We start from the raw sequence: 57,671 nt of genomic DNA, 5'->3' as shown, positions 1-57,671 counted from the left end.
CAGTTTTTAGATACATAAGATTAAATAAACAATTATCTTTAATATACAAACTAAATCTAAAAAACGTTCCCAAATGAAAGTTTGGAAACACACAGAAAAGGTACGAATGTTGTTAAATCAACGTTCGTACCTTTTTACGAGGACTATTGTTTATACAGCTTTTTATGCAAAGCTATATAAACATAGCTACGATAGGACTTTTCTAGATGTTGCAGAGTGTGTTATCTGAATAAAAACCTGTATATTGAGACAATTTATAAACGCTGTATACCTGCATTTTTTTATCATCCCCATACTTCAATATAAGGGACTATAGTTGAAAAATGATCTTCCAAAATCGGGCACGTTTGTTGAAGATCGAATCAAAAAAATGATCAAACTATTTTAAAAATTTTATGAAACATTTCACAAAAAAGAACCCGTTTTGATCAATCTTTTTTTCAAAATAGGTTCTTTAATTAAACTTAAGATGTGGACTTGTAAGGTATTTTTAATCAAACTTTATTACAACGCTACAGTTTCTCCCCCTTTTAGGTATGATTATCTAAAGGGGTGTTTTTATGTCGAAAAAAGAGGATACAAGAATGAAATTGATGCTGGATTTGCAAAGAATTGAGAAGGATGCGTATCAGTTACAGGCAGGTGAGCAGCATCAAGATTTCTTACCCTTGTTACTTCAATATATTGGCGATCCTCAGCCAGAATTACGGGATAACCTGATTTATCCGATGTTTTATATGTGGATTAAGGAAGAGAATAGATTCAGTGGAGAGGAGTTGTGTAGCCTCTTAACTGTACTAACTGACGAGAACCATTTGTTCTATAATATTGGTAGTGAGGAGGATCAGTCAGTTTTTACAAGAACTTTCTCTGCCTTACCGATTGCTTTAATTGTACAACGCCACCGACAGAATCCATTTTTCACTCGAGCGGAAATTGAGCAATTAATGCATACAATGCTTCGCTATTATAAAGAGGAGAAGGATTTACGAGGTTACCTTTCAATAGGTGGCTGGGCTCACAGTGTGTCTCATGGTGCGGATGTTTTTGTTGAACTCGTGCAGTGTGAGGAGAGTAGCGTCGCAATGTTGCGTGAGGTTCTTGTCGCTATTTCTGACAAACTTGATAATGGTATACATATTTTTAGCGATGAGGATGATGAACGATTGGTCAACATTGTGGATAAGATGATTGACAAAGCGTTACTACCACATCAAGAAATCACTGATTGGATTAGTAGCTTAGCGCAATGCTGCAATTTGCCGAGAAGTCGCAGTCAGGTGATTGCTCGTGTGAACAGCAAGAATTTTTTACGCAGTCTTTATTTTAGAAGGGGAAAAGATAGCCGAGGGAATGAACTTAATACTGCTATACTTGATACTGAGGTGAAATTAAATAGGTTTTCTATTAGTTAAAGGATTAGGAGGGTTGCCTAGTATGCTTCTCCATTAAAGCGTATTTTAATGGAGGAAATATTATAGACGTGATTTTAAAACATGTTCTTTCTTTTCATTCGTTTATCAAGACTATCAGGTATTAATTTGAATAATCTATAATGGGCATTATCTCCATTGTAGATTATTTTTATTTTATTCGGAGATAGCTATAAGGAAGGAGCGCGTACCATATTTGAAGATGTAGTTTTATAAAACAAAATGTGATAATTTAAAGAGAAGTTTGATTAAAGTCCAAATTGGGGTTGATATTGTGTCTATAAAAGGTTTAAATCATTTTTTATTTTCGGTGTCTAATTTAGAGAATTCTATTAAGTTCTATCAAAATGTATTTGATGTAAAATTATTAGTTAAGGGTAGAAGCACTGCCTATTTTGACTTAAATGGTATTTGGCTTGCTTTAAATGAAGAAAAAGATATTCCCCGCAATGAGATAAGCCAATCCTACACACATATAGCCTTTTCAATAGAAGAAGCAGAATTTGATAAGATGTACGAGAAGTTGAAGAAATTGGATGTAAGTATCCTATCAGGTCGTTCTAGAGATACAAGAGATAAAAAGTCTATTTATTTTACTGATCCAGATGGTCATAAGTTTGAATTTCATACGGGAACATTACAAGACAGACTAAATTATTATAAACAGGAAAAAACGCATATGGAGTTTTATGATTAAACAGTGTTCAAATAATGAGTGCTTAAGCTAATCATAAACCACCGAGTATAATCAAACTTTTTTTATAAAAAATGTTCGTATATTCATAAAGGATTCTTTATTTTAATTAAGTTTTATGTCAACCCTTCAAAAAAAGATTAATAATTTATTAATGAACACCAGACAACATTGTAGAAAAATGTTAGAGGTAAAGGGGGATATACCAATATGCAAAAAGTGATTCCTGCATTCCGCATTACGGATTATACAAAAAGTAAGGCATTTTACGTGGAAGGAATGGGGTTTCAAGTTGACTGGGAGCATCGATTTGAACCTCATTTTCCTATTTTTGCTCAGATCACTAAAGATGAAATGACTATTTATTTAACGGAACATACTGGAGATTGCCAAACTGGTGGTTTAATTCATCTATTTGTGACTGATGTTGATAAATGGTACGAGGAATTAAGAAATAAAAAGGATATCCGCATTATGGCATCTCCACATGAAGATATTGAAGGGCTTCGTATGATGACAATTGTAGATCCCGATGAAAATCAAATCCGTATTTGTACTCGTTTATAAATAACTTTTGATATGAGAATATATTCAAAACAGGCCTTTTGAATATATAAATTTTGCAGAAAGGTGATTACAATACGAATTGCTGCGATATATGATATCCATGGAAATTATCAAGCATTAGAAGCGGTTCTAAATGAAATTGATAAAGAAAACGTAGATAAAGTGATTGTTGGTGGAGATTTAGCATGGGGTCCCCAACCTAAAAAAGTTATAGACACTCTTTATGCAAGGAAAGATGATTTTATTTTTATTATGGGGAATAGTGACAGAGAAATATTTGAACAATTTAAAAATCCTCAAAGCATAGGCAACATGGTCCAAGAATTAAATCAATGGTGTATAGATGAATTAACAACTGAGCAATTAGAGTGGTTAGGCTCCTTTAAATTTTCACATAAAGAAGGAGATGCCCTTTTTATACATGGTTCGCCTAGAAGTGATACGGAGGCTATACGATTAGATACTCCTGAAAGTGACGTTTATGAAATGATAAAAAATGAAAATACTTTGGTCATTGTTTGTGGCCATACACATATTCAATTTAAAAGGCATATATCGTCTAAGGAGGTCATTAATGCAGGTAGGGGGCTTCAGAGTAGGGCAAAAGGAGCCTGCTGGTTATTAATTCATGCGGACGAATACATTTTACGAGTGACAGAATATGACTTTGAAAATGCAGCAAGGGAAATTTTATTAGAGGGAGCACCATATAAAGAGGATTTTGCAGACCATGTAAAAAATCCCCCATATGATGGTCCATAAAAACTTGGCTTTTATTAAGCTAACACAGCCACTTTTCACATTTAGAAAAGTGGCTGTGTTTGTCTATTCATTATTTTGAGGCTTTCGTTTCATTAAAATTTCGTGTTCGTGCTCTATGCCCCAATCTTTCATAAGGCAGATAATGGGCTTTAATGTTTCGCCAAAATTCGTAAGTGAATATTCTACCTTAGGAGGAATTTGCTGATATATCTCACGGTGCACAATACCATCTCGCTCTAGTTCTCGAAGCTGTAGCGTTAACATACGCTGCGTAATATCAGCAATAATTCGTTTTAGTTCGTTAAAGCGCTTTGGACCAGAAATTAAGTGATATAAAATAACGCCTTTCCACTTTCCTCCTATGACATCTACTGTAACGGCGACTGGGCAAGCAAAGGTAGCAGCAGGATTGTTATTATTTTGTAAGTCTTTCATAGTACCACTCCATTCATTTCAGGTATCAAATTTTATACTATGCAACAAAAGGTATCCTACATAACAAAAATGTGCGTACTATTATATGTTTATTATATAATGTACCATTAATTTGACTTTAAAGTCATTTTCACCATGAAAACAAATGAAAGGATATGATTTAAGTGATGAATACTTTTCAAGCATTGGTATTAGATAAAGTGAATGATCAAACTCAGTTAGAAGTGAGACAATTAAGCATGGATGATTTACCTGATGGAGAAGTGACGATTCGTGTTTCATATTCTAGTGTGAATTATAAAGATGGTTTTGTAACTATGCGAAATTGGGGAGTAACATCCTACCCTTTAGTACCAGGAATTGATTTAGCGGGAACGATTATAGATTCGGTGGATGAACGCTTTAAAGTAGGGGATGAGGTCATTGTGACTAGCTATGCATTAGGAACAGGACATTTCGGTGGATATAGTGAAATAGCTCGTGTCCCTGCCAAGTGGGTTGTACCTCTTCCAAAAGGCTTATCTTTAAGAGAGGCTATGATTCTTGGAACGGCTGGTTTTACCGCAGCATTATCTGTTCAAAGGCTTGAAGACAATGGATTAGATCCAAGCCAAGGATTAGTTTTAGTATCAGGTGCTACAGGTGGCGTGGGTAGTATTGCTGTCAATATTTTAGCTAAAAGAGGCTATGAAGTTGTAGCTAGTACAGGTAAAACAAATGAAGAGGACTATTTAAAAAAGATAGGAGCAAAGCAAATTTTGCACCGTAACGACATCATCGATACAGATCAAATACAAATGCGTGAAGAAAAATGGGCTGGTGCTATCGATTCAGTTGGAGGAAAGACACTACAGTATATATTAAGCACCTTGAAATATGGGGGTTCTGTAGCTACTAGTGGGTTAACAGGTGGGATAGATGTTGCTACAAGTGTATATCCATTTATTGTGAGAGGAATCAATTGGCTTGGGGTTGACTCGGTTGAATGTCCAATGCCTACGCGATTAAAGGTTTGGAATCGTCTCGGAGATGATTTGAAGCCGACAATATTAAATGAAGAGTTGGTTAATGAAATTTCATTAACAGAGCTACCAGAAGTATTAGCTACTACTTTAGAAGGAAAAGGACGTGGAAGAACACTTGTTAAACTGTAAATGACTATTTCCCTCACTATTATAAAAATGACTAAAATCACCTCTGAAGCTATTTTTCGAGGTGATTTTTGGTTGGTTAGTCAGTCTTAATTTTTAACTAAGTCAGTTGGAGCCACCTTTATATACTTCGTGAATATAAAACGTACGATTGGTCCCATAATAATGATTTGCAACAGCAATGCTACAATAAAATTTCGACCAAACACAGAGAGAAAATCTTTGATAATCGAGGTAGAAGAAAAACCATTGTGAGCGTAGTTCATTATCAAGCCATAAATGGACATACAAAAAGCCATTCCAATAACCATACATGTGGATATAGTTAGAACTTTCAATAATACATTTGCTGTATTTGATGTTAATCTATAAGCAATTTTTTTAGCTAGAGGTCCAACTAGATACAAATCAAGAATAATTGCCACTATAAATCCTATAACAAAATCAGCTATCCCTCCAAGGAAAGAAATTTGCCCGAATGTATCGTTAAGATAAAAGTTATAAAGGGTCATAAAAAGCACCATTCCAAAGCACATGATTAAACCAAAATACAGGCTTTCTTTTCTAGTAGTTGGCATATGTCAACACTCCTTTCTGTTACTAGAGCTAGTATATAAATTTGATAAACTCTTCGTAAGTGACAATTTTGTGACAGTTATAGAGTAAGTAACATATACAAAAAAGCTTGGCTACACTAAAAATTTCTTGAATATAGAAGTTATCTAAGATATAGGCCTTCTATTTTCGTTATAAATATTTAAAAAAATTGAACCGATTAGAATTTGGCAATCGTCTAATAGCAAAATTTGAAAGGGAGGGTAGTAGATTGGAAAAAGAAGAAAAAGATTTTCTATTAGAAAAAATAATGATTGAACATGGTAATGAATTGGTACGATTGGCATTTTCCTATGTGAAAGATACGGAGATTGCGAAGGATATGGTTCAAAATACGTTTATCAAATGCTATAAAAACCTTGATTTCTTTCGATTTGATGCACAAATAAAAACATGGCTTTATCGTATAACGATTAACGAATGTAAAGATTATTTAAAAAGCTGGCATTATAAAATGGTGCAGGTAAAGAGCCTTATAAATGAAACCGCAAAGTCACTATTACCATCAACAGAAAAAACAGTTATTGATAAATACGATAATAAGGAAATAAAAGATACGATTTTTGCTCTACCAAAAGTGTATCGGGAAGTGGTTTATCTATATTACTATGAATCGTTAAATATCGAAGAAATGGCTAAAGTATTAGATATTCCAGTTAATACAGTAAAAACTAGATTAAGAAGAGCCAAACAAAGGCTAGGGTCAATGATAGAGGAGGCAGAACTTCATGGAAGATAGACGATTGAAAGACAAACTTTTTACTATGTCAGAACAAGACTTGCAGTTTACGAAAGAAGATCGTCATGCAGTATTTGAGCAGCTTCATCAACTGGAGACACATACTGCACCCAAAAAATCTCTTACAACTCTTTCCAAAAAATTCGCTCCATTCACTGTTTCGTTAATAGTGGTGGGTCTATGTATATTTTTGTTTATGCCATCCATTCTTCACAGCAATTTTAATAAAGAAGCTAACACAGGTATTGTAGGAGAGCCAGTAGTAGAGGAACCAGAAATTTTAACGACTTTGATTACGGTGAAATCGAAAGAGATGGATAATCGGATATATCTTAATCTTTTACTTACTTATAGTAAAAATAAAAAAATGCTGAAGGTGGTATCGCTCCCATATAATACATATGCACCAATAGCAAATAACAGTGATGGGACTACTTTGTACGATAAATTGTTATTTGCTTATCGTTTTGGTGGTGCTGAAAATGTAAAAGCAACGGTATCGAAATTGGTCAATTTACCAATCGATTATTATGCCGTTATTGATTTGGAAACGATTTCAACGTTAGTGGATACTGTGGATGGTATAGATTATGAATTATCAGAGGATATTCGAGTAAGGGCGATCACTAAAGTAGCGTTTGATCTTGAAAAAGGATTGCAAGGTTTGAATGGGGAAGGAGTCGTGGCACTAATGATGGCTGCTTCAGAGGGAAATGGAAGTGATGTATTCGATGAAGAAAATCTATTAAAGCTATTGAATGCTGTTATGAGTAAAGCAAAGAGTGACATTCCATCAACACAATTAAAAGAGTTGTTCACTCAACTAGAAACGAATACATCACTGGACAATTTATTGAAAAATTACCTAGAAATCCATTCTACGAAGTTGGTATCTTTAAGAGCTGGAATGATACCAGATATAGAGGTATTAAGTGATACGGAAGGTAAATACTATATTACGTTTGAGCAAGACTTTGTAAAGTCGATTGTGAGGGAATTAACTACATTTGACTAAAGGATATTTACACTAAGGAAAATAAAGGTGTGAATGATTTCATTTATATGTTAACAGTGATATAGCAAAATCATTATTCTTGCTTTCGCATTCCGAAATATGGAATAATATGAGGGAGTTGAATAAAAGGAGTGTTGTCGTATGAATCAACAAGTTATTGATGTATTAAACAAACAGGTTGCTGATTGGGGTATTTTATATGTCAAATTACACAATTATCACTGGTATGTGAAAGGGAGCGATTTCTTCACATTACACACAAAATTTGAAGAACTTTATACAGAAGCAGCAGTCCATTTTGATGATATTGCAGAACGCATTTTAGCGATTCAGGGCAAACCGGTAGCAACGATGAAAGAATATTTAGCGCTTTCGACAATTGAAGAAGGCACATATGAAGAAGATTCGAGACAAATGGTAGCAACAATTAAAGCCGATTTTGAAATAGTATTAGAAGATTTAACAAAAGGTATGACTATTGCACAAGAAGCAAATGATGAAATGACATCTGACCTTCTATTAGGTATTCATACAGAGCTTGAAAAACATGTTTGGATGTTAAATGCTTTCTTAGGATAATCTAAGAGTATGTGGCTCCCCATTAGATAAGCAGATTTTATGTTGAAACTGCCTACCTAAAGGGGAGCATTTTTAATATTTTTACGAGGAGATGTCATATGCAGGGGAAAGTGAGAGGAATAGGGATTAAGATTGGGACATTACCAGTTGGGCAGAAAAATTGTATTACCGATGTGGCAGGAGTACGGGTAGGACATGTCACGTTAGATGAACCATTAAATAATGAAGGAGCTTATGCATGTACAGGTGTGACGGCAATTTTACCACACGGAGGTAATTTGTTTCAGCATAAGGTGAAAGCAGGGAGCTATGTATTGAATGGTTTTGGTAAAACAACAGGGCTTGTTCAGATGAATGAGCTTGGCGTGCTTGAGTCACCGATTATGTTAACCAATACATTTGGAGTACCTGCTGTCACACAGGGCACTTTGCAGTATATGCTTGAAATGAATCCAGATATTGGTTTAACAACGGGTACAATCAATATTGTGGTGGGCGAATGTAATGATAGTTATTTAAATTCGATTCGAGCGTGTCCAGTGACAAGTGAACATGCTATAGAGGCTATTCGTAAGGCAACAAATAAGCAGGCGGAGGAAGGAGCGGTTGGTGCGGGCAAGGGCATGATGTGCTTTGGCTATAAAGGTGGCATCGGGGCGTCTTCACGCATTGTACAGGTTGAGCAAGTGGATACTAGCTATACAGTAGGATGTATGGTGCTGAGTAATTTTGGACGAAGTAATGAATTTTTAGCTGAACATTACAGCGTGACAAATCCTCAGAGTGCATCAACACAATCTCCAACAGATGGCTCTATTATCATTGTGTTAGCTACAGATGCACCACTCAGTAGCCGTCAGTTGACAAGGGTGATTAAACGCTGTGGTATTGGTCTAGGAAGGACAGGCAGTCATTTTTCACATGGTAGCGGTGATATCGTTATTGGTTTTACAACTGCTCATGATATCCCTCATTCAACAGAAGAGCTTGTTGAAACAAGAACACAGCTACGAGAGGAACATCCGATGATGAATCAGTTATTTGTAGCCGCTGCTGAAGCAACAGAGGAGGCTATTATCAATTCGCTTTCTCAGGCACAGACAACAGTTGGTCGAGATGGGCATATGGTAGAAGCCTATTCATTTGAGTTTTGAAGAAGATGCATGGAATCAAATGTGTGATTCTATGCATCTTTTATTATATTTAAATAATAAAATAGAGTTGTGTTTTTAAATGAATACCCACTGTAATATAATTAAAACAATACTTATTTGAGTAGTTGGTTTTGTGATGTAAGTGCAATCAATTGTAAATTTAGCAATTGTTTAAGTGGAATAAATAGAGCTTGTTGTTGATTGATAACTTAGTATATTTTGAGTTTGCAGAATAATTAGAATTGACACAAAAAAGTTATTATATTATTATTTGTAAAATAAAAATTTACTAGAAAGCGAGGGATAATTTATTATGTCCCAAATGTTAGCATTAGTTATTTTAATAGGTATTTTATTTATTGGGGATCTAGTTGCTGTTCGAACAAAAGCATGGATACCTTCTATCTTTATTTGTGCTGTATTGTTTTTACTAGGATATTGGACATTTTTCCCACAAGATATAGTTGCAATAGCAGGAGTTCCATCAACCGTAGCAGTAATGTTGATGTATTTATTAATTACGAATATGGGAACATTGTTGTCGATTCAGGAATTAAAAAATCAGTGGAAAACTATTTTAATTGCTATTTCAGGTATTTTGGGGATTATTGCAATCTTGTTTACTGTCGGAACATTATTATTTGGATATAAAACGATGATTGTGGCTATTCCGCCTTTAGTGGGTGGTGTTGTATCCTCATTAATTATGGCTGAGGGAGCAAAAGAGGCTGGACTTGTTTCATTATCCGTATTTGCGATTGTTATTTATGTAATGCAAGGGTTTGCGGGTTATCCTATTACATCCATTATGCTGAAAAAAGAAGGAAAGAGACTTCTAGCAAAATACCGCAATGGGGAATTAACAGTAAAAGAAACTACACAAAGTAATACAGTTGTTGCAGAAAAGACAGAATTAAAATTATTTAAAAATATGCCAGAGAAATACAATACAGATTTCTTTAAATTTTTCAGATTGGCCTTGGTTGCCTATTTAGCGTATCTTGTTTCAACATTGCTAGAGCCAATCGTATCTGTTAACGCATTTGTACTTTGCTTATTATTTGGGGTTATTGCTTCAAGTGCCGGATTTTTGGAAAAGCAAGTTTTACAAAAAGCAAATGGCTTTGGCTTTGCAATACTTGGTTTAATGCTCTTTATTTTTGATGGCTTAAAAAAAGCTACACCAAGCATGATGCTAGAAATTATTTATCCGCTTGTTGGAACAATTGTGTTAGGGGTTATTGGGATGTATATCTTCTCATTTATTGCGGGTAAGTTCTTAAAGGTAAGTACACCAATGGCTTTCTCCATCTCGTTAACGGCTTTATATGGATTCCCTGCCGATTATATTATTACCAATGAGGTCATTAAATCGTTGACAGCGGATGAAAAGGAAAGAGAAATGTTAACTAGTCATATGCTACCACCTATGCTTGTTGGAGGATTTATTACCGTAACAATTGTTTCTGTAATATTAGCAGGTATATTTGTGAAATTATTATAGGGAGGGAGTCTACAGGATGAATCGTGTTCAGAAAAGTATTGAAAGGCATATTGATACATTAAGTCAATTTACAGCTACACCTGGTAAGGGCACTACCCGTCTTACTTATAGTCAAGAGGATTTACAGGCAAGAAATTATATCAAAGAGAAGATGCAAGAATATGGCCTACAGATTCGAGAAGATGGGCTTGGTAATATTTTTGGTAAGCTTGAGGGCACATTAAAAGATGCACCGAGTGTGTTGATTGGCTCACATTTCGACTCTGTACCAAATGGTGGGTCTTATGATGGTCCAGCTGGTGTTGTTGTAGCATTAGAAGTGGCCCGTCTTTTTTCAGAAAATCAAGTAACACCAAAATATCCTTTGGAGGTTATTGCGCTTGTAGAGGAAGAAGGAGCGCGGTTTGGTGGTGGCTTAATGGGCTCGAGAGGAATGTTAGGTACACTTAGTGAGGAAGATTTTCAAAATATAAAGGATAAGGATGGTATCTCTGTAGCGGAGGCTATGACTAAAATTGGGCTTGATACAACTTTACCGAAGCAAAGAGATCCTAAAACAATCAAGGCATTTTTGGAGATGCATATTGAACAAGGGCCGATTCTTGAAGAGAAAAATATACCAATTGGCGTAGTAGAGGCGATTGTCGGTTTGACACAATTGGATATTACAGTCTGCGGGCAAGCTGGACATGCTGGTACAACACCGATGGATCGTCGTACGGATGCTTTAGTAGCTGCCGCTAGCATTGTGGCACAATTACCACAGCTTGCTATCGATGAAGGAGCTGGAACAGTTATTACGACTGGTCGTCTCAATGTGTTTCCAAACGGAGCCAATGTTATACCGGATAGAGTTGTATTTACAGTAGATATTCGCTCAGGGCAAGAAGAGCATGTGCTGAATGTGGTGGATAAGGTTAAAAATTTAGCTATGGCATCTAATAAAGACGGTATTCATGTATCGGTTGAACAGCCTTTATATATTCAGCCAAAAGCGATGAATCAAGAGATTGTGACTATTTTAAGAGATACATGCAATGAATTAGAAATTCCATACTGTCCAATTAATAGTGGTGCAGGTCATGATGCGATGGTGTTCTCTGACTTTACTGCTGCGGCTATGCTGTTTATCCCGAGTAAAGATGGACTCAGTCATTGCCCAGAGGAATGGTCAGATTCTGCGCATATTGCGAATGTTGTCCATATTTTTTATGAAGCAGCAAAAAAATTAACGGAGAGTCATTGATAAATACGGAGAATAGTAAGGAGGAAAACTGTTACATCTTGGAGAACAGTTGAATAATGATGATTTCTGCAAAAATAAAAGAATTAATACAACAATATAGTAATGAATTAATAGAATTGCGTAGAAAGCTTCATAGTGAGCCTGAATTGTCATGGGAGGAGGTAAAGACAACTGCTTTTATTTGTGACTATCTTGAACAATTAGGTATACCATATCGAAAAACAGAGCCAACAGGTGTGATTGCTGAAATAAAAGGTGGAAAACCAGGGAAAACAGTGGCTTTAAGAGGAGATATGGATGCCTTATCAGTAGAGGAGTTGAATAAGGATTTACCTTATACTTCTAAAGAAGAGGGCAAAATGCATGCTTGTGGTCATGATGCACATACAGCCATGCTACTAATTGCTACAAAAGCGTTGAATGAGATAAAGGATGAGCTAACAGGTAATGTTCGTTTATTGTTTCAGCCTGCGGAGGAGGTAGCGCAGGGGGCAAAGGAAATGGTCAAGCAAGGCGCAATGCAGGGTGTTGACAATGTATTTGGTATGCATATATGGTCTCAAATGCCAACAAATAAAATTGCCTGTCAGTCAGGGCCTTCCTTTGCTGCAGCCGATTTATTTAAAGTAACATTTAAGGGCAGAGGTGGTCATGGCGCAATGCCACACGATTGCATTGATGCGGCTATCGTTGCTTCATCTTTTGTGATGAATGTGCAAACAATTGTATCTCGAACAGTGGATACACAAAGCCCAGCAGTTGTGACTGTTGGTAAAATGGATGTAGGCACTCGATTCAATGTGATTGCAGAAAATGCTGTGATTGAAGGGACTGTACGTTGCTTCTATCCAGAAACAAGGGATTATATTGAAAAGCAGCTCCAACATTATGCAGAAAGTGTAGCTAATATATACGGTGCTACAGCCATAGTAGAATACACGCGTGGGACACAGGCAGTAATAAATGAAAAAGTAAGTGCGAAACTTGTACAGCAAGTGGCAATAGCAGCCTTTGGTGAAGATGCTTTATATGCGGAAAAGCCCACAATGGGTGGCGAAGATTTCAGTTTCTTTCTAGAGGAAGCGCCTGGCTGTTTCGCGCTTGTCGGTAGTGGTAATCCGGAAAAGGATACTGAATGGGCACATCATCATGGCAAATTCAATATCGATGAGGATGCTTTAGTCACAGGAGCTGAGCTATATGCACAATATGCTTGGGCTTATTTAAAAACGATATAATAATTAAAAACGTATGGAATCGAATTGAACATTGATTTCATACGTTTTTGTTTTGCTATTTACAAATTAGCTATTAAGGTGAAGAAATAACTGAGGTAAAATAAGGGTTATAATTGATGTTTAGGTAAGTGAGGGGAATGGCATGTCAGAAAGCATACAATCAAGAAAAGTAATTTTAGATTTAGCGGTCACTTTAGATGGTTTTATTGAAGGGGAAAAGGGAGAAATTGATTGGTGTGTGATGGATGCTGAGATGGGGTTTCTGGATTTTTTAGCACACATTGACACAATCCTATATGGTAGAAAAAGCTATGATTTATGGGGACAATTTACACCAGATGACACAGCTTCAGATGAGGAAAAAGCGCTTTGGGCAGCCGTTCATAGCAAAGAAAAATATGTGTTTTCTAAAACACAAAAAAACACGGATAATAAAGCTATATTTATAAACGATCATATTTTGGAAGAAGTAAATCATTTAAAGAGTAGCTCTGGTAAAGATATTTGGTTATATGGTGGGGCAAGCCTTATTACAACATTTATCAAATTAGGGCTTGTTGATGAGTTTCGATTATCAGTTCATCCTATTGTTTTAGGAGGAGGTACACCGTTGTTTACAGATATAACACAGCGATTGAATTTGAAATTGGTTCATACAAAGACATTCTCATCAGGTGTAGTGCAATTGATTTATCATATAAGTAGAGAGACATAGTATCCAACATTTATTGTGCAAGAAATGTCGGACAAGAAAATGTATTTCCATCTATAGTAAGAATTGAAAGGAGAACGTATGGATTGGTTAGAGAGAATAAATAGAGCAATGGATTATATTGAACAAAATATAGTAGGGGAAATCGACTTTAAAAAAGTGGCACAATTGGCTTGCTGTCCAGAGTATCATTTTCCAAGAATGTTTTCGTCAATGACAGATATGACTTTGTCTGAATATATCAGACGGAGAAGGCTTTCACTGGCAGCATTTGAATTGCAAAATGATACAAACGTTCGGATTATTGACCTTGCGCTTAAATACGGCTATGATTCCCCAGATGCTTTCAGTCGTGCTTTTAAAAATCTCCATGGCGTGAATCCGACAGCGGCTCGTCATAAAGGGATTGAGTTGAAGGCCATTCCGAGACTTTCCTTTCAAATTTCGATTAAAGGGGCTGTAGCAATGGAATACCGAATTGAAGTAATAGATTTTGACATTGAAATTGTTGGAGTGAAGAAAAAAGTTGTCACAAAGGATGCCTTTCAAGTCATTCCTCAGCTATGGGGAGAAGCAGCTGAAAGTGGCTTATTACAGCGATTAATTGATATGTCGTGGGAAAATCCACAGTGCAAAATGGAAGGCATTTTAGGAGTAGTTGGCAAGCAGGCTGCTATCACAGATGAAGAATTTGAGTACTTGATGGGCTGCCGCTATACAAATGAATTTTCTGATGATATGGAGAAGATGGTATTACCAAAAAGTACATGGGCTGTTTTTCCAAATATTTCGGAAGCATGGCAACGATTATATACAGAATGGTTACCTACATCAGGCTACGAGTTGGCCGACCTACCTTGCATTGAAAATCAATTAGCGCCTGATAGGGTCCCAAGTAGCGAGCTATGGGTTCCAGTAATTGCAAAATAATAGGACATCGTAAAAGGCACAAGAATGGAATTTCTTGCGCCTTTTAGTCTGTTATTTTTGCATGCGATCCGCCTTACGAGCCCAATATGTGGCCAGTAGTGCGCCAGAAATATTGTGCCAAAAGCTGAAAATGGCACTCGGTACAGCTGCTAATGGGCTAAAATGAGCTGTTGCTAAAGCGGCGCCAAGCCCTGAATTTTGCATACCAACTTCAATGGCCAGTGCTTTTTGATCTTGGTAGGTTAATTTGCAGAACTTACCGACTAAAAAGCCTAGTAAGTAGCCAAGCCCATTATGTAGAATAACAACACCAAAAATAAGTAGTCCTGATTCTACAATTTTGTCTTTGCTTGTTGAGACTACTGCTGCAACAATCAGTACAATCGCAAGAACAGACACTAATGGTAACACGTCTGCTCCTTTTTTTACTTGTTCCTTTAAAAATAGTTGTACGATGAACCCTAATATAATTGGCACAAGTACGATTTGAACAACCGATATAAACATACTTTTAGCAGATACCTCCATCCACTCACTTGCAAGTAAGTAAATAAGTGCTGGTGTTAAAATAGGTGCAAGTAATGTAGAGACAGATGTAATTGCTACAGAAAGAGCTATATTTCCTTTTGCTAAAAAGGTCATAACATTTGATGCTGTACCACCAGGGCAGCAGCCAACGAGAATAACACCAATTGCAACTTCTGGCTCTAGCTGTAGACCCCTTGCCAAAGCAAAAGCAAGAAACGGCATAATCATAAACTGGGCCAACACACCGATTAGTACTTTTAATGGATGTTTGCCAACCTCTTTAAAATCCTCTGCAGAAATGGTCATCCCCATTCCAAACATAATGATACCAAGCAAAATCGCAATATACGATGAAAGCCATGTAAATTGGTCAGGAAGGAAAAATGCAAGTGCTGCAAATAATAGAACCCAAATGGCAAAAGTTTTACCAGCAAACTGACTAATTTTAATTAATAAACTCATAGCGATACCACCTCCTTTTAAAATAATACCATAAAATTAGTGTAATATTCAGATTTTTTAGTAAAATCAATGAAAGATGGATAGCTTCTTTCATTTTAAAGGTTTTGAAGTTGAGGCATTTAATAATATAACACCACCAATAATAAGGATAATTCCCAAAACTTTGAACGAGCTAAATGCCTCTCCCCATAACGCCAGTCCGATTAAGGCAGTAATGGCAGTGCCAACGCCTGACCAAATAGCGTAGGCTAAACTCAATGGAATCGTTTTGAGGCATAGACTTAAGCAATAAAAGGACAGTGCATAGCCAGCCACTACACCTGTAGAGGGGAGTGGCACAGTAAAACCATCTGACATTTTCAGCATCGTTGTTGCAAAAAGTTCACTTACAATAGAAATCGTTAAATAGATATACCCCTTCATCATTCAATCTCCTACTATTCAATGTTTAAAAAAATAACGCCACCAATAATACATAGCAATCCAAGGAGTTTCTTCATATTAAATTCCTCTTTATAGAGTAGAATGCCAACAAGCGCTGTTAAAGCTGTGCCAACGCCTGACCAAATAGCATAGGCAACACCGAGTGGCAAAACTTTTAAAGCTAAGGATAAAGCATAAAAGGCAATGCCATAACCAAAAAGTACGCCAAGAGAAGGTAAAAGGTTTTTGAAGCCGTTCGTTAGTTTGAGCATGGAGCTACCAAATACTTCACTTACGATGGCGATGGCTAATAAGAAAAAAGACATCTGAATTCCTCACTTTATTTTATAATCGTTATTTCATTATACTGTTTGAATGTTCTTCCTAGCTATGGGCAACCCTTTACAAAATTTAAGTTTCAAAAAAGCGATTATGGGCGTCAATACTATAATCTGGTGCTTATATATTATTTTGATATTGTAAATTTGAGTATTGTCAAGTGTACTTCATTTACAAATTATTCATAGTATCTTTATTCGACCTTTATATGTACTTTATAACGCCTGTCTATGATAGATGAGTATGTAATAAAGGAGGATTTAAATGAATGCCATTGAAGTACAAAGTTTGAAGAAAGCGTACAATGCAGAAACAACCATATTAAAAGATATGGACTTTACCGTGAAGGAAGGCGAATTTTTTGCAATTGTTGGACCTTCTGGCTGTGGGAAAAGTACGCTGCTTCGGATTATTGCTGGTTTAGAGCAAGTCACAGATGGAACACTGATTATGAATGGACAGGATGCGACATATAGAAGACCAGATGAACGAAATATTTCGATGGTGTTTCAAAACTATGCATTATTTCCACATATGACCGTTGCACAAAATATTACCTTTGGCTTACACGTCAAAAAAATCTCAAAAGAGGAACAAAAAAAGCGCTGTATGGAGGCGGCGGAGCTATTAGGCTTGCAGCATTTATTAGAGCGTAAGCCACGTGAATTATCAGGTGGACAAAGACAGCGTGTGGCATTAGGACGTGCGATTGCCTCACAGGCGCCTATTTGTTTAATGGATGAGCCATTATCCAATTTAGATGCGAAATTACGTTCAAAAATGCGCTCAGAAGTAAGACAAATTCAACGTCGTCTAGGGATGACAATGATTTATGTCACACATGACCAAATTGAAGCGATGACAATGGCTGATCGTATGATGGTATTAAACGGTGGAGATATCCAACAAGTGGGAGAGCCGTTACATGTCTATAATCATCCTGAAAATAAATTTGTTGCGACATTCATTGGTTCACCACCAATGAATATGATTGAAGCAACATGGCATCAACAAATGCTACAGATTACTGATGAATGGCAGTTAAAAGCTGTGCGCACAGGGCAAGAGAAGCTGTATGTCGGTGTGCGTCCAGAGCATATTATGCATGCTAGTGGTGGTAAGCCATCCTTTATTGGCAAAGTAGAGCATGTTGAAATACTTGGCACAGAAACACTCATTATGTTTTCTATAAATGGCGAGCAGTGGATTGCGAAATGGGCTGGGCAGTGGAATTTTGAGGCTGGCGAGATGCTACCATTGAAAGTGGACATAGAGCATTTACATTTATTTGATTTCGAAACAGAAAAGCGAGTGGAAACAGCAGAGGTGCTTATGATGGAGGCACTTGTATGATTGCAGGGAAGGCACAGGGACAATTGAAGATAAAGGCCAGAAGAAGTATGCCAAGCTTTGTGGAAGGGTTGCTTTACTTATTGCCATCCATTTTGCTATTTAGCGTATTTCTCTTTTATCCAATGTTAAAGACGATTTATTTGAGCTTCTTTCTGACAGATGCACAGGGGAATGCGGAACTATTTGTAGGCTTGGAGCATTATAGCAATCTACTACAGTCTACAGCCTTTAGAACAAGCATGAAGGCGACATTGTTATTTGTGCTTTATACAGTACCAGCAGGCATTATTTTAGCGTTATTTTTAGCATTATTAGCTAATCAAAAATTAAAGGGAATCGGCTTTTTCCGTACCATTTTCTCCTCCACAATGGGGATGAGTGTAGCAGCCTCCTCTGTTATATGGCTATTTATGTATAACCCAGCAATCGGTCTTGGCAATATGATGATGAAAACGTTTGGTATGTCAGAAATGCAGTGGCTTTTAAGTCCAGATACGGCTTTGATATCTGTAGCGATTTCAACGATTTGGATGAATACAGGCTTTAGTTTCATGATTTTACTGGGTGGTTTACACAATATCGATTCCCATTTATATGAGAGTGGGAAAATTGCAGGGGTTAGTGATTTTTATACATTACGCAAAATCACATTGCCTTTATTATCACCAACATTGTTGTTTATTGTGACGGTGTCATTAATTAATTCGTTCCAAACATTTGGACAAATTGATATTTTGACGAAGGGGGGACCAATGGAATCAACGAACGTCATTGTTTATTCCATTTATAAAGATGCCTTTGTGAATTTTAATATTGGCTCGGCGAGTGCGCAGGCAGTGTTGTTATTTGCCTTTATCCTAATCGTGACAATCCTACAATTTAAGTGGGGAGAAAAGAGGGTGCACTATCAATGAGTATATGGAAAAAAAGTTTCTTATATATGCTGTTAAGCGTTGCAGCCTTTATTATGTTTTTTCCGATATTGTACGCCTTTCTTATTAGCTTCATGCAGGGGGGCGAGGTACTACAAGGAAAAATTATTCCGAGTGATTTTTCATTCACCAACTATGAAAGTGCTGTACAAAAGGTACCATTACTGCGCTATTTATGGAATAGTTTCGTCGTATCCACGTTGATTATGGTGGGACAAGTGCTGTTTTGCTGTTTAGCAGCGTTTGCCTTTACATTTATTCAATTCAAAGGAAGAAATGTATTGTTTCTTATTTTTATTTCGACAATGATGATTCCTTGGGAGGCAACGATGGTTCCGAACTTCCAAACAGTTCGTGCATTAGGCTGGACAGACACATATCTTGGCTTATCTGTTCCATTTTTTGCGATGGCATTCGGAACGTTCTTATTGCGTCAGCAGTTTAAGACGATTCCAATGGAAATGTATGAGGCAACACAGGTAGCAGGTGTTAATAGATTTCAATTTTTATTTAAAGTGGTGTTACCTGTTTCTAAAACAAGCTTAGTAACATTGGCAATCTATTGCTTTTTGTCGGCATGGAATATGTATTTATGGCCGTTGCTTGTGACAAATGATGAGCGTATGCGTACCGTGCAAATTGGCTTAAAGCAAATGCAATCACAGGAGTTAGCAACGGAGTGGGGTGTTGTGATGGCTGGCGTTGTCATGGTCATTTTACCAACATTAATTCTTCTATTTTTAGGGCAAAAACGATTACAGGAAGGCCTTACAAGAGGCGCTGTAAAATAATAATACGAGGTGGTTATCCAAATGAAGATGAAGTGGAAAGTATTTTTACTGATGGTAGTAGCAGTATTTGCATTAGTAGCATGTGGTGAAAAGAAAGAAGAAGGTTCAGGCGAAAAAAGTACAGAAGCGCCAAAGGTAGATGGCAAAACAGAAGTCGTATTTTGGCATGCGATGAGTGGTCAATTAGAAGAGGTTGTTAATAAATTGGTGAGCGATTTCAACGCATCACAAGATAAAATTGCGGTGAAGGCTGTTTTCCAAGGCACATATGAGGAAGCAATTACGAAGTTTAATACAGTAGCAGGCACAAAAGATGCACCAACGATTATGCAAACATTTGAAGTTGGTACAAAGTATATGATTGATACAGGAAAAATTGAGCCTGTTCAAAAGTTTATTGATGCCGAAAAGTATGATACAAGTAAATGGGAAAAAAATATTACAAATTATTATGCAGTAGATGGCGTACAATATTCAATGCCATTTAACTCATCAACACCAATTCTTATGTATAATAAAGATGCATTTAAAAAAGCTGGATTAGATCCAGAAAACCCGCCGAAAACATATGAAGAATTAAAAGTAGCAGCAAAAGCATTAACAACAGGCGATCAAAAAGGTTTCTCTATTTTAAACTATGGTTGGTTTATTGAAGAATTAATCGCAGCACAAGGTGGTTTATTCGTCAACGAGGAAAATGGTCGTAAAGGTGATGCAACAGAAGCAGTATTCAATGGTAAAGAAGGTCAAAATGTATTTAATTTAATTAGTGATATGTATAAAGATGGCACATTCTATAACACAGGTCAAAACTGGGATGATATGCGTGCAGCATTCCAATCTGGTAAAATTGCGATGTATCTTGACTCATCAGCAGGTGTACGTGGAATTGCAGAACAAGCGCCATTTGAAGTAGGAGCTGGTTATTTGCCTGTTCCAGAAGGTACAGATTGGCAAGGTGTAATTATCGGTGGTGCATCATTATGGATGGCGAACGGTATTGCAGAGGAGCAACAACAAGCGGCTTGGGAGTTTATGAAGTATTTAACATCAGCAGAGGTGCAAGCACAATGGCATGTGAACACAGGTTACTTTGCCATTAACACAGATGCGTATAATCAAGATATCGTAAAAACAGAGTGGGAAAAATACCCTCAATTAAAAGTAACAGTAGACCAACTAGGTGCAACAAAGCCATCTACTGCGACACAGGGTGCATTAATTTCAGTGTTCCCAGAGGCTAGACAAAAGGTTGTCAATGCAATGGAAAGTCTATATCAAGGCGCAAATCCTGAAGAAGCACTGAACCAAGCTGTAAAGGACACAAATCAAGCACTTGATATGGCGAATCGAAAAAAGTAGCACAATTAAAAGGAGCGTTTACTATGAGCAAACCAGCAATCTTTGCCCATCGAGGTGCAAGTGGGGAATTTCCTGAAAATACGATGATGGCTTTTGAGGAAGCGAAGCGTATCGGAGTAGCAGGTATTGAGCTTGATGTACAATTAACAAAGGATGAGCAGCTTGTTATCATTCACGATGAACGTGTGGACCGTACAACAGATGGTACAGGCTTCGTCAAAGATTTTACATTAGCAGATATCACGGCATTGGATGCGGGAAGCTGGTTTTCTCCGAATTTTGCTGGAGAACGTTTAACAACACTCAACACAGTGTTTGCGTGGATGAAGGAGGAGGGCAATCATCTTCGCTTAAATATTGAGCTAAAGAATGACCAAATTCGATACCTTGGACTTGAGGAAAAGGTGTTAGCTCTTATCAAAGAGTATGATTTAGAGGAACGTATCATCATCTCCTCCTTCAATCCATTCAGTTTACAACGTGTACGTATGCTAAATGCATCCATTGAAATTGGCTATTTAATTTTCGGTATGCCTGATAATGCACTGTGGATTGCCCAGGAAATAGAGGCGAATGCGATTCATTGTCAAGCTGAATATGCATTGTCAGCATTCGGTGAAGCAGCGATGCAGGCAGGTTTCCCATTGCGTATTTATACGGTCAATGATGAAGCGGAATACAAGCAATTAGTAGCAGCAGGTGTCGAAGTGATTATGACAGATTTTCCTGATCGCTTTCAATAATTAAGAAAACATCCATCCGATTTGATATTGGGTGGATGTTTTATATATTTATAAGTGATAGTAAAGATGTGGTTGTGCATCACCGTCTTATGGACATAATTGTTATATTGAGAAAATAAAAGTCGCTATTTTGATGGGATATTATCAAAATAGCGATTTTTCTCTTGATTTAGTGGTTGAAAAGACGCTCACTGAATCAAGAGGAAAGCTACAGATTTTGTAGAGGAGCTTTTTGAGTATACTCGAGAAAATCTGAACGCAATTACGCTGGGTGTAATTGATTTGTTGATTGCATTTTCTGTCAAGCGGTTGACACAGATGGTGAAAGTCATATAAACTCACAATAACTAAAACGCTTACAAAATATGATGAAATGGAGGGAGTCGAGTGACTTGAGATGGAAAGCAAGTATGGTAGCTATAGGGTTAAGCTGTTCTTTAATGCTAACAGGATGTCAAGGAGGTACGAAAGAAGTGAAAATTGAACATGAAGCAGGGAGCAACTATTATCATGAGCAATATCGACCACAGTATCACTTTTCGACACAGGTTGGTAATTTAGCAGACCCGAATGGCTTAATTTATTTTGAAGGTGAGTACCATCTATTTCATCAAAAGAATGGTATGTGGGCACACGCAGTTAGCCCAGATTTAGTACATTGGGAGCATATGGATATCGCTTTAGAGCATGACGAGCTAGGGCAAGCTATGTCAGGCAGTGCTGTGGTAGATTGGCACGATTCTTCAGGTCTTTTCGATGGTAAGGCTGGGCTTGTAGCAATTTATACGAGTACGACAGGCGGAGAGGCTCAAAGTATTGCTTATAGTAAAGATAAAGGTAGAACGTGGGAACGCTACAAAGGCAATCCTGTTATTCATAATCCGGGTATTAAGGATTTTCGAGATCCTAAAGTATTTTGGCACGAGGATACGAAAAAGTGGGTGATGGTCGTGTCTACAAACCAAAGTGTAACCTTTTACAATTCTGATAACCTAATTGATTGGCAGTATCAAAGTACATTTGGTGATGGACAAGGTTCACATGTGGCTGTATGGGAGTGTCCAGATTTATTTGAGTTACCGCTTGATGGTGATGAGAAAAATCAAAAATGGGTGCTACATGTAAGCATTGGAGACAATAATGAAACAAATGGCTCAACAGCGCAGTATTTCATAGGTGAATTTGATGGAACACAGTTTATCAATGACCAAGAACCGAAACATATTGCTATTACAGATAGTGGACAAGATTTTTATGCGGCACAAAGTTTTTCGGATATACCGAAGAAAGATGGTCGGCGCATTTGGCTTGGCTGGATGGCAAATTGGCGTTATCCGTACCAATCTCCTACAGACCCATGGACGGGCACTATGTCGATTCCAAGAGAGCTTGCATTACAAACGATGGTAAATGGAGAAATTAAGTTGCTGCAAAAGCCGATAAAAGAGTTGCAACATATTCGAACTGATGAACAGTCATTACAACCTTTCCAAGTTTCAGGCACGTATGATTTTGATTTTAAAGGAACAAATTATGAATTTATTATGAAAGCAGCATGGCAGGATATTGATGAATTTGGTTTGAAATTGCGTGTTGGTGATGGGGAAGAAACGGTCGTAGGTGTAGATACAAAGGCAGGGCAAATTTTTATGGACCGTACGAAATCAGGTTTAGCACAATTAAATGATCGTTCAGGTGAATTATTTAATTTTGGAGCGAAATTTACACAACCATATCCTGTAGAACGTGGGAAAATTTTAATTCACGGTTTTGTTGATGAATCTTCGGTAGAGTTATTTATAAATGATGGAGAAACTGTTTTTACGAATTTAATTTATACGAAGCCAACAAATAATGGGCTACAATTATATACAAAGGGCGGAAAGTTGGACGTGTTGGAGTGGCAGGCTTATCATATGCAATCTACATGGAGACAAAAACCAGCAGATGGACAGATTGAATTTATTGTTTTAAATGACGAGCATGTAGAGCTTAAAGTCGGTGAAGAAAAATGGTTAACAGCTAGTGCCAAGCCAGATTGGATAGATGAAGGAACATTAGACTTTGCATGGCAGCTAGCAGACGAGAATATCGTACAAATTGTAGAGGTAGATGGCAATAGAGTGAAGGTGACGGCGCAAACAGCTGGTCGAACATCCATTATAGCGAACGAACAGCAGTCGGGGCTAGAGAAAAAAATGACACTAAGGGTAGTCGAATAGTGATGAAAAGTAAGCTCTGTTCAGCTATAGATAATTTGGACAGAGCTTTTCTAATGGGAGGTATGGATAATGTTATTTTCTTTAAGGAATCGTTTATTTTTGTTATTTACATTATTATTAACAGTTCCTTTCATACTATTATCCATTATCATTCCATGGTGGTTTATGGGGATTATGAAAAACCAAACAGAGGATATTACCTTTGAAATGTTAGGACAGTATAGTTTATATATTGAGTCGATTACAACGCAAGCGGAAGATTTAGGGAAGCAAATTTTGATTCACCATTCGACACAGTCGTGGTTGCAAGCAGAGAATGCAGAGGGAGCAGAAAGCCCAAATACAAGGCTACTTTATAGAGATTTGAAAGAGCTACTATCCTCTATCATGATTAATAATTCAAGTGGTATGACAGCTAGTGTAGTGTATAAGGATGGCAGAGGTATATGGGTAACAACGCCATTACAAGGTGTGGGCTGGCTTTCACAAGGGATGAAGGGAGAGCAATTTTTAAGCTATCATTATGACGTAGACCAAATGCAATTAGATATGAGAAAAAAGCCAATTAATAGCTATATTTTGCCGTTATTTGATATGAGGACATTTGAAACGAGTGGGGTTATTAAAGTGAATTTTCCCTCAGCGTTGCTACAAGAGGCCATTAAACAAGTGGAAATTGGCGAGAACGGTCGAGCATACGTCTTAAATAAAGAAGGTAGAAATGTTATCCCTGTGGAGCATCCAAAGCCTAAGAAAATGAGTTTGGCTATGCTACAGGAAATTCAGGCGAATACACAAACGCAAGGGTTAATTGAAACGGGAAGTGGTAGCACAAAGACTATTTTATTTTATCAAAAATTACCTGTCGATGATTGGATTGTTGTCAGCGAAGTAGCGGAGGTTGATTTATTCGCTAATATTAATAACTTACAACGTAGTCTATGGATTGCTAGTATTATTCTTTTTGGTATTACGATAGCAGCTTCTTACTTTATCGCTTCTACAATTGTAAGCCCACTTGGCAAGCTAGCACGAGCGATGCGATTTGTAGAAAAGGGCGATTTTGAGAAAGCCAAAAGATATATGCCGCACGTTCAAGCCAAAAATAATGAAGTGGCTTATTTAATAGGAATTGTAGAACATACAATTGCTGAGCTTAAACGATTAATCGATACAGAATATGAGGCGAATATTAGAAGAAAAGGTGCCGAATATAAAGCCTTATTGTTACAAATCAACCCACATTTTATGAATAATACATTAGAAGTAATTAGTAGTTTAGCTGCACAAGAACGGCATGATGATGTGATGAATGTGAGTAGTTATTTAGGTAAAATGATGCGCTATTCGCTCGATACAAAGCGTATTACCGTACCTTTAGCAGAGGAAATGCAATATATTCGTAGTTATATGAAGATTTTAGCTTTGCGCTATGAGGAAGATTTGACGAGTGTTATAGAGGAAGATCCAGAAGCACAGGCTACTCCTGTTTTAAAATTTATTTTGCAGCCATTAGTCGAAAATGCTGTGAAATATAGCTTCATTGAAAATAGTAAAGCCCATATTGTGATAAGAGCAGTCAAAGAGGAAGAGCGTTTGAAAATTATTGTGCAAGATTCAGGAATGGGTATGACACCAGATATACTAGCAAAATTTCAACAGTTAGAAAAGGAAACCCCTAGTAGTGTACTTAATTCAAAAGGTGAAAGTATTGGTCTGACGAATGTATTAGAAAGAATGAGATTGTATTATGGTCCATCCTTTTCATATGACATTCACTCGGAAGTTGGGATTGGGACAACCATTACATTAGAGCTGATATTAACAGGAGGACAGTAGGATGAGAGTACTACTTGTAGATGATGAAGCGCAAATTCGTAAAGGTTTGATGAAAAAGGTGAAATGGGTTGAATTTGGCTATGACGAAATACTAGAGGCGGCAAATGGTGTAGAGGCTTTAGAGGTGTTACAGCAATATAAAATTCATTTAATATTAACTGATATTCGGATGCCACGAATGGATGGTGTTGAACTAGCACAAAAATGTCATGAAAGCTATCCAAATTGTAAATTAGTTGTTCTTTCGGGCTACTCTGATTTTGATTATGTGAAAAAAGCGATGCAATATGGTGTACGTGATTATTTATTAAAACCCATTGCACCAGATGAATTAAATGAAATGGTGTATAAAATGACAGTAGAAATTAACAAGGAGCTGCAAAAACAAAAGGAAATCGACTCAGCAAAACACTTCGTTCATTCCTATTTTCATGAGGTACAGGAGCAATATTTATTGTATATGGTGAAGGATGAGTGGTTACAAAAGCATTTAGTAGTGGAGCGAGTGAAGCAATTGCAATTAGATGAAATACTCAAACAGCCTTATCAATTGCTGACAGCCGAGCTACGAGGGAATTCATCTAGTAGGGTGAGTGAGCTTTGGTATTCCTTTCAATTGATAAGTAGGGAGCTGACAGTACCAAACAAGTGGATATATGCCTTTATTAATCCGAGCTATCGCAATGTCGTTCATTTTCTCGTGTTAGCAGACGACAAGGTATTGGCTACATTTATTCAGTCTTTGCTAGCGGAAGTAAAGCGATTGCTAAGGCTGGAGCTAGTTATTGGTATTGGTAATAAAGCGGTAGGCATCGAAAATTTAAAAACATCCTATATTTCAAGTTTATTGGCATGGAGTCAAAGTGAGCTTGGCTGCCAATCACAAATTATTCAGGCGGGTGAAATTTCAAAAGAAACAGTGGATGTGTCAACAGATTCAGAAAGGATCTTATTACATGCAATTGAATCGTTAAATGCTGAGAGCTTTAATAAGCAAATCAAGCAATTATTTGATATTTCCCTGCATCATTCGGTGTGGTCATTTTCTTATATGGCAAATCGGATTTTATTTTTACTCAGTGCTGTTGGTCAAAAATATGATGCGGATTCACAAGGTGTAAAAGAGCTTCTTTGGGAATGTCAGCAAAGTATATGGGCGTTACAGTCAGATGTGTCCATTATTGAAAAAATTCAAGATTTAGCAAAAAAGATTATGGAGAATGTCAGAAAGGCCCGCTATTCGAATGGTCGATTAGTGGTAGAGAATATTCGACAATATATGGATGAGCATTATGGTACAGAAATTACTTTAACGTCTTTATCTGAGATGTTTCATATGAATAATGCGTATTTGTCAGAGTTATTCAAAGAGCAGATTGGGGAAAATTTTAGTGATTATTTAACGCGTATTCGTATGGAGAAGGCTCAAATCTTTTTACAGGACGAACAGTTGAAAATCATTGATGTTGCTAATTTGGTAGGGTACGCCAATTCAGGTTATTTTAGCACCGTTTTTAAAAAATACTTTAAACAAACACCTGTCGAATATCGGGTGGCTTATAGTGATACGGAGAATGGGCAATGAAAAAATGGTGGCTCATAGGTGGTATATTTATTATCTTGCTAGTGCTCGCTGGATTTTGGTATTGGCTAGCTCATCCAGATAAAACAGAGGTAAAAGAGTCTAAAAAATTGACTGAAATTCGCTTTTGGCGTAATTATGGAAATGACTTGGAAAATGCAGCCTTTGCTGATTTGGTGCAAGCATTTGAAAAAGAGCATCCAACAATTAAAGTGAAGATGCGTTCCATTCCCTACAGCGATTATGAAATTTTAGTACGTACAGAATTTGCTGTTGGCAATCCACCAGATGTATTAATGATTGATAGTCCAAATTTGGCACTCTATGCAGATACGGGTGCATTGCAACCATTAGATGATTTTATTGAAGAAAATTTAGAGGATGATTTTGCTGCTTCAACCATTGCTTCCATGAAATATAAGCAACAGCACTATTTAATGCCAATGATCGAATCAGGTATAGCTTTATTTTATAATATTAAATTATTTGAAGCGGCAGATTTACCACTACCTTCACCAAATGTTAACAAGCCATTAACATGGTCTGAGGTCAAAGAGATGGCTCATAAAATTCATGCTTTAGATAATAATGTGAGTGGAATTGACCCAGCACAAGGTTTTCCAAGTGGAGAAGCGGCGGCTTATTTTAAAATGCCACTATTATGGCAATTTGGTGCAGAAATACTAAGCCCTGATGGCAGTCAAGCGGAGGGCTACTTGAATACAGAGGAGGCCATTGCGGCACTTGATTTTTATCAAAGTTTATATACAGAGGGCTTGGCAAAAAGAGAGACGACTGGCGGGGGTGATCCATTTGCAGAAAATCTATTGGGCCTAACAGTTTTAGGTTCTTGGGCGGTGGCAGATTATCAAAATCATCATAACTTACAGCTGGGTGTTGATTTTGGAGTCGCCGCTTTGCCGAAGGAGCAGAAGCAAGCCGTGCCAAATGGCAGTTGGTCGATGGCGATGGCTACGAAATCTCGCCACCAAGAAGAGGCTTGGGCATTTATCGAATTTATGACAAACTATGAAAATGTGAAATATTATGTTGAGCAGACACATGACATACCTGCACGGTTTTCAGTTGTGGACAATGTTCCTGAGCTGAGTCAATATCCGATGAATATTTTTGTAGAGCAAGGTCGCTATTATGCAAAGAATCGCCCAATTACGCCTGTTTATCCTGTAGTGAGTGATGTGATTCGGACACTTTTTGAAGAAGTTGGCATTGGGGATGTGAATACAAGAGAAGCAGTGGAACGGGCTACGAAAACAATTGATCGTGCTTTACAACAAAGGCAGATTGAAGAAAAGGAAAGGTAGGGATTAGTATGTTTCAGCCATCAAGTTGGTATATGCGGCTGGGGACATGGCTCTTTAATTTAGTTTGGTTACACATTTTATGGGTAATTTTCACTCTTTTGGGACTTGTTATTTTCGGCCTGTTTCCAGCAACAGCCGCTATGTTTGCTGTATTAAGACAATTGATTATGGAGGAGGATGATAGTTCCGTTACAAAGCTCTTTTTTGAGAAGTATAAAGCGGAATTTGTCGGCTCTACTTTATGGGGCTTGTTACTATCAGGAGGTGTAGTATTACTTTACGTAAATATGCATGCCCTATCTTACCTGCAATTGGGTGTTATCCGTACATTGTTAGCCAGCTCAACTGTAGTGATAGGGTTCGTCTATCTATGTATGTTGCTTAATTTCTTTCCTGTGTTTGTGCATTTACGTCTACTGTTTTGGCAATATCCGAAATATGCCTTACTGCTGGCTGTAGCTAAGCCAATTCAAACTATCTTCATGATCATAATCGTAATTGTGCTTGCTTATTTATATTTAATGTTCCCTATTTTAGTAGTGTTATTTGGTATTAGCTTGTTCGCCTATGCATTGATGTATATTGCTTTACGGTCATTACCAAGAGAACAACTAGTAGAAGATGATTAGCATGGAATTTTCCGTTGCTAATCATCTTTTTTTGTAATCGATTTCAAAATGCCGAAAAAATTAAACATGAACAACCGAAAATATTGAAATCATCCTTTTCTGAATTTTGTTACATTGAGTGTATTAATCTTAGCTCGAAGCTGAGAGGGAAAAAATTTTTCATCATTATGTAAGCGTTATAGTTGAATTTAAAGGGGGAAGGATTGTGATGAAGAAAAACGCAAAATCAATAGACTTTATCCGAAAAAATTGGATTTTGTATGTGTTTTTAGCTCCAGCATTCTTACTGGTATTCGTCTTTAATTATATTCCGATGTACGGTGTAACCATTGCTTTTAAGGATTTTAGTCCGATTAAAGGAATCGCAGAAAGTCCATGGGTAGGTTTAAAGCATTTCAGCAGCTTTTTACACTCACCGAATTTCACAGATATATTTTTAAATACCATTAAGTTAAGTACCTTTGAACTGTTACTTGGTTTTCCTATTCCTATCATACTTGCTTTAATGCTGAATCAAATTAGACGAGCAGGTATTAAAAAGAATATCCAATTAATTGTGTATGCACCACATTTTATCTCGGTCGTTGTCATTGCGGGGATGCTCTTTATTTTCTTATCACCTGCTGGACCAATAAATGCCGTACTATCTATTTTTATAGATAAACCAATTTCATTTATGTCAGAGCCAGAATATTTCCGAACGATTTTTATTGCGTCAGGTATTTGGCAAGGTGCAGGGTTTGCATCCATCATTTATGTTGCTGCCCTATCGAATACAGATCCACAATTACATGATGCCGCCACAATTGATGGTGCATCTTTATTGCAACGAATTTGGCATATTGATATGCAGGTACTCAAGCCGACAATGGCTGTATTATTTATTCTCGCTGTTGGTGGGATTATGGGAATTGGTTTTGAAAAGGCTTACTTATTGCAAACCAGCATGAACATACCAAGTTCTGAAATTATTGCAACCTATGTGTATAAGCGTGGTTTACAAGCGGGAGATTGGTCTTTCGGTGCAGCAGTAGGCTTGTTCAATTCAGTTATTAGCCTTTGTTTATTAGTAATATGTAATTTTGTGGTGAAAAAATTGAATGGCGAAACATTATTCTAAAAGGGGGAGTATCACATGGAGGCAGAAACAAAAAGAGAGCAGAAAAAAAGACTCCAAAAATCAGAGTTATACAGGCATCGATTGATGAATAATTCCAAAATGGATAGAGCCCTTCTTTTCGTTAATAAATTTATCTTGATTGCTATTGTGTTAATTGTTACCATTCCCCTTTTGTATGTATTATTAGGTTCGTTTTTACAGCCATCCATTTTAGCTACAAAAGGGATCTCATTCAATGCAGAACATTGGACATTGGATGGGTATAGTCGCATTTTTAATGATGGCTCGATTATGCGAGGGTTCCTCAATTCTATGTTATATGCAGGCAGTTTTACACTTGTCTCCGTTGGCTTAACGATTTTAGCAGGCTATGCATTGTCTGTTGATGGTTTAGTAGGTAAGAAGTTTTTTATGGTATTTTTCCTGTTCACAATGTTCTTTAACGGGGGACTTGTTCCGACCTATTTACTTGTGAAAAATTTAGGAATGATTAATACACCATGGGCAATTATTTTACCAGGCGCTATCGGTGTTTGGAATATTATTCTAGCACGTACTTATTTTAAAGGGCTACCAAATGAATTAAAAGAGGCAGCTAAAATTGATGGCGCTTCAGATTTTGTGATTTTTATTAAAATTATTTTACCTTTATCTAAGCCAATTATATTCGTATTAGCCTTATACGCATTTATTGGGCAATGGAATTCTTATTTCCAAGCGATGATTTATTTAGAGGACCGTTCATTGTATCCATTGCAGTTAGTGTTACGTGAAATTCTTATTCAAAATGAAGTACAACCAGGTATGATTGCCGACCAATTGGCAAGAGCAGAAATGCAGCGAATTGCGGAAATGATTAAGTATTCGTCCATTGTCATTTCTAGTTTACCATTGCTCATTATGTATCCGTTTTTCCAAAAGTATTTTGAAAAAGGCGTTATGGTTGGCTCATTAAAATAACAGAAAAGTGAGGGATTTTTGATGAAAAAAATGGCGAGATTTGCTTCTGCTCTAACGATTGGGGCACTTTTATTAACAGGCTGTGGAGGAAATAAAGAGAAGTCTTGGTCTGAGGACTATGAATTAAAGGATGTGAAATTTCCATTAGAAGAGAAGGTAACATTGAAATTCATGACATCTAGTTCACCTTTAGCACCAGAGGACCCAAATGATAAGTTGATTTATAAACGCCTAGAGGAAGATACAAATGTCCATGTGGAATGGCGGAACTTTGTTGGTGAAGCATTTCCAGAGCGTCGAAATTTAGCGATGTCCAGTGGAGAAATGCCAGATGCTATTATTAATTCAGCTTATAGTGATTATGAACTTTTAAAATTAGCAGAAGATGGTGCTATTATCCCTGTCAATGATTTAATCGACCAGTATATGCCGAATCTGAAAAAGGTTTTAGAGGAAGCACCACAATACCGTTCGATGATGACAGCACCAGATGGTAATATTTATTCCTTCCCATGGATTGAAGAGCTTGGAGAAGGGCGTGAAAGTATCCATTCTGTAGACGATTTCCCATGGATTAACGTGGAATGGTTAAAGAAATTGGGACTTGAAATGCCAAAGACAACAGAAGAATTAAAGAAAGTATTAATTGCTTTCCGTGATAATGACCCAGCAGGGAATGGTCAAACAATTCCAATGTCATTTATGATTAATCATGGTGGGGAAGATTTAACCTTCTTATTCGGTTCGTTTGGTTTGGGTGATACATGGGATCGTACTGTTGTGACAAATGACGGTAAAGTAGCATTAACGGCTGCGGATGAGGGCTATAAGGAAGCGATTAAATTTTTAAATGACTTATATAAAGAAAATCTATTGGATATAGAAGGCTTTGAACAAGACTGGCCAACATATGTTGCCAAAGGACAAGAAGGACGTTATGGTATGTACTTCACTTGGGATAAAGCGAATATTACAGGTAACAATGATACGTATGATTTAATGCCACCAGTAGCTGGTCCAGATGGTCATATAAATGTTGCACGTAATAATGGTATGGGCTTTGACCGTGCACGTATGGTTATTACAAGTGCCAATAAAAATTTAGAATTAACGGCTAAGTGGATTGATGAATTATATGATCCACTGCAATCTGTACAAGATAACTGGGGAACATATGGCGATGACAAGCAACAAAATATTTTTGAGTACGACCAAAGTGCAAATATGTTAAAACACTTAGATTTACAAGGAACAGCACCAGTTGAATTACGTGAGCGCACAAGCGTTGGTGGACCTCTAGCTATTTTAGATAGCTACTATGGCAATGTAACAACAATGCCAGATGATGCGGCTTGGCGTTTAGGATTAATGAAGGATGTTATGGTGCCACATATGACAGCTGATTATATTTATCCACGTGTGTTCTTTAGCTTAGATGAATTAAAGAGATTGTCAGAAATTGAAGTAGATTTCTTTGCTTATGTGAATCGTAAGCGAGCAGAATGGATTACAAATGGCAAGATTGATGAAGAATGGGATGAGTATCTAGCTGAATTAGAGCGTTTAGGGTACTCAGAATGGCTGGAAATTAAGCAATCTGGCTTTGATCGATCGATTAAATAAGTAGGAGGATTCTATTTTGTCTACATCATATATGACACAACTTAGACCACAATTCCATTTCGCACCCAAAAATAATTGGATGAATGACCCGAATGGTATGGTTTATTTTAATGGAGAGTATCATTTATTTTTTCAACATAATCCTAATGATAGCATTTGGGGACCTATGCACTGGGGTCACGCTGTCTCAAAGGACATGGTTACGTGGGAAGAGCTAGATATTGCGCTTTACCCAGATGAGCATGGCACAATCTTTTCAGGTAGTGCTGTAGTAGATTGGCATAATACGACAGGCTTTTTTGATGGTGAGGCAGGGCTTGTGGCTATTTTCACGTATCATTTAGATAAGGGTGATGAACAGCCACCTGTACAAACTCAAGGCTTAGCTTACAGTCATGATAATGGACGAACATGGATTAAATATGAAGGCAACCCTGTTCTAGGTCACACAGATAAAATAGATTTTCGAGACCCGAAAGTGTTTTGGTATGAGCCTTCACAAAAATGGATTATGGTTTTAGCAACAGAACAAACGATTTCCTTCTATTCATCTAAAAATTTAATTGATTGGCATTTTGAAAGTGAATTTGGTGAAGGGCTCGGTAGCCATTTAGGTGTATGGGAGTGTCCAGATTTATTCTTATTGCCAGTTGAAGGGACAGCAACGGCGAAATGGGTACTATTCGTATCAATAGGAGATAATCCGCATGGTTCGATTGGTTCTAAAACACAGTATTTTGTAGGGGAATTTAATGGTTCACACTTTACAACGACTCAAAAGGATACATTGTGGCTAGACCATGGCTATGACAATTATGCAGGTGTCAGCTTTTCTGATATTCCTCAAGAAGATGGCAGAAGAATTTACGTAGGTTGGATGAGTAATTGGCGCTATGCGAATCAAGTGCCAACAGCTGGCTGGCGAAGTCAAATGACATTACCACGAACATTAGGTTTAACAAAGGTGGCAAATGGTTGGTTGATTAAGCAGCAACCAATAAAGGAATTGTTTGACTATACAGAGAATCAAGTAACGGATATTCAATTTGGTAAATCATATGAAACGACAAGCCCATTGACTATTTTAGATATGGTCATTGACAATATGCAGGCAGGTCAAGTAACGGTGACATTCCACTTTGGTGATACAGAGGAAGTGAAGCTAATCGGTCGTGGTAAAGAAGGCTTTGTGACATTTGAGCGAGCAAATAGTGGCAATATTGCATTCCATGATTTCTTTAAGCAAGATGCCTCTGTAACCATCAATCAACCAATCACAGCGTTCCAAGCGATTATTGACCGCTATTCTATTGAAGTCTTTATTAATAATGGTAGATTTGCCATGACAAATCTTGTTTTCCCGCAAGCATGTTTAACAAGTATTCAAATAGAAGCAAATCATGACAATATTCATATTAGCGAAGGCACTATCTTAGTAGCCAAATAAAAATAGTAGCGCAAACAATGTCAACGTTTGCGCTACTATTTTTTGGGAAATTATCTTCGTATTTAACCATCTAATGAAGTTAAAAGGATTATTTGGGAAGTTTTTAATATACACACAGAGAAATACTTTAAACTAGTAGTCTTTGATGCTTGATAAGATTAAAAAAGCTTTTATATAGAATGATTGCAGATAAACAATCATATAATTTATTAACGTATTATGTATCGTATTCAATTGAATGTTAAGATTCTTATCAATAATGTTATACTATAAGGGTAAAATTAGTATGGTTGTTTTATGGTGATAAAAATAATTTTCAATTTTAAGTGGATTGAATAATTATTCATTCAAACGGACGATAGGAAGAGGGTAAGCATTTTGAAATTGAAATTCAAGGATTTGGGGAAAATAAAAGAAGCCGATTTTGAATTAGCCGATTTCACATTGATTGTTGGAGATAATAGCTTAGGCAAAACAATTTTATTGGAGGCATATGCATTATACGTTAATGTGATGAAAGACCTTTTTGGTGAAAACCATATTTATGACGTAGAAATAAATGAGATGGATGTACTTGGAGAACATTCAGAAGTTTCATTTAACTATAAGATGAGAGATGAAGACAGTTTAAAAGTCATTTTAGATGGATATAAAGAAAAGTACTTAACCTTACTGAAAGAAAATATTTTAAAAAATGCGCATAGTAATGCTGATGTAGAAATTACCTATAACTATGTAAATTCGATGGAAATACCAAATAAAGTTAAAGTTATCTATCATGAAACTCTTATTAGTGTTAATTTTGGGGCTAGGGGTATGATAATTCCTAGGTTTAATGATGAAGAAAATGGTAGAGACTTAATGTTACAAAGGTTAAAAAATAGAATAACTAGCGTTTTAAATATGATTTATTTTGAAAAATTATGTGGAATCGAGGAAATTGTCTTCTTTCCATCTGAACGTAATTTGTATAGAACAAATGCCTATAAAAAATCAGCTGAATTTATTGAAGATAGTTTTTTAAAAATTGAAAAAGATGGTGATATGCGATATAGTGAATCGCTATTTGTAAAAAGTTATTTCAAATACTTAGATTCTTTCGATTTTTGGGGTGAAATAGGGCACAGTGAAGAAAGACAAGCACTTTATGATTTATTGTGTAGGTCGTTGGGAGGCACACCAGATTATGAAGATGGTATGATAATAGCCATCCAGCAAAAAGGCGAGAATATCCCACAAAATCTTTTTTCAACAAAACAAAATAGGTTTTTACCATATTTCATGTTATGTAATAACTTTATTGTCAGGGAACAAGATAGGATTATAATAGAAGAACCCGAAGCACATATGTCACTAAAAAGTATGTTTGAGCTTGTTGAAATTACAGAATATATCCTCCAAGATAATAAGATGATTATGACCTCACATAGTGATGTTTTTGTATCTCTATTAAATAATTTAATCAAAAAGAATCAAATAAATGCTAAAGTGTATGAGTTACTAGAAGAAGGACCATATAATATATTGAAGGAAGTTGTGCCTGGGGATTATGGCTATGAATTGTCGTTTATGTCGGAGCAAATGATTCGTTTAAACGAGCAGACATTGGAAGTCTTTAAGGATGTGGTTGAACGTGGTGAATAACTACAGCATTTTTAAAGCAAATGTACTGGCAGAAGTTTCTCAAATTATACTTGATGAAAAGATTCTTGTTACGCCAGAAATCGAGTTACAAAATACTTTGTTTAAAGGAAATGAATCGTTGCTTGAAAGAGTGCATTTCAAGAAGAAGAATCCAAACACAAGGTTAATTCACTTATTTCAAGAGTTGCCTATTAATAAGAAAACGGGCAAAATAGGCGAAAGTAGCCGACTTAGCTTTTTAAATATGGATAAGTTTCCAGATGGTTGTTTCTTTTTGATGGATGAAGTAACCAAAAGGATAAATTGTTACATTTGTGAGTTAAAGCATAGGCCAGGGGATAAAATTTTAGATGGCATAGACAAACAATTTTACAGTGGTTTGTTGCATTGTAAAACATTTTTTGCGACAGTGAAATTAGACGAAGAATATACTATTACGTATCATTTTTTGATTGTAGGGTGTATACGGTTATATGATGAATACGAAAAACAGCCAATCGTCAATGGTGTCCCAAAGCCTGCTCCTGGCACGCCACCAAGGAAGGTAAGAGAAATTAGAGCCTATCAACAGTATAAAGCAGGTACAATCTATTTTTCCTATGTAAAGGATTTTACAAGCAAATTTGACTTTCCTTTTACATATGTACAGCTAAACCCTATAGGAAATGTAGATGAAAGAACACTGGTATTAGAAGCGGAATTTGAATTGAACTTTATATAATTTCCATGAAGACTGTCATTCTAAAATAGAGTGCAGTCTTATTTGTTATAATAAAAAGAATAGATGGAAAAATTGTAGTGAGGTGTTTGATATGACTAATCCTAAAGTCGATGAATTTTTAAGTAAGGCAACAGTGTGGAAAGAGGAGTTTGAGCTATTAAGAAAAATTGTGTTGGACTGTGAGTTAACAGAGGATTTTAAATGGATGCACCCTTGTTATACATTGAATAAAAAAAATATCGTCTTAATCCACGGCTTTAAGGACTATTGTGCATTACTTTTTCATAAAGGAGCCCTTTTACAGGATAATGAGGGGATTTTAGTACAGCAAACAGAAAATGTACAAGCAGCACGTCAACTACGCTTTGTCAACCTTCAAGAAATTATAGGAATGGAGCCCATTATTCAAGCTTATATTCATGAAGCCATTGAAGTAGAAAAGGCTGGATTGAAGGTAGAAAAGAAAAAAGAGGTAGAAATTGTTATTCCAGAGGAGCTGCAACATAAATTTGAAGAGGTTCCTGCTTTGCAAGCGGCATTTGAGGGGCTAACACCTGGACGACAACGAGAATATATCTTCCATTTCACACAGGCTAAAAGACCACAAACGAGAGAAGCAAGAATCGAGAATAATATGCAGCGTATTTTAAATGGTAAAGGCTTAAGTGATTGTGTTTGTGGGCATTCTAAACGACTGCCAAACTGTGATGGCTCACATAAGCATTTTCAGTAAAAATAGCGGACAAATTTGTGCAAGAACGGACAGGTTTTACTTAGTTCAAATGTGTACACTTACAGTAAGGGGTTGAGGTTATGACGTGGTTAACATCTTTGCAACAAGCCATTGCTTATATCGAGCAACATTTATTAGAGGATTTAACAATGACACAAATTGCACAGGTTGGGCATTCCTCAGAGTTTCATTTTCAACGTGCATTTAGTTTACTAACAGGCATGACGGTTAATGATTATATTCGACGTAGAAGACTGACATTAGCAGCAGAGGAGCTACAGCGTACAGAGGCAAAGGTCATTGATGTTGCATTCAAGTATGGCTATGAAACACCAGAAGCATTTACGAAGGCTTTTCGGAGACAGCATGGTATTTCACCAATTGCTGTACGGCAGGCAAAGGGGAAAATTACCTCATACTACCCCCTGACAATTGAGATACAGTTAAAAGGAGTGGAACCTATGAACTATCAAGTGAAGCAAAAAGAGGCATTTCAAGTAGTAGGTATTGTGACAACAATGAAGGATAATTCAGGTATTTCGGCATTATGGAATCAATTGAACGCAAATGGTACAACAGCTCGCCTAGCGCAATTGAATAATGGTGATGTACAAGGCTTGTTAGGTGTATGTTTGCCACACGCTGAAGGAATACAATATGTAATTGGTGTAGCGTATCAAGGTGATGTGCCAGAAGACTTTGAAATGGTGGAGGTGCCTGCTTCGACGTGGGCTGTATTTGAGGTTATTGGTGCAATGCCACATGCAATGACGAATGCGTGGCAGCGTATTTATAAGGAATGGCTCCCTTCAAGCCAATATGAGCTAGCAGGAACAGCCGAATTTGAGCTGTACACAGAGGATGACCCATTTGATGATAAATGTTATTCAGAAATTTGGATTCCTGTAAAATAGAGAATTTTTCAATTGACTTTTATCTAAAATTCCCTAATATGATTTACAAGGGGGGGTGATAAAGGTGAAAAAATCATCATTATCTACAGCTAAGGTATTGAAAGTAACTTTTTAATACTTTAGCTGAATTTTATTTTCCGCTAAGGTAATTACTTCATTAAGAGAGGGAAAATAAAATGACAATGCAAATTATTCAGCCACATGAGTTTGTTTATATAAAGAAGGAAGTTCAACATCTTCAAAGTGCGTATAAATCCGTAAATGATACTGTGACAATTCAAACATTGCAAGGTCTAACACGTGAGAATTTAGGAACGATTTTAACTGAGGATAATCAACTACAAGGCTTTATTGAGCAATTTATGGACCGCAAATTATCGAAAATCACAGCCGATAAATTATTAGCGGAATTAAAAGAGTTTGTGATACCATTTAAACAGCCGACAGATAATCAGCTTGTTAAATCATTTAAAAAAGTAAAGAAATTAAAAATGCCGAACTGGGCAGAGTTTGATTTACGAGATATTAGTTTTTTAGGGTGGAATGATTCGGGGACACATCGGAAATATATCGTGCTGTATCAAGGTGAGCAGCTTATAGGGTATTCAGGTACGCTTTCGCCAACAATTCAGCAAGGTGTTTGTGCCGTGTGTCATGAATTTTCTAATGTGTCGCTATTTTTAACGACTACTAAATTTTCAGGTGATGGTACTTACACAAAAAAAGGCAATTATATTTGCCATGATAGTACACGTTGTAACCATCAGCTATCGGATTTATCAAGGTTATTGAACTTTATTGAGGTTATCGACAAATAGTAGATGTAAAGCCAAGGCATGTGGGTTAGTTGCCTTGGCTATTTTATACTGTCTATAAATGATATGAACTCTAACTATCAAATAATTTCAATTAAACATTAAATATGATACCATTGAAATATTATACTTGAGAAAAGGAAGGGCCTTTTTATGAAAATACTAATTGTAGATGATTCAACATTTTCTCAAAAAACAACAATTAAAGCGTTAAAAACAATTTACCCAGATGCGACTTATGAAACAGCCGATGACGGTATTGAAGGGATCCAGTTATATGGTACTTTTTTACCTGATTATGTGTTTATGGATTTATTAATGCCTAATATGAATGGGCAAGAAGCAATTGTTCATTTGCTTGAAAAGTTTCCAGAGGCAAAAATTATTGTCCTTTCAGCGGATGTACAAGCAGCAGTTCGAGAGGAAGTGCTAGCAGCGGGAGCTATTAAATTTATTAATAAACCGATAAATGCAGATAAACTCGGAGAAATTAAGCAGTTGATAGAAGGGTGATATGAATGCTGACAACTATACAAGAAGATATATTAAAAGAACTGTATAATGTATTTGTTGGTGAAGCGGCAAACCTATTATCAGAGATACTTCAAAAAAGAATTGTGTTATCTGTTCCGAAAGTAACATTACTATCATTACATGAGTTGAACCCTGTTGAGCAAGAGAATTTGACACCTGTACTCAATGGAACGATATTATCTACCTCTTTGAAATTTGGCAGCGTCTTTTCTGGTAGAGCAGAATTTATTTTTCCAACAGAACAAATTAAATATGTAACAGCACTCTGCCTCGGAGAAGAATACACATTAGAAGATGAAGAATCTACATTTAATGATGAGGATTTTGATGTTGTGAAAGAGCTGGGCAATATCATATTAAATTCCATCATGGGTGGTATGGGTAGTTTACTGGAAATGAAGCTAGAATACGATGTACCACAAATTGTGTTACATAGTGCTGGTGAATATGGAAGAACGCTCTTCAATTCAGAGGAAAGTAATCTATTATTACTCTATGTGAATTTTAACATAGATGATTCCAAGGTGCTCGGTTTAATTTTAATTAAGTTTTCATTAGAGTCCATCGAATTTTTAATACAAAAAGTGGACGAGATTAGTAGGGATTTAAATGAATGATTTATACTTAGCAATCATTAATCAACTAGACAATGGTATAATTTTATTGGATGATCAATTGAATATTCAATTATGGAATACGTGGTTAGCAAAGTACACAGGGAAAACAGAGGATGAAGTGAAAGGATTGCCGATTACAGAGGTCATTCCACGCTTTGATAATAATATTTATGCAGGTATGTTTGAAAAAGCTCTTTCGAATGGTCAAAAAAGCTTTTGTTCAGCAGCAATGCATCAATATTTTGTAGAAGGTCGTTGTTCCAACATGAAACAGCCTCGTCAAAATGTGCTGATTCGACATTTGCATTTAGATGACAAAATATATGTAATGATTGAGATTCATGATGTCGCAAGTGTGTATGAACGAATCCGAAATCTCAATAAATCTTTACAACATTCGATTGGCTTTACAAAAAGTTTGGAGCGATTTGCTTATTATGATAGCTTAACGGACTTGCCAAATCGCAAGTTTATTTTAGAACGAATCGAAAAACTTATACAGCAAGAGACCATATTTGTGCTATTTTTCTTAGATTTGAATGGTTTTAAGGCAGTTAATGACCAATTTGGACATCTTCAAGGCGATTTGTTGTTACAAATGTTTGCAAAGCGTGGTAGTCAATTTATTTGTACGCAAGATGTTTTAGCACGACTTGGTGGGGATGAATTTGTGCTATTAGTTGAAAATTTGACGACTCTCGATGAAATTGAACAACATATGGAAGAGGTTAAAGCATTGCTAGAAGAACCATTTATCATTGAAGGACAACAGGTCGTTATTTCAACGAGCATCGGTCATGCATGTTTCCCACGGGATGGCATAACAGCGAATCAATTATTGAATGTGGCAGATAGTAAAATGTATGCGGATAAGAAAGAGATAAAATAATAGATAACACATAGAAAGCGTTGAAGCCAGTTGCCTCGACGTTTTTTTGTTTAGGATATGAAAATGAATGACCTCGAAATCCATGATATCCGTCAAGACTTTATATCGGTATAGTGAATACCATTTGTTGTTATCACTACAAGAAGATATTTATTGAATTAAAATAAATTGAAATTTGTTACAATAATGGTATTGGAGACATGATTATTTAGTGGAAGGGTGAAGAATTTGATACATATTGTATTTGGTGCATCTGCCTCAGGAAGTTTAACACGTGCTTTAAGAAATAGGAAGCAAAATGAGACTGAGCAGGTTATTTCGTTTTGGGATATTTTTTCCGTTGGTCCGATATGGCAACTTCACAATGAAAAGGGACGACAGTTTAGATACGATTGGATGGCGGTACATCTCAATGAAGAATCGATTGAAGAGTTAGCAGATTATCAGCAACGATTTGAGCAATCAGTAGAGCAAATACAGGCTATACAAAATGGTGAGCAGCTATACATATGGCTGTCTAATAGTACACATGAGCAAGTAGGCTTACGCTATATAATCTATTTATTAAAAGAGAAAGATATACAAATGACAGTGTTGAATACTGCATTGGCACAAGCAAAGCTATTCCCAGTAATGGAGGATAGCTATATACTGCGTAGTACGGGAGAGTTAACATTTGAGCAGCTACAAACAATCTTTGAGCAGTATCAAGGTCAGTTATTATCGATGAATGAACGAGAAATTTTAGAAAAAGAATGGTGCACCTTGTCAGAAAGCCAAGATACATTAAGGATATGGCAGGATGGTCATGTACAGCATGTAGAGGAAAGCTATTATGATGCAAGGTTTATCCATCATGCGAAGGATTTGCATCAAGAGCAAGAAACCAAGAATTTTATGAAATCAGCGAGATTAATTGGTGAAGTGCTTGGTTATTTAGATGATTATGTTGGAGATGAATTTCTCCAGTATCGACTAAGGGAGCTTATCAAGCAAAATGTATTTGAAATGGAAGGTCAATTACGAGCAATGCGCTACTATAGTGTGAGATTGCTTTAACAGTAACACGCCAATAGGTGGAGAGTGTGTTACTTTTTTGTATAAGGGAAATCAAGAAAAGGAGGATGTTGGCGAATGGCTGCATCAAAGAAATTGAGAATATGCGAAAATGGACATGAATTTTATAAAAGCACGGATTGTCCAAGCTGTCCGACCTGTGACCAGCTTAGTAAACCTATGGGTGGATTTCTTGCTAAGCTGTCAGCACCTGCTCGGAACGCACTTACACATGAAGGAATTACGACATTAGAAAAATTATCGAGCTTTACGGAGAAGGAAATTTTAAAAATTCATGGTATTGGTCCTGCATCATTACCAGTACTAAGAGCATCATTAGAGGAAGCAGGACTGTCTTTTCAATAGGGAGCATATAATGCAGATTAGATTAGCTAAAATGGAAGATGTACAATCAATTAGGATGATACTAAATGATGTTACATTACAACTAATAGAAAAGGCATTCCGCAACGGGATTATCCGTGGTATGGGGAGCAAATTCAGTGACAAATAACAAGTGATATTTCATATGTTCTAATACGGGATTCTAAAATAATCGGTACATTTTGTATAAGTGAGATAAATGCTATCAATACAACAAAATTACAGAAAGCGCTGTATTTAGATTGCTGGGCTGGGAATGAGAATTTAAAAGACTTTTATGCAAGAAATGGTTTAACTTATGTTGGTGATTTTTCTGAAGAGGATTATTTGATTAGTATTTTTCGGTATAAATCATAGAGGCTTCTTAATCTATAGCTTTAGAAAGTGGGGGATATCTATGAAACCAATCCATTTGCAGTCGTTACTTGATGCGTATGCTGATTTGTCAGAAATGGCTTTTTTTCACTATGTTCAACAGTTTGAAATGGATATGATGCGTGTCAATGAACTTGCCGATCTAAATAGCTTAGTGAAGGAGCTTATTCGTCTTGGTGACCCACAGCTCCAACAATTTTTTGTCGGGTATCGTATTAAGCAAATTAGTAAGGAATTTGACTTACTGCGGATTGGGAAAGATTATGTGATTAATATTGAGCTAAAAAGGGAAAGTACAGAGGAGCGTATGCAGAAGCAGTTGAAGCAAAATGCGTATTATTTAAAGTTTTTAGAGGTAGATATATTGAATTTTACGTTTGTTTCCTCTACGCAAACATTATACCAATTACAAATGGAGCAGCTTGTGGAAGTGTCGATGGATACTTTATGGCAAGCGCTGGCTAATCAGCAAGTGAAGGTATTAGCCAATCTGGATGATTTATTTGACCCAATCAATTACCTCGTTTCTCCTTTTGATGCACCCCATGCCTTTATGAAGGAAGAATACTTTTTAACATCGCCTCAAATGACGTTTAAACGAGAGATATTGGAATTAGTTGACCAAAATAAATCGGTTGTCATTGATGGTGCACCAGGGACAGGAAAAACATTATTAACGTATGATTTAGTTAGGACATGGAAGCAAGCGGGGAAAAAGGTTGTGCTCTTACATGGAACAGCATTGAATAAAGGGCAGCATATTTTAAATGAGCAATACGGTTGGCATATTAAAACGGTAAACGATATGGTCATAGACGATGCAGATATTGTCGTTATTGATGAGGCACAAAAACTCCATTATGAGCAAATGCAGTATATTCGTACAAAATTAGAGGAATATCAAGTGCCTGCTGTGTATTCTTTAGATGCGGGTTATTATTTATTTGGTGAAGGTAAACGGATGGATGTTCTTGGTTATATCGAGAAGCATTTTGATATGAAGCAGTATGAATTGCGGACAGTTATGCGCTATAACAAGGAAATGCAAACTTTTGCACAGTTACTTTTTGATAAAAACTTGCCACTTACCAGACAGTATTTCCCGAATGTTAGTGTTCAATATTTTTCAACCAATGCCGCATTTATTCAACATATTGAGGAGTGTAGGCGTACCAATTGGCTTGTCGTGAATTGTTATCATTTTGAAAGACCCACAAATGATATTTTAGGGCAAGAATTTGACCGAGTATGTCTTATTGTCGATCATCATTTTATATATAAACCAAATGGTCGAATATCAGCTATGCGAAAGCGAAGGGCAACTGACCCGATGAAAGTGTTGTATCATACCATTATTCGTACACGTAAAAAGCTACAAATTGTTGTTGTTAATAATCCAATAGCTTTAGAGCATATTGTGAATATTGTAAAACATGAAGACTAGATGGAGGAATGGACATGAAGCATATTCAAGTAGAGCAATTTTTACAAGAAAAAGCAAAGCATGCAGGTAAAGTAACAGCAGGTGTAGGCTATGATGTGATGAACATTCAATTGAAAGCGGGAGAATCCATTGCTGAGCATTCTGCATCTGGAGAGGTATTGATTGTTTGTCGTCAAGGACGTGTGAAATTCCATGTGGAAGGTCAAGAGACGGAGCTAGATGCACAGGCATTATTGATGTTAGATCCAAATGAAAAGCATAGTCTTGAAGCAATTGAGGACTGCGAAATAATTGTTGTCCGTCTAAAATAGTGAGAGAGGTCCTTTATAGCTGGTAAAGGACCTTTTTATATAACAACTAATAGATAGCCTAAGACGGATAGACAGATAGAGCCGATAAAGCTAGCAATAAGTGCTCTTAATCCAAGTTTTTGAAATGTACGAATCTCAATATTTAAGCCAAGACCCGCCATAGCCATAGAGATGAAAGTATAGGCGATTGTTACCAAAGCTTGTGCGATAGTAGCAGGTATAATCCCCAATGAATGAATGGCACTCATCATTAAAAAGCCTAAAATAAACCATGGTATGGTAGAGAAGGAGAATAACCTTTTCTCCATGCTTTTGTCCATCCTTTGATAAAAAACGCCAATCACAATAGCTACTGGTACAAGTAATGCTACCCGTGTTAACTTTACAATAACAGCTATATCCATAGCATCATTTCCACCAACAGAGGCTGCCGCAATGACATGGGCGATTTCATGTAATGTTCCACCCGCGAAAATACCATATTCAGTAGGAGTTAGACCAAGACCAGAATAGAAAACCGTGTATATCAACGTAAATATTGTCCCCAATATAGCTACAATTGCTGCACCTACAGCCGTTTCCTCTTCATTTGCTTTTATTTGTGGAGCAATGGCAACGATAGCAGCGGCTCCACAAATTGCTGTTCCACAGGCTGTTAATATCCCAAGTTTTTGATCGACTTTAAACATTCTCGCTAGTCCATATACAATGACTAATGTTACTAGCAAATTAATCGCAGCAATTAAAAAGACACGTATCCCTGCATGATAAATATCGGCTAAATTCAAGCGCATACCTAATAAAATAATGCCTAATCGTAATAATTTCTTGCTGGAAAAAGCAATGCCTGCTTGCCATGAATCCTGTATGTTAAAAGCTGCACGCCAAGCCATCCCTAATATAATCGCAATGACCAACTGCCCTAATATGGAGAAGAAAGGGAATGTAGTCATATATTTTGCTACTAAAGCAATGAAACATGTAAGGAGGATGCCTTTCAAAAAATTCGGTTGAAGGGTAGGTTTTACTAAATGTTGTTTACTAACCATGTTGTTCACTTCTTTCTACCTTGTTACTTATTACTTTAGTAAACAATTTATTATTAGTGAAATATATATGTATAATGGTTACTATTAATATTTCTAATAATAGGGGTGAAGCCATGCAATATGATGCACTAAAAACATTTATCACATTAGTTGAAGTGAATAATTTTACAAAAACCTCTGAATTACTTCATATTTCACAGCCGAGTGTGAGTTTACACATTAAAAATTTAGAACAGGAATTACAAACAACCTTATTTATTCGTTCACCCAAATCAGTTCAAATTACACCAACAGGGGAAATTCTTTATAAGCGAGCAAAGCAAATTATGGCTATTGCAGAAGCGGCAAGAGAGGATATTGCTATCTATCACCAAGAAGTGCAAGGTACATTAGTTATTGGGGCGAGTTTTACGATTGGCGAATATATACTGCCTGCTATCATAGCGAATTTACAAAAGCAATTTCCGCAATTGGAGCTCCAAGTAATCATTGGCAACACAAAGGAAATCATTCAACATACAAAATTATTGCAGGTGGACATTGGCTTGATAGAAGGACAAGCCCGTGACAAAGAATTATTGATTACACCATTTATGCAGGATGAGCTATTCATTGTTAGTGCCAGCGACCATCCACTGACAAAGCAACAACCTATTACGGCACAGAAACTCCAACAGCAAAGCTGGGTTGCTCGTGAAGAAGGCTCAGGTACACGTTATTATTTAGATCATTTATTTAGAGCAAATGGTTTACAAATTCAATCACTGTTGACGATTAGTAGTAATCAGGGGGTGAAGGAGAGTGTGATGCAGGGGCTAGGGCTTTCTTTATTATCAACCTGTGTCATTGAACGAGAATTGAAAAATGGGGATATGACCATTTTGCCACTTGAAGGGCAACACTTTATGCGGACATTTTCGTATCTCTGTTCACCAACAATGAAAAATAAGCGTAATGTGGATATATTGATCGAAGTATTGACGAAGAATTAATAATTCGCTGATAGTGAGCATTGATGATTATCTATAATTGTGACGGGTATTTTATTGCTTGGCTTTTTATATATTAGTTCAATGATTTAAGGCCATTCGCTTGATGGAGATTTTATTAAGCGAATGACTTGTTCTTTTCCTACAATTTATTTTATAATGAATGGGAACGTACATTCTTTTAGGGAGGAATTATAATGGCATTCACATCGAAAAATATTTTCCTTAATTTATCAGTGAAAGATGTTAGCAAGACAACTGAGTTTTTTACAGCTTTAGGCTTCACATTTAATCCAAACTTTTCAGATGAGACGACAGTTTGCATGATCATTAGTGATAATATTTATGCTATGCTGATGAATGAGGAACGTTTCGCAGGCTTTACGAAGAAAGAAATTGTTAATACAGCTACTTCTGCTGAAGCGATTTTCTGTTTATCTGCTGAAAACCGTGAGCAAGTGGATGAGCTAGTTAATAAGGCGATTGCAGCAGGTGGCAAAACATACAGTGATCCGCAAGACCACGGATTTATGTATGGATGGGGCTTTGAGGATGTAGATGGTCACCTATGGGAAATCGTTTATATGGATGAAAGTGCAATGCAATAAATAATTGGAAAATGCAATTCGGCTGAACAAGCGAATTGCATTTTTATTTTTCCAAATCGAATATAGCTTTCGGGTAAATTGTTACTTTAGACTCATTAAGTTTCTGATTTTAAAAACCAAGCTTGATGTAATACAATAGTGACAGATTTGATATTTGGAGGTTTTTTAATGGGGGAAAGAGGAAGACCTAAAGGTGCAAGTGGAGAAGAAAGCAGAGCATTATTACTTGAAATAGCAGCAAAAGAGTTTGCACAACACGGATATCATGCAGCAAAGGTGAGTTCAATTGTCAAAGGAGCATCATTAAGTCAGCCCACCTTTTATCTGTATTTTAAAAATAAAGAAGCCATTTTTGAAGAATTAGAAAATTTATTTCAACGACGAATAATGGAATTTATGAAGAAGAGCCGTTTACAACCAATGCTGGAGCATACGACTGTTCAAACAAGAATTACCCACAATTTAAAGGAGTTATTTACCTTTTTAGCTAAAAATCCAGATTTAACACGAATCGGTTTTTATTTATCCACGAAAGCAAGTGCGATAAAAGTACAAATGGTTGAACAAATTCAAGATAACCTTGATTTTGAAGTCGATGCAGGTTATTTTCGATCAAATTTAGATACACAAATGGTTGCAGAGTGCTTAGTTGGCATGATTGAACGATTAACATTTACTCAATTATTGCTAGAAAAAAAAGAGCCAGAAATGATAGCGAATGATATTGTAGATTTATTATTATTTGGGATGTTGAAGAAATAGCTATGTTTAAAAAAAGAAAATGCTTACTTTTCTTTTTTTATTGTTGTATATTACTTTTAAGTAATATAACTAACAGAGAGAAATTCAAGATGATTTGCCCTTTATTTAAATACCAAATTTTGGTTACAAGAGGAGGTGTTCTAGGTGTAGATTTATGTGTGATAAATATTTTATCACTATATATTACTGTTGAATAATATATAAATGAGGGAGATGCTATGAAAAAAAGATGGAAACAGACAATATCATTATTGGTTATTTGTTTATTGCTTGTGCAGACTGTATTCGCCAGTGCATCAGTATTTGCAACAATACATGATTCACTTCATATAGTCATGACAACAGCAGGGCAGCCTTATCTAGAGGGAGATTCAGCAACAAGCCCTGTGACCATCCAAGTCACAATGACTACGGTAGATAGTGCAGATATACAGGTAGAATGGTCAAGCAATGAAGGTTATTCATGGGAAATGCTAGATATAGCTACACCTCTTGTTATAAATGATGAAGGCGACCACCAAATTTGGTTTAGAATCGTAGGACAGCCTAGCATAAGCAAGCACTTGGTTCGCATTGTAACATCGTCGCCTTCACTAGTATCAGCAAGTAATATTATTTATGTAAATACTAATGTTACTGGTGGTCATAAGGATGGTACGAGTTGGGCAAATGCTTTTGATAATTTGCAATCAGCATTAGAGAAAGCAACAACTGGCGATCAAATTTGGATTGCTGAGGGGAGATATACGCCAACGAAAGCAGTTGAAGATGGCGACCCACGTTATATGGCATTTCAAATGAAAAATGGTGTTGAAATTTATGGTGGCTTTGCAGGCAGTGAAACCACATTAGAACAGCGAAATCTTGCCGTACACCACGAAACCATACTGGATGGACAAGGCATCATGTATCATGTCTTTTATCATCCATACGGCTTGAATTTAAATGAAACGGCAGTTCTTGATGGTGTGACAATTACAGGTGGAAATGCGAATGGAAGTACGACAAATATGTCTGGTGGTGGCATGTACAACTCAGATGGAAATAGCCCATCTTTAACAAATGTAAAGTTTATAGCAAATAAAGCGGGATTAACGGGAAATGGCTATGGTGGCGCTATGTATAATAACAGTGGAAGTAGCCCGATTTTAACAAATGTGCTATTTGAAAAAAATGAAGCTACATTAGGTGGAGGTATCTATAATGGCACAACTAGCAATCCAACGTTAACGAAGGTGATTTTCAATAAAAATCAGGCGAGTATTAGAGGTGGGGGTATCTACAACACCAAAAGTAGTCCCGTCTTAACAAATGTTACATTCAATGAAAATGAAAGTAAGTTTTTCGGAGGTGGTATCTATAATGAACAAAATAGTAGCCCAACCTTAACGGATGTAACTTTTAATGAGAATAAGGCGGCATCTCATGGAGGGGGTATATACAATTTTCAGGAAAGTAACCCAACTTTAACAGATGTAATTTTCAATGAGAATAAGGCGTCTCTAGGTGGAGGTATATACAATCTTCAGAAAAGTAGCCCAATCTTAGCCAATGTCACTTTTAATAAAAATCAGGCTATTAGTCAGGGAGGGGGCATGTTCAATTATCAAGAGAGTAGTCCAATTTTAACCAATGTTATATTCAACAAAAATGTGGCAGAGACTAACGGAGGAGGAATGTACAATTGGATTCAAAGTAATCCGATTATGCAGGATGTTATATTCAGTGGGAATGAAACAGATAATAGTGGAGGAGGTTTAGCTAATATTACAAGTAACCCAATCTTAACCAATGTCCTATTTAGTGAGAATAGAGCAACTAACAGCGGAGGAGCTATCTTCAATGTGGAAAGTAACGTTCTCTTAACTAATATGGAATTCAGTAGAAATAAAAGTAGCCACGGAAGTGTTATGTACAATTGGGAGAGTAAGATTCTCTTAACAAATGTGACGATAAGTGGGAATGCTTCAGATACTAGTAATAAGGCTGCTATTGATGGTGGGAACTCTACTAGTGTGATTCGTAATAGTATTGTGATTGGCAATAATGGTTCAGCATTTGCTAATTATCAGGGCAAGGTTGAAAATAGTTTGATTGATATTATGGATAGTGGAATTGTGAAAGGAAAATTGTATGATGCTGTAGGGAACCCTGTTGGAGTAGCCACTTATATAGCGGAAGATGTGTTTGTAGATTTTTCTAATGCGAAGTATCAATTAAAAGCAGGCTCTCCAGTGATTAATCAAGGTGATTCAAGCTACCCTGAATTAATAAATGTAATGAAGGACCTTTCTGGTAGTCAGCGTATTCAAGGTGGGAAGATTGATTTTGGAGCCTATGAAGCATTGCCTTATACGATTAGTTACCATGAGAATGGGGCAACAGAAGGAAATGTACCAATTGATAATAACACATATGCCATGGGGAATAATGTGATAGTGATAGGTAATACAGGACAGTTAGTGAAAATAGGTTATACATTTACAGGCTGGAATACACAAGCAAATGGTCAAGGCACACATTATGATGCAAATGCAACCTTCCAAATGGGAACAGCCAATATTATATTGTATGCTCAGTGGACAGTGAACCCAACGTATACTATGACATATGATGCAAATGGAGCAACCAGTGGAAATGTGCCACAGGATAGCAATCAGTATGAAGAAAATGAAATGGTAACAGTACAGGGGAATAGTGATAATTTAATACTAACGGGTTATAGTTTTGCAGGTTGGAATACACAGGCAGATGGAACAGGAATAGCCTATACAGTAGGTGATACTTTCCGAATGGGAGCAACAAATATCACCTTATATGCTCAATGGCTAGCAAACCCAACGTATACAGTGACATATGATAGCAATGGAGCAACAGGTGGTACAGTACCACAGGACAATGCATTGTATGAGGAAGCTCAAACGATTAAGGTACAAGATAATAGCGGTAATCTAGTGAAAACAGGTTATACATTTACAGGCTGGAATACACAAGCGAATAGTCAAGGTATACATTATGCTACAAATGCGACCTTCCAAATGGGGACAGAGAATATCATCTTATATGCTCAATGGGCGGTGAATCCACCTACATCAGGCGGAGATAATAATCCATCATTGCCACCAACTTCAAATGGCAACAATATATCACAAACATCAACCGACCATGACTTTTCACTACCAGCAACGATAAAAATTACACTGCATACAAATGGTGGTATAGCACTGGAGCCAATCGAGGTAACGTATAATACGAAAATAAGTGATTTACCTGTACCAAGAAGAAAAGGCTTCCGATTTGATGGCTGGTATCAAGATGAAATATTCATGAAGAGGTGGCCTGAAAATGAGCTCATAAAGAATCATTTAACGCTTTATGCAAAATGGACAGCAGAGTCTGACGTACTACAAGAACCACAACAGTTATCAAAGCCAGTGGTAATATTTGATGATATAGAGGATAATTGGGCTAGAGGCATGATTGAAGAATTAGCTACACAAGGTATTATCAAAGGCTATGTAGATGGTACTTTCCGTCCAAATGAGTCCATTAGTCGCCAACATGTGGCTGTATTATTCACACGTGCTTTTGAGTTCAAGGCAGTGCGCCCAGCCACAGCCTTTTCAGATGTAGCATCCAACCATATGTACTATAATGCGATTAGCACTTTACAGCAGGCGGGCATTATTGATGGGGCAAATGGGGCATTTCATCCAACAGACAATATTACGCGTGCACAACTAGCAAAAATGTTAGCCAATACATTACAGTTAACGGCTGAGGGGGCAAGCTCCTTCAACGATGTAGATAGTAGCCATTGGAGTGCAGGCTATATTGCAGCAATAGAGCAGGTAGGAATTGCATTAGGAGATAATAGAGCATTCCATCCAGAAGCCACTGTTACCAGAGCACAACTAGCAGCCTTTTTATATCGCGCAATCAATTATACTGATTCAGATGGACATAAATTTGAATTTCGCACAGAGTAGTTTATGATAAAGAGGAAAAAACATATATGCTAGTTGAGAGGAAGGAAAATATGGAGGCTTTTGCAGAGTATTTAGCGAAAATTGATAATCCGCAGCACCGTGAGCGGACAGAAGAGATTTTAACATGGGTAGCCACGAAATTTCCGATTCTAGTGCCGAAAATTGCATGGAATCAACCGATGTTTACGGATCATGGTACATTTATTGTAGGATTTAGTATATCTAAACAGCACTTAGCGATGTCTACTGAACAAGTGGGAATTGCACGTTTTTCAGAAGAGATTATACAAGCTGGCTATGAGCATACAAAGCAGTTAATGCGCATCAAGTGGGATAAGCCTATCGACTATGCTTTACTTGAGCGAATGATTGATTTTAATATTGCAGATAAAGCAGATTGTGCAACATTTTGGCGAAAATAAGAAGATGGATGGTTGAGGCTACTCAATCATCCATCTTTTTTACATGGGAAAACTATACTTTAAAGAGTCTAACCATTTTTTGTAGATCATCTGCCATTTTAGCTAAGTTATGAGAGGATGCGGAAATTTCCTCGATTGTCGCCAATTGTTGTTCTGCACCAGAGGCAACACTTTGTGTGCTTAATACAGCATTTTCAGCATTTTGGGATACTAAAGTAAGTTGCTGAGCGAGTGAATGGGCATTTTCTGTAATACTATTGATGAGAACTGCAACATCGTTCATTTGCTCAGAAACATCGTTGGCAGAATGATAGATTTTTCCAAATGATGCACTTGTAGTAGTAATTAATTGCATACCTGTTTCTACGTTTTGTGTGGATTTTTCCATTGAACTTACTGCATTGGCAGTGTTGGCTTGAATATCACGGATTAAGGCTGTAATCTGTTCAGCCGAGCTACGTGATTCCTCAGCTAGCTTTCTTACCTCATCTGCTACGACAGCAAAGCCTTTCCCATGTTCTCCAGCCCGTGCTGCCTCAATGGCTGCATTCAGTGCTAACAAATTAGTTTGGTCTGAAATATCCGAAATAACAGCTACGATTTTCTCAATTTCTATGGAACGTGTATTTAACGATTTAATAATGTTAGCTGTTTGCAGTACAGAATCATTAACCGTTTGCATTTGTTGAACAGTGCTTTGAATAGCAGTATTTCCTTTTTCCGCTTCTAAAGCAGTGACTTTCGAGTTGTTTAACGTATTAGCAATAGAATTTGTGATAGTAGTAATATTATCTTCCATGTTTTTGATTGAATTAGTTGCTTCGTATGTACCATGTAAAGAAGTATCAGCACCCCCAGCTAAATCCATACTTGCTTCAGCAATGTGTTCTGCTGCATGATTCGTTTGCTCTGTGCTTGCTAAAAGCTCTTCAGAAGAGGAGGCCACTTGCTCTGAAGATTCACGCACTCGATGAATGACTTCTTTTATACTGGCTAACATGTCATTAAAGGAGGCCATCAAAATACCTAGCTCATCTTTGGATGTATATGTACCTTGGACAGTGAAGTCACCTTTAGCTGCTTCTACTAGTAATGATTTCATTTCATTCACAGGATGTGTAATTAATTTTGCAAGAATCCTACAGAGTAAAACAACCAATATATAGATAACAGCAATTATAATCGACTGCATGATAAGGGAACGAGTTTTTTCTTCTTTGCTCGATTTATAAAAATCTTCAGCATACTGATTATTAAAGTCAATCAGCTGTGTGTTGACATCAACTAGCTTAGAAGCGGTAACGGTGAGCTGATTTGTATAAATATTGAGAGCCTCGCTATTTTTATTTGTGTTGACTAGCTGAAAAATCTGGGCTAGCTCATTATGGTATGTTTTCCTTAGCTCGTCGAATTCCTCGAACATTTGAATGACTACAGGAATATTTGCATTGTATTGACCTCGTAGTGTATCTATTTCTTGTTGTTTAGCATCAATACTGGCAATGTATTCTTGATTGTGAGTAGGATGCTTGGAAATAATAAGCTCTAGAATTTCTGTATTTGATTCTAATTGATTGGCTTTCATATTGGATACAATTTCTATAGGCACGACATTCCAATTATAGATATTTTCTATACCTTTACTGAGTTTGGAAGTTTGCCATAAACTGATTCCGCCAATAATTAATAAACCAATCGTTGCAACAGTGCTGAGGAATGCCATTTTTGTCGAAACTTTTGAATTTTTCAGCCATTGCATCCATAATCGCCTCACTTGTCATAAGTTATTTTGTTGTCACCATTTGCTGCTGTTATCATACACTAATTTTTAATAGGAAGTACCTTTATTTTAAAGAAATCCAACCAATTAGTATATATTGGGCAATATGAACTTTATGTAAAGCGAATGAAAAGGAATATGCGCCTACAAAAGAAATGATGAAAATAATAGTAATAAAAAATGAAATGGCTTAAGCCCTATTGGATTTAGAGCTCAAGCCATTTCAATTTATGCTTGAAAGGATTTACTTTGCTTAGATGTTTTTGAAATAGGGAACCTTTTTTAAGAAGGCACAAAGAGGGATAGCAATTACAAGACCTAGAATATTTTGTACAAGATCTCCAGGGATAGAAGCTAAAGGAGCTACCCAGTTGTGATACAAAATGACTTCACCAATATAGTAGACAGCTACCATGACAGGAATAGATACTACTGCTGCTGTAATGTTGAAGGCTAGATTTGTGCCTTTTTTGTCATGGAGAAAGGCAATTTTCCCAACGATATAGCCTTGCACACCTCGTGCTACAATTGTGATGGGAGCCCAAATCAACCAACCACCAAAAATATCAAATAATCCCATACCGACTGCCCCTGCGATAGCGCCTTTTTTTGGCCCGAATAGAATGGATATTGTAAATAACATGGCCGTTCCTAAGTGGACAAGTCCGCCTTTTGCTGAGATTGGTAGCTTAATATTAAAGTTAGTAGCGACAAAGACAAGACTAATGAGTACAGCCGTTATGACTAAATCAAATGTTTTATTTTGTGTTTTAGATATCCTTTGAATTTGTTGCATATGAAATACTCCTCGCTGTGATGAAATTATCAATAACTTTAGCAGATAACTGATAGGTCTAAAAGTGTCAATTTTATAAATAATATAGTGGTCAGTTTGATGTGGTTTGTTGCAAATGGTATCTGTGTTACTATTAAACATAATGAAACGAAATGGAGGATATGTATGAAAAAAGTTGCTGTGATACAGGATATGTCCTCTTTTGGTAAATGCTCGTTAACAGCCGCATTACCTGTGTTGTCAGTGATGGGTGTGCAGGCGTGTCCATTGCCAACAGCCATTTTAACGGCACAAACAGAGTACCCGAGCTTTTTCTGTGAGGATTTAACGTCTAACATGCCATTTTTTACAGAGGAGTGGCGTAAGATGAATGAACACTTCGATGGCATTTTAACAGGCTTTGTCACAGGAGAAGAACAAATTAATCATATTTTTCATTTCTTAAATACTTTCCAAAGACAAGAAACTGTGGTGTTAGTTGATCCAGTAATGGGGGATCAAGGTGAAGGCTATCCGATGTTTACTGGCAAGGTGTTGGATGAGATGAAGGAATTAGTGAAACGAGCAAATATTATTACACCGAATATTACGGAATGCTGTATGCTGACAGGTTTATCTTATGAAAAGCTTCATCAGTATACAACGAAAGAAGATTATGTAAAAGCTTTGGAAGAAGCGGCACGGATGCTGGCTAAGGAGACAAATACGCATGTTATTTTGACAGGGATTATTCCGCCAAGGCAAGAGCCTTCCATTGGTAATTTGTTAGTTGCTAACGATGAAATTTTTTTCAGCACACAACCTTTTAATGGTGCAGGATATTCAGGTACAGGTGATTTATTTTCAGCCGTTGTGATGGGAAGTATTTTGCGTGGTCAAAGTATAATAGAGGGTATTACATTGGCAGAAACTTTTCTAACGCAAGCAATTCAAGAAACGCATACTGAACATATACCTCGCAATGCGGGTATTCATTTTGAAAAATATTTAAAGCTACTCATATGACGATTGTTCTTTAAAAAAGAACAATCGTCATTTTATTTTGCTGCAATCTAGATGAGGGATAAAGTAAATATATGTCTTTAATTAATGCCACTTTGATATTAATCAACTAAAGACAACGTTTACATATGGGGGATTTATATCATTAAAAGAATGATGGCTGAATTTTCTGAAAACTACATTGACAAAGTGGTTCATCGGCAATTATGATATGACCTATGTTGTTTAACTTTATGTATAGAGCATTCATTTCAAAATAATTGAAATTTCAATCCGACTACACTTATTTGTTAAATTACCATTTGTTCTAAACATAAAATTTAATGCGATTGATTATACAGCATAAAAATATAAAAAAATTTAATTTCATGCAAAGGGGAACGAAAGATGACAACAACTGTATCGGCTTTAAAAACATATGAGTATTATGTGAACGGGGAATGGAAGACAAGTGAGTCAGGACAAACTATTGATATTCAATCACCATATCTTTATGAGACAATCGGAAAAGTACAGGCTATTACTAAAACAGAAGTAGACGAAGCGATTCGTTTTGCACAAGAGGCTCAGCAAATTTGGGCTGAGTATTCATTACAAGAACGTGCAAGTTACTTGCATAAATGGGCTGATGAATTAATAAATATGCAAGATGAGATTGCGGAAATTATTATGAAGGAAGTCGGTAAAAGCTTAAAGGATGCTAAAAGTGAGGTTGTCCGTACATCCGACTTTATCCGTTATACGGTTGGCGAAGCATTACACATGCATGGAGAGAGTTTGAGAGGGGATAGCTTCCCAGGAGGCTCTAAATCAAAGATTGCTATCGTGGATCGTGTACCTTTAGGGGTGGTACTAGCGATTTCACCATTCAATTATCCAGTGAATTTAGCTGCTGCTAAACTAGCTCCAGCCTTGATTGCAGGAAATGGTGTTATTTTCAAACCAGCTACACAAGGGGCAATTAGTGGTATTAAAATGATAGAAGCGCTTCATAAAGCTGGCTTCCCACAAGGTCTCGTTAATATCGTGACAGGTCGTGGGTCTGTTATTGGCGATTATTTGGTGGAGCATGAGGGAATTGATATGATCTCCTTCACAGGCGGTACAAACACAGGTGTAAGCTTAGCGAAAAAGGCAGGAATGATTCCGCTTGTACTAGAGCTTGGCGGAAAAGATCCAGGAATCGTGTTAGAGGATGCTGATGTAGCTGAAGCAGCGAAGCAAATTATTAGCGGTGCTTTCTCTTATTCAGGACAACGTTGTACAGCGATTAAGCGTGTATTAGTGCATGATAGCGTAGCGGATGAGCTTGTTGCATTATTAAAAGAGGAAATTGCAAAGTTATCTGTTGGTTCTCCTGAAGATGGCAGTGTTATTGTTCCG

55 protein-coding genes (1 of these 55 cut by a window edge) are annotated in these 57,671 nt (G+C 36.7%); 47 read left to right on the top strand and 8 right to left on the bottom strand.

Annotated elements, in window-relative coordinates; translation table 11 throughout:
• Positions 1-593 precede the first annotated feature (593 nt).
• The 4 genes from OPF91_RS14195 to OPF91_RS14180 all read left to right on the top strand — a co-directional run bounded on the left by OPF91_RS14195 (position 594) and on the right by OPF91_RS14180 (position 3,456).
• Entirely contained in the window at positions 594-1,415 is an 822-nt protein-coding gene (locus tag OPF91_RS14195; protein WP_373877059.1) for a DUF2785 domain-containing protein, read from the top strand.
• Positions 1,416-1,707: 292 nt separating this feature from the next.
• Positions 1,708-2,130: a FosM family fosfomycin resistance protein gene (gene fosM, locus OPF91_RS14190; RefSeq protein WP_264989514.1), complete on the top strand. Its 423-nt coding sequence runs from the start codon at positions 1,708-1,710 to the stop codon at positions 2,128-2,130.
• Positions 2,131-2,337: 207 nt separating this feature from the next.
• The gene (locus tag OPF91_RS14185) at positions 2,338-2,694 is read left to right on the top strand and encodes a glyoxalase superfamily protein (protein WP_264989513.1); all 357 of its coding nucleotides are present in this window, start codon (positions 2,338-2,340) and stop codon (positions 2,692-2,694) included.
• A gap of 63 nt (positions 2,695-2,757) precedes the next feature.
• Entirely contained in the window at positions 2,758-3,456 is a 699-nt protein-coding gene (locus OPF91_RS14180; RefSeq protein WP_264989512.1) for a metallophosphoesterase family protein, read from the top strand.
• Positions 3,457-3,519: 63 nt separating this feature from the next.
• On the opposite strand, the gene OPF91_RS14175 is transcribed toward OPF91_RS14180, so the two are convergent.
• Positions 3,520-3,891 (bottom strand): winged helix-turn-helix transcriptional regulator, encoded by a 372-nt coding sequence (locus OPF91_RS14175; RefSeq protein WP_264989511.1) that lies wholly within the window; start codon positions 3,889-3,891, stop codon positions 3,520-3,522.
• Between the two features lie 167 nt (positions 3,892-4,058).
• Here OPF91_RS14175 and OPF91_RS14170 point away from each other — a divergent pair, with 167 nt between their 5' ends.
• A complete protein-coding gene (locus OPF91_RS14170) occupies positions 4,059-5,045 on the top strand; it encodes an acrylyl-CoA reductase family protein (RefSeq protein ID WP_264989577.1) in 987 nt (328 codons plus the stop codon).
• Between the two features lie 86 nt (positions 5,046-5,131).
• Here the strand turns inward: OPF91_RS14170 and OPF91_RS14165 are convergent, their stop codons facing one another.
• Entirely contained in the window at positions 5,132-5,620 is a 489-nt protein-coding gene (locus OPF91_RS14165; protein WP_264989510.1) for a DUF2798 domain-containing protein, read from the bottom strand.
• 248 nt (positions 5,621-5,868) lie between these two features.
• Between OPF91_RS14165 and OPF91_RS14160 the strand changes: the two genes are divergently transcribed.
• The 9 genes from OPF91_RS14160 (at position 5,869) to OPF91_RS14120 (ending at position 14,774) form a co-directional block, all read left to right on the top strand.
• A complete protein-coding gene (locus tag OPF91_RS14160) occupies positions 5,869-6,396 on the top strand; it encodes a sigma-70 family RNA polymerase sigma factor (protein ID WP_264989509.1) in 528 nt (175 codons plus the stop codon).
• Complete coding sequence (locus OPF91_RS14155; RefSeq protein ID WP_264989507.1) at positions 6,386-7,411, top strand: LCP family protein; 1,026 nt, start codon at positions 6,386-6,388, stop codon at positions 7,409-7,411. Before OPF91_RS14160 ends, OPF91_RS14155 begins: the two co-directional genes overlap by 11 nt.
• A gap of 141 nt (positions 7,412-7,552) precedes the next feature.
• On the top strand, positions 7,553-7,990 hold the full coding sequence (locus OPF91_RS14150; RefSeq protein ID WP_264989506.1) for a Dps family protein: 438 nt from the start codon (positions 7,553-7,555) through the stop codon (positions 7,988-7,990).
• Between the two features lie 98 nt (positions 7,991-8,088).
• Positions 8,089-9,144, top strand: coding sequence for a DmpA family aminopeptidase (locus tag OPF91_RS14145; protein WP_264989504.1), 1,056 nt, complete (start codon positions 8,089-8,091; stop codon positions 9,142-9,144).
• A gap of 313 nt (positions 9,145-9,457) precedes the next feature.
• The gene (locus OPF91_RS14140; protein ID WP_264989503.1) at positions 9,458-10,648 is read left to right on the top strand and encodes a hypothetical protein; all 1,191 of its coding nucleotides are present in this window, start codon (positions 9,458-9,460) and stop codon (positions 10,646-10,648) included.
• A gap of 16 nt (positions 10,649-10,664) precedes the next feature.
• Complete coding sequence (locus tag OPF91_RS14135; protein ID WP_264989502.1) at positions 10,665-11,894, top strand: Zn-dependent hydrolase; 1,230 nt, start codon at positions 10,665-10,667, stop codon at positions 11,892-11,894.
• A gap of 59 nt (positions 11,895-11,953) precedes the next feature.
• Positions 11,954-13,132 carry a M20 family metallopeptidase gene (locus OPF91_RS14130; protein ID WP_264989576.1) on the top strand — a complete coding sequence of 393 codons (1,179 nt, stop codon included), beginning with the start codon at positions 11,954-11,956 and terminating at the stop codon, positions 13,130-13,132.
• A 142-nt stretch (positions 13,133-13,274) separates the two neighbouring features.
• Positions 13,275-13,847 carry a dihydrofolate reductase family protein gene (locus OPF91_RS14125; RefSeq protein ID WP_264989501.1) on the top strand — a complete coding sequence of 191 codons (573 nt, stop codon included), beginning with the start codon at positions 13,275-13,277 and terminating at the stop codon, positions 13,845-13,847.
• A gap of 78 nt (positions 13,848-13,925) precedes the next feature.
• Positions 13,926-14,774, top strand: coding sequence for an AraC family transcriptional regulator (locus OPF91_RS14120; RefSeq protein WP_264989500.1), 849 nt, complete (start codon positions 13,926-13,928; stop codon positions 14,772-14,774).
• Between the two features lie 51 nt (positions 14,775-14,825).
• On the opposite strand, the gene OPF91_RS14115 is transcribed toward OPF91_RS14120, so the two are convergent.
• The 3 genes from OPF91_RS14115 to OPF91_RS14105 all read right to left on the bottom strand — a co-directional run bounded on the left by OPF91_RS14115 (position 14,826) and on the right by OPF91_RS14105 (position 16,513).
• Positions 14,826-15,764, bottom strand: a complete 939-nt coding sequence (locus OPF91_RS14115) for a bile acid:sodium symporter family protein (protein WP_264989498.1) — start codon at positions 15,762-15,764, stop codon at positions 14,826-14,828.
• 90 nt (positions 15,765-15,854) lie between these two features.
• A complete protein-coding gene (locus OPF91_RS14110; protein ID WP_309297441.1) occupies positions 15,855-16,187 on the bottom strand; it encodes a DMT family transporter in 333 nt (110 codons plus the stop codon).
• Positions 16,188-16,201: 14 nt separating this feature from the next.
• Entirely contained in the window at positions 16,202-16,513 is a 312-nt protein-coding gene (locus OPF91_RS14105; RefSeq protein WP_264989496.1) for a DMT family transporter, read from the bottom strand.
• 277 nt (positions 16,514-16,790) lie between these two features.
• On the opposite strand from OPF91_RS14105, the gene OPF91_RS14100 reads away from it, so the two are divergent.
• From OPF91_RS14100 to OPF91_RS13975, 26 genes are all read left to right on the top strand, one after another.
• Positions 16,791-17,879 carry an ABC transporter ATP-binding protein gene (locus OPF91_RS14100; RefSeq protein ID WP_264989494.1) on the top strand — a complete coding sequence of 363 codons (1,089 nt, stop codon included), beginning with the start codon at positions 16,791-16,793 and terminating at the stop codon, positions 17,877-17,879.
• Complete coding sequence (locus OPF91_RS14095; protein WP_264989493.1) at positions 17,876-18,793, top strand: carbohydrate ABC transporter permease; 918 nt, start codon at positions 17,876-17,878, stop codon at positions 18,791-18,793. The genes OPF91_RS14100 and OPF91_RS14095 overlap by 4 nt, the downstream gene beginning before the upstream one ends.
• Complete coding sequence (locus OPF91_RS14090; protein ID WP_264989492.1) at positions 18,790-19,602, top strand: carbohydrate ABC transporter permease; 813 nt, start codon at positions 18,790-18,792, stop codon at positions 19,600-19,602. Before OPF91_RS14095 ends, OPF91_RS14090 begins: the two co-directional genes overlap by 4 nt.
• A gap of 21 nt (positions 19,603-19,623) precedes the next feature.
• Entirely contained in the window at positions 19,624-20,964 is a 1,341-nt protein-coding gene (locus tag OPF91_RS14085) for an ABC transporter substrate-binding protein (protein ID WP_264989490.1), read from the top strand.
• 23 nt (positions 20,965-20,987) lie between these two features.
• Positions 20,988-21,707 carry a glycerophosphodiester phosphodiesterase gene (locus OPF91_RS14080; RefSeq protein WP_264989488.1) on the top strand — a complete coding sequence of 240 codons (720 nt, stop codon included), beginning with the start codon at positions 20,988-20,990 and terminating at the stop codon, positions 21,705-21,707.
• A gap of 392 nt (positions 21,708-22,099) precedes the next feature.
• Positions 22,100-23,929, top strand: a complete 1,830-nt coding sequence (locus OPF91_RS14075) for a glycoside hydrolase family 32 protein (protein ID WP_264989487.1) — start codon at positions 22,100-22,102, stop codon at positions 23,927-23,929.
• A 69-nt stretch (positions 23,930-23,998) separates the two neighbouring features.
• On the top strand, positions 23,999-25,768 hold the full coding sequence (locus tag OPF91_RS14070) for a cache domain-containing sensor histidine kinase (RefSeq protein WP_264989486.1): 1,770 nt from the start codon (positions 23,999-24,001) through the stop codon (positions 25,766-25,768).
• Position 25,769: 1 nt separating this feature from the next.
• A complete protein-coding gene (locus OPF91_RS14065; RefSeq protein ID WP_264989485.1) occupies positions 25,770-27,353 on the top strand; it encodes a response regulator in 1,584 nt (527 codons plus the stop codon).
• A complete protein-coding gene (locus OPF91_RS14060) occupies positions 27,350-28,675 on the top strand; it encodes an ABC transporter substrate-binding protein (RefSeq protein WP_264989484.1) in 1,326 nt (441 codons plus the stop codon). The genes OPF91_RS14065 and OPF91_RS14060 overlap by 4 nt, the downstream gene beginning before the upstream one ends.
• A gap of 8 nt (positions 28,676-28,683) precedes the next feature.
• Positions 28,684-29,304, top strand: a complete 621-nt coding sequence (locus tag OPF91_RS14055; RefSeq protein ID WP_264989483.1) for a YesL family protein — start codon at positions 28,684-28,686, stop codon at positions 29,302-29,304.
• 208 nt (positions 29,305-29,512) lie between these two features.
• Positions 29,513-30,424 carry an ABC transporter permease gene (locus OPF91_RS14050; RefSeq protein ID WP_264989575.1) on the top strand — a complete coding sequence of 304 codons (912 nt, stop codon included), beginning with the start codon at positions 29,513-29,515 and terminating at the stop codon, positions 30,422-30,424.
• An 84-nt stretch (positions 30,425-30,508) separates the two neighbouring features.
• Positions 30,509-31,384, top strand: coding sequence for a carbohydrate ABC transporter permease (locus OPF91_RS14045; protein ID WP_264989574.1), 876 nt, complete (start codon positions 30,509-30,511; stop codon positions 31,382-31,384).
• A 21-nt stretch (positions 31,385-31,405) separates the two neighbouring features.
• Positions 31,406-33,007: an extracellular solute-binding protein gene (locus OPF91_RS14040; protein WP_264989482.1), complete on the top strand. Its 1,602-nt coding sequence runs from the start codon at positions 31,406-31,408 to the stop codon at positions 33,005-33,007.
• A 16-nt stretch (positions 33,008-33,023) separates the two neighbouring features.
• On the top strand, positions 33,024-34,454 hold the full coding sequence (locus tag OPF91_RS14035) for a glycoside hydrolase family 32 protein (protein ID WP_264989481.1): 1,431 nt from the start codon (positions 33,024-33,026) through the stop codon (positions 34,452-34,454).
• Between the two features lie 378 nt (positions 34,455-34,832).
• Positions 34,833-36,098 carry an AAA family ATPase gene (locus tag OPF91_RS14030; RefSeq protein ID WP_264989480.1) on the top strand — a complete coding sequence of 422 codons (1,266 nt, stop codon included), beginning with the start codon at positions 34,833-34,835 and terminating at the stop codon, positions 36,096-36,098.
• Entirely contained in the window at positions 36,088-36,819 is a 732-nt protein-coding gene (locus OPF91_RS14025; protein ID WP_264989478.1) for a hypothetical protein, read from the top strand. Before OPF91_RS14030 ends, OPF91_RS14025 begins: the two co-directional genes overlap by 11 nt.
• Before the next feature lie 91 nt (positions 36,820-36,910).
• Complete coding sequence (locus OPF91_RS14020; RefSeq protein ID WP_264989476.1) at positions 36,911-37,552, top strand: YdeI/OmpD-associated family protein; 642 nt, start codon at positions 36,911-36,913, stop codon at positions 37,550-37,552.
• Positions 37,553-37,632: 80 nt separating this feature from the next.
• Entirely contained in the window at positions 37,633-38,466 is an 834-nt protein-coding gene (locus OPF91_RS14015; protein WP_264989475.1) for an AraC family transcriptional regulator, read from the top strand.
• A 176-nt stretch (positions 38,467-38,642) separates the two neighbouring features.
• Positions 38,643-39,284 carry a FusB/FusC family EF-G-binding protein gene (locus OPF91_RS14010; RefSeq protein WP_264989474.1) on the top strand — a complete coding sequence of 214 codons (642 nt, stop codon included), beginning with the start codon at positions 38,643-38,645 and terminating at the stop codon, positions 39,282-39,284.
• A 150-nt stretch (positions 39,285-39,434) separates the two neighbouring features.
• Positions 39,435-39,794 (top strand): response regulator, encoded by a 360-nt coding sequence (locus tag OPF91_RS14005; protein WP_264989473.1) that lies wholly within the window; start codon positions 39,435-39,437, stop codon positions 39,792-39,794.
• A 5-nt stretch (positions 39,795-39,799) separates the two neighbouring features.
• Positions 39,800-40,432, top strand: a complete 633-nt coding sequence (locus OPF91_RS14000; RefSeq protein ID WP_264989471.1) for a hypothetical protein — start codon at positions 39,800-39,802, stop codon at positions 40,430-40,432.
• Complete coding sequence (locus OPF91_RS13995) at positions 40,425-41,321, top strand: diguanylate cyclase domain-containing protein (protein ID WP_264989470.1); 897 nt, start codon at positions 40,425-40,427, stop codon at positions 41,319-41,321. Before OPF91_RS14000 ends, OPF91_RS13995 begins: the two co-directional genes overlap by 8 nt.
• 228 nt (positions 41,322-41,549) lie before the next feature.
• A complete protein-coding gene (locus tag OPF91_RS13990) occupies positions 41,550-42,380 on the top strand; it encodes a DUF1835 domain-containing protein (RefSeq protein ID WP_264989469.1) in 831 nt (276 codons plus the stop codon).
• A 75-nt stretch (positions 42,381-42,455) separates the two neighbouring features.
• Positions 42,456-42,743, top strand: coding sequence for an RNA polymerase alpha subunit C-terminal domain-containing protein (locus tag OPF91_RS13985; RefSeq protein ID WP_264989468.1), 288 nt, complete (start codon positions 42,456-42,458; stop codon positions 42,741-42,743).
• Positions 42,744-43,158: 415 nt separating this feature from the next.
• Positions 43,159-44,580, top strand: a complete 1,422-nt coding sequence (locus OPF91_RS13980; protein WP_264989467.1) for an AAA family ATPase — start codon at positions 43,159-43,161, stop codon at positions 44,578-44,580.
• A gap of 14 nt (positions 44,581-44,594) precedes the next feature.
• Complete coding sequence (locus tag OPF91_RS13975) at positions 44,595-44,891, top strand: cupin domain-containing protein (protein ID WP_264989466.1); 297 nt, start codon at positions 44,595-44,597, stop codon at positions 44,889-44,891.
• Positions 44,892-44,926: 35 nt separating this feature from the next.
• On the opposite strand, the gene OPF91_RS13970 is transcribed toward OPF91_RS13975, so the two are convergent.
• A complete protein-coding gene (locus OPF91_RS13970; RefSeq protein WP_264989465.1) occupies positions 44,927-45,940 on the bottom strand; it encodes a YeiH family protein in 1,014 nt (337 codons plus the stop codon).
• 113 nt (positions 45,941-46,053) lie between these two features.
• Between OPF91_RS13970 and OPF91_RS13965 the strand changes: the two genes are divergently transcribed.
• The 5 genes from OPF91_RS13965 to OPF91_RS13945 all read left to right on the top strand — a co-directional run bounded on the left by OPF91_RS13965 (position 46,054) and on the right by OPF91_RS13945 (position 52,710).
• Positions 46,054-46,932, top strand: a complete 879-nt coding sequence (locus OPF91_RS13965; protein ID WP_264989464.1) for a LysR family transcriptional regulator — start codon at positions 46,054-46,056, stop codon at positions 46,930-46,932.
• A gap of 194 nt (positions 46,933-47,126) precedes the next feature.
• Positions 47,127-47,537, top strand: coding sequence for a VOC family protein (locus OPF91_RS13960; RefSeq protein WP_264989462.1), 411 nt, complete (start codon positions 47,127-47,129; stop codon positions 47,535-47,537).
• Positions 47,538-47,705: 168 nt separating this feature from the next.
• Positions 47,706-48,299: a TetR/AcrR family transcriptional regulator gene (locus OPF91_RS13955; protein WP_264989460.1), complete on the top strand. Its 594-nt coding sequence runs from the start codon at positions 47,706-47,708 to the stop codon at positions 48,297-48,299.
• A 218-nt stretch (positions 48,300-48,517) separates the two neighbouring features.
• Complete coding sequence (locus tag OPF91_RS13950) at positions 48,518-52,288, top strand: InlB B-repeat-containing protein (protein WP_264989459.1); 3,771 nt, start codon at positions 48,518-48,520, stop codon at positions 52,286-52,288.
• Positions 52,289-52,338: 50 nt separating this feature from the next.
• Positions 52,339-52,710, top strand: a complete 372-nt coding sequence (locus OPF91_RS13945; protein WP_264989457.1) for an iron chaperone — start codon at positions 52,339-52,341, stop codon at positions 52,708-52,710.
• Positions 52,711-52,762: 52 nt separating this feature from the next.
• Here the strand turns inward: OPF91_RS13945 and OPF91_RS13940 are convergent, their stop codons facing one another.
• Both OPF91_RS13940 and OPF91_RS13935 read right to left on the bottom strand, forming a co-directional pair.
• Complete coding sequence (locus OPF91_RS13940; protein WP_264989456.1) at positions 52,763-54,469, bottom strand: methyl-accepting chemotaxis protein; 1,707 nt, start codon at positions 54,467-54,469, stop codon at positions 52,763-52,765.
• A 274-nt stretch (positions 54,470-54,743) separates the two neighbouring features.
• The gene (locus OPF91_RS13935) at positions 54,744-55,286 is read right to left on the bottom strand and encodes an ECF transporter S component (RefSeq protein WP_264989454.1); all 543 of its coding nucleotides are present in this window, start codon (positions 55,284-55,286) and stop codon (positions 54,744-54,746) included.
• A 165-nt stretch (positions 55,287-55,451) separates the two neighbouring features.
• Here OPF91_RS13935 and OPF91_RS13930 point away from each other — a divergent pair, with 165 nt between their 5' ends.
• On the top strand, positions 55,452-56,291 hold the full coding sequence (locus OPF91_RS13930) for a pyridoxamine kinase (protein ID WP_264989453.1): 840 nt from the start codon (positions 55,452-55,454) through the stop codon (positions 56,289-56,291).
• Positions 56,292-56,675: 384 nt separating this feature from the next.
• Positions 56,676-57,671, top strand: the 5' portion of a protein-coding gene (locus OPF91_RS13925) for an NADP-dependent glyceraldehyde-3-phosphate dehydrogenase (RefSeq protein ID WP_264989452.1). Its footprint extends 459 nt past the window's final position; 996 of the gene's 1,455 nt are visible here — the first part of the coding sequence; its start codon is at positions 56,676-56,678; its stop codon lies beyond the right edge, outside the window.

It is taken from the genome of Lysinibacillus piscis (genome assembly GCF_026012395.1).
In the GTDB taxonomy this organism is placed as follows: Bacteria; Bacillota; Bacilli; order Bacillales_A; family Planococcaceae; genus Lysinibacillus; species Lysinibacillus piscis.
Note: the sequence above shows the minus strand (reverse complement) of the source record. Positions and strands in the feature narration are given on the sequence as shown.

What these genes read in the sequence shown, in the direction of transcription:
- OPF91_RS14195 (WP_373877059.1), top strand. Translation starts at nt 594, where the DNA reads ATGCTGGATTTGCAAAGAATTGAGAAGGATGCGTATCAGTTACAGGCA.
- OPF91_RS14185 (WP_264989513.1), top strand. Translation starts at nt 2,338, where the DNA reads ATGCAAAAAGTGATTCCTGCATTCCGCATTACGGATTATACAAAAAGT.
- OPF91_RS14175 (WP_264989511.1), bottom strand. Translation starts at nt 3,891, where the DNA reads ATGAAAGACTTACAAAATAATAACAATCCTGCTGCTACCTTTGCTTGC.
- OPF91_RS14170 (WP_264989577.1), top strand. Translation starts at nt 4,059, where the DNA reads ATGAATACTTTTCAAGCATTGGTATTAGATAAAGTGAATGATCAAACT.
- OPF91_RS14165 (WP_264989510.1), bottom strand. Translation starts at nt 5,620, where the DNA reads ATGCCAACTACTAGAAAAGAAAGCCTGTATTTTGGTTTAATCATGTGC.
- OPF91_RS14155 (WP_264989507.1), top strand. Translation starts at nt 6,386, where the DNA reads ATGGAAGATAGACGATTGAAAGACAAACTTTTTACTATGTCAGAACAA.
- OPF91_RS14150 (WP_264989506.1), top strand. Translation starts at nt 7,553, where the DNA reads ATGAATCAACAAGTTATTGATGTATTAAACAAACAGGTTGCTGATTGG.
- OPF91_RS14145 (WP_264989504.1), top strand. Translation starts at nt 8,089, where the DNA reads ATGCAGGGGAAAGTGAGAGGAATAGGGATTAAGATTGGGACATTACCA.
- OPF91_RS14140 (WP_264989503.1), top strand. Translation starts at nt 9,458, where the DNA reads ATGTCCCAAATGTTAGCATTAGTTATTTTAATAGGTATTTTATTTATT.
- OPF91_RS14135 (WP_264989502.1), top strand. Translation starts at nt 10,665, where the DNA reads ATGAATCGTGTTCAGAAAAGTATTGAAAGGCATATTGATACATTAAGT.
- OPF91_RS14130 (WP_264989576.1), top strand. Translation starts at nt 11,954, where the DNA reads ATGATTTCTGCAAAAATAAAAGAATTAATACAACAATATAGTAATGAA.
- OPF91_RS14125 (WP_264989501.1), top strand. Translation starts at nt 13,275, where the DNA reads ATGTCAGAAAGCATACAATCAAGAAAAGTAATTTTAGATTTAGCGGTC.
- OPF91_RS14120 (WP_264989500.1), top strand. Translation starts at nt 13,926, where the DNA reads ATGGATTGGTTAGAGAGAATAAATAGAGCAATGGATTATATTGAACAA.
- OPF91_RS14115 (WP_264989498.1), bottom strand. Translation starts at nt 15,764, where the DNA reads ATGAGTTTATTAATTAAAATTAGTCAGTTTGCTGGTAAAACTTTTGCC.
- OPF91_RS14110 (WP_309297441.1), bottom strand. Translation starts at nt 16,187, where the DNA reads ATGAAGGGGTATATCTATTTAACGATTTCTATTGTAAGTGAACTTTTT.
- OPF91_RS14105 (WP_264989496.1), bottom strand. Translation starts at nt 16,513, where the DNA reads ATGTCTTTTTTCTTATTAGCCATCGCCATCGTAAGTGAAGTATTTGGT.
- OPF91_RS14100 (WP_264989494.1), top strand. Translation starts at nt 16,791, where the DNA reads ATGAATGCCATTGAAGTACAAAGTTTGAAGAAAGCGTACAATGCAGAA.
- OPF91_RS14095 (WP_264989493.1), top strand. Translation starts at nt 17,876, where the DNA reads ATGATTGCAGGGAAGGCACAGGGACAATTGAAGATAAAGGCCAGAAGA.
- OPF91_RS14090 (WP_264989492.1), top strand. Translation starts at nt 18,790, where the DNA reads ATGAGTATATGGAAAAAAAGTTTCTTATATATGCTGTTAAGCGTTGCA.
- OPF91_RS14085 (WP_264989490.1), top strand. Translation starts at nt 19,624, where the DNA reads ATGAAGATGAAGTGGAAAGTATTTTTACTGATGGTAGTAGCAGTATTT.
- OPF91_RS14080 (WP_264989488.1), top strand. Translation starts at nt 20,988, where the DNA reads ATGAGCAAACCAGCAATCTTTGCCCATCGAGGTGCAAGTGGGGAATTT.
- OPF91_RS14070 (WP_264989486.1), top strand. Translation starts at nt 23,999, where the DNA reads ATGTTATTTTCTTTAAGGAATCGTTTATTTTTGTTATTTACATTATTA.
- OPF91_RS14065 (WP_264989485.1), top strand. Translation starts at nt 25,770, where the DNA reads ATGAGAGTACTACTTGTAGATGATGAAGCGCAAATTCGTAAAGGTTTG.
- OPF91_RS14060 (WP_264989484.1), top strand. Translation starts at nt 27,350, where the DNA reads ATGAAAAAATGGTGGCTCATAGGTGGTATATTTATTATCTTGCTAGTG.
- OPF91_RS14055 (WP_264989483.1), top strand. Translation starts at nt 28,684, where the DNA reads ATGTTTCAGCCATCAAGTTGGTATATGCGGCTGGGGACATGGCTCTTT.
- OPF91_RS14050 (WP_264989575.1), top strand. Translation starts at nt 29,513, where the DNA reads ATGAAGAAAAACGCAAAATCAATAGACTTTATCCGAAAAAATTGGATT.
- OPF91_RS14045 (WP_264989574.1), top strand. Translation starts at nt 30,509, where the DNA reads ATGAATAATTCCAAAATGGATAGAGCCCTTCTTTTCGTTAATAAATTT.
- OPF91_RS14040 (WP_264989482.1), top strand. Translation starts at nt 31,406, where the DNA reads ATGAAAAAAATGGCGAGATTTGCTTCTGCTCTAACGATTGGGGCACTT.
- OPF91_RS14020 (WP_264989476.1), top strand. Translation starts at nt 36,911, where the DNA reads ATGACTAATCCTAAAGTCGATGAATTTTTAAGTAAGGCAACAGTGTGG.
- OPF91_RS14015 (WP_264989475.1), top strand. Translation starts at nt 37,633, where the DNA reads ATGACGTGGTTAACATCTTTGCAACAAGCCATTGCTTATATCGAGCAA.
- OPF91_RS14010 (WP_264989474.1), top strand. Translation starts at nt 38,643, where the DNA reads ATGACAATGCAAATTATTCAGCCACATGAGTTTGTTTATATAAAGAAG.
- OPF91_RS14005 (WP_264989473.1), top strand. Translation starts at nt 39,435, where the DNA reads ATGAAAATACTAATTGTAGATGATTCAACATTTTCTCAAAAAACAACA.
- OPF91_RS14000 (WP_264989471.1), top strand. Translation starts at nt 39,800, where the DNA reads ATGCTGACAACTATACAAGAAGATATATTAAAAGAACTGTATAATGTA.
- OPF91_RS13995 (WP_264989470.1), top strand. Translation starts at nt 40,425, where the DNA reads ATGAATGATTTATACTTAGCAATCATTAATCAACTAGACAATGGTATA.
- OPF91_RS13985 (WP_264989468.1), top strand. Translation starts at nt 42,456, where the DNA reads ATGGCTGCATCAAAGAAATTGAGAATATGCGAAAATGGACATGAATTT.
- OPF91_RS13980 (WP_264989467.1), top strand. Translation starts at nt 43,159, where the DNA reads ATGAAACCAATCCATTTGCAGTCGTTACTTGATGCGTATGCTGATTTG.
- OPF91_RS13975 (WP_264989466.1), top strand. Translation starts at nt 44,595, where the DNA reads ATGAAGCATATTCAAGTAGAGCAATTTTTACAAGAAAAAGCAAAGCAT.
- OPF91_RS13970 (WP_264989465.1), bottom strand. Translation starts at nt 45,940, where the DNA reads ATGGTTAGTAAACAACATTTAGTAAAACCTACCCTTCAACCGAATTTT.
- OPF91_RS13965 (WP_264989464.1), top strand. Translation starts at nt 46,054, where the DNA reads ATGCAATATGATGCACTAAAAACATTTATCACATTAGTTGAAGTGAAT.
- OPF91_RS13960 (WP_264989462.1), top strand. Translation starts at nt 47,127, where the DNA reads ATGGCATTCACATCGAAAAATATTTTCCTTAATTTATCAGTGAAAGAT.
- OPF91_RS13955 (WP_264989460.1), top strand. Translation starts at nt 47,706, where the DNA reads ATGGGGGAAAGAGGAAGACCTAAAGGTGCAAGTGGAGAAGAAAGCAGA.
- OPF91_RS13950 (WP_264989459.1), top strand. Translation starts at nt 48,518, where the DNA reads ATGAAAAAAAGATGGAAACAGACAATATCATTATTGGTTATTTGTTTA.
- OPF91_RS13945 (WP_264989457.1), top strand. Translation starts at nt 52,339, where the DNA reads ATGGAGGCTTTTGCAGAGTATTTAGCGAAAATTGATAATCCGCAGCAC.
- OPF91_RS13940 (WP_264989456.1), bottom strand. Translation starts at nt 54,469, where the DNA reads ATGCAATGGCTGAAAAATTCAAAAGTTTCGACAAAAATGGCATTCCTC.
- OPF91_RS13935 (WP_264989454.1), bottom strand. Translation starts at nt 55,286, where the DNA reads ATGCAACAAATTCAAAGGATATCTAAAACACAAAATAAAACATTTGAT.
- OPF91_RS13930 (WP_264989453.1), top strand. Translation starts at nt 55,452, where the DNA reads ATGAAAAAAGTTGCTGTGATACAGGATATGTCCTCTTTTGGTAAATGC.